Source organism: Candidatus Poriferisodalis sp., from assembly GCF_965262965.1.
Lineage (GTDB): Bacteria > Actinomycetota > Acidimicrobiia > Acidimicrobiales > Poriferisodalaceae > Poriferisodalis.
This window is the reverse complement of record NZ_OZ253573.1, coordinates 2,755,348-2,811,085: the sequence shown is the minus strand read 5'-3', so window position 1 is coordinate 2,811,085 and position 55,738 is coordinate 2,755,348. Positions and strand designations below refer to the sequence as shown.

Here is a 55,738-nt window from a genome sequence, read left to right as displayed (position 1 = left end):
TCGTGTCAGCAGGCCGCCCGGGAAGTGCCAACCGGACCGTAGGTCGCTCGCATCGAGAAATACCAGCGAATTTCTGGCTGTAGCGCCGTTACTCCACGAAATTGGGAGCAAGTGCAAGGAGCCGGCCGCTCGGCGGGCCAAATGACGCTCTACGGAGTCAGGGTGCGGCGGTTGCGGAGGGCTCGCTCGAGGGTGAGCTCGTCTGCGTATTCGAGGTCGCCGCCAACGGGGAGGCCGCTGGCGAGGCGGGACACCTGCACGCCGAGCGGTTCGAGCTGGCGAGCGAGATACATCGCCGTGGTGTCGCCTTCGATGTTGGGGTTGGTGCACACGATCAGCTCGGTCACCGATTCGCTGTCGAGGCGGGCGAGCAGCTCGCGAATCCGCAGCTGCTCCGGACCGATGCCCTCCAGCGGATTCAGCGCGCCGCCCAAGACGTGGTAGCGACCCCGGAAGCCCGCCTTCTCCATTGCCACGACATCGCGGGGCTCCTCGACCACGCACAGCATGCCGGTGCGTCGAGCGTCGTCGCAGCACAGCCCGCACGGATCGGACTCGGTGAGGTTCCAGCACTGGCTGCAGAATCCGACCCGGTCCTTCGCGGCGGTGATCGAAGCCGCCAGCTTGTGCGCATCAGCGGCAGGCTGCTTCAGCAGCCAGAACGCGATGCGCTGCGCGCTCTTGGGCCCCACACCGGGCAGACGGCTGAACTCATCGATGAGGTCTTCAACCGCGTCGTCGTACACGTCAGTCCTCGCTGGGGGACCCTGTTATGGGTCCCGGCTGTCGCACAAGGCTCTCAGGTTGCACCGTCGTCGAGGCGGACCACCACCGAGCCGGGGAATCGCTCGACGATGCGCTGCACCTTCGACTCGTGCTCCTCACCGGGCGGCAGGGGTTCGGGCGACGGGGGTTCGGGCGACGGGGGTTCGGGCGACGGGGGTTCGGGCGACGGGGGTTCGGGCGACGGGGGTTCGGGCGACGGGTCGTCGAAGACCGCTGCGGCCGCAGCAGGACCGCTTGACGTCCCCGCTCTCGGGGCTGCATCAGGCTCGGCAGCGATGGCGACATCCACCCGCATGTTCTGGTCGAACAGATCCGACAGCACCGCCTCGACTTCGTTGCGACGACGGTTGGCCTGGTCCAGCGGGACGCCATCGGGTAACTGCAGGCTCACCACATTGTGCTCGACCGACATCACCTCGACGTCGCGGAAGCAGCCCTGCGCCACAGGCTTCAAACGATCGACGACACCGCTGTGCCAGACCTGCTTCAACTCCGCAGGCGACATGGCCGGGGGCGCCGATCCGCCCGAAACGGACGCCGCCGATGCGGGGGCATCTGGTGCTGCGGCGGTCGGTTCTGGCGTTCGCGAGGCGGGAGGCGCCGGGACCGCGGCGGGGCGCTGCGGCGGCGCGGGAGGCGGCGGGACCACGGCCGAGGACTGAGGCGGCGCGGATGGCACCACAGTGGGAGGCGCCGGTGGAGCGGGCGGCGCAACCAGGCTCGCTGACGCTGGTGCAGGTTCATCGAGTTTCGGTGAGGGCGGCACGGCCGCCATCGCTGCTCGGGCCCCTGCCGGGCCGCCGTCTCCGACCGCGGGGCGCGATGCCCGTGCGGCTGGCGGTGACGAGTCCGGGGCTGCGCCCAGCATGTCGTCGGCCAGCAATCCCACGAGCGCTGCTTCGAGTGTGAGGCGTCGGTCGGCGGACTGGGGCATCTGCGCCAACGCAGCTCCCAGCGCTTCAAGGGCTCGCACATTTGCGCGCCGGCCCATGTCATCGCTGAGCCCGCGCAGGATCTCGATGTCGCTGGGCAGCACCTGATGCGGATCCACTCCAGCTCCGACGAGGAAGATGTCACGCAAGCGACGCGCCGTGCGTTCGGTCAAGTCCCGAGCGTCAACGCCGGCAGCCGTGGCGTCCGCGACCGCAATGAGCGTGGCGACCAGATCGCTGCCGGACAACGCTCGCACGAGCGCGTCGACGTCGGTGCGGTCATCGGGAATGCCACCCGCAGCCAGCACCGTGTCGAGTGCGGAGAGGGCATCGCGCACCGAGCCTTCGCCGCGCTCGACGACGTAGTTGACGATGTCGTCGTCGACTGTCGCGCCGGCGGCGTCTGCCACCGCGCGCACATGGGGCGCCATCTCGTGTGCGCCCACCAGCGACAGATCGAACTGCTGCGTGCGACTCCGGATGGTGGGAATCACCTTCTGCGGGTCGGTGGTGGCAAGGATGAACACCACGTGCGGCGGCGGTTCTTCAAGGGTCTTGAGCAGTGCGTTTGCCGCTGCGTTCGACAGCATGTGCACCTCGTCGAGCAGGTACACCTTGCGGCGCCCCGAGCTCACGAGCGCCGCCTTCTCGGTGATCTCGCGTATGTGGTTCACCGAGTTGTTCGACGCCGCATCGAGCTCGATGAGATCCATGGAGGTGCCGCCGGCGATAGCCGTGCAGCGATGGCACTCACCGCACGGCTCACCGTCTTCGCCCAACGCCTCGCAGTTGAGCGCCTTGGCCAAGATCCGGGCGGTCGAGGTCTTGCCCGTGCCGCGCGGGCCGCTCAGCAAGTACGCATGGCCCACGCGGTCCTCGCGCACGGCATTGCGCAAGGCCCGGACCAGGTGGCTCTGTCCGACCACCTCTGCGAACCGCTGAGGTCGGAACCTCCGGTAGAGCGACTGGTGCGGCATCTCGCGGCGATCCTAACGCTGCTGCCTCGGCGGCGAATTGGAGTTCCAAAACGGTGTGAATTTGGCCCCGTGCGCGGTTATGGTGCGCTCAGTGTCGTCGTCTGACGTGGCGGCCGGGTCCTGTGCAACGGCGACCCGTGAACCGAGTCAGGGCCGGGAGGCAGCAGCTCTCAGCGGAACCCGTCGTGTGCCGCAGATCGCCTGGCCGCCTCGTGAGACGACGACACTGCGGGTTCGCCTTGTCGAGCCCGCGCCTTGGAGAGTTGCCAGAGTGGACGAATGGGCTCGCTTGGAAAGCGTGTGAGGCTTTCATCGGCCTCCGTGGGTTCGAATCCCACACTCTCCGCCACCCGAACTCACAAAAACCTATGCTGACCAGCGGTTTTAGGGCAAACAAGGGCTTTTTGTGTATGGTCGAATATCAGTTTCTTGCCAAAATGGGCCACAGATGCCTGATAAAGCGACCCTGAACATCGCTCATCGCCCACCAACAACAAGCAAAACGGGCTCATAGAGCCACATTCCGGCCCGCAGCCAAGGTCGCCGGCCCGTTCCGGCTTCGTAGGACCAGGACTCACGCGTCGGAAGTTCGGCGAGGCCCCTAGCCAAATTGGCGGTCGTCGCTAACTTGGAACGAGTGGATGGCATGTGGACCGTGGAGGTGTTTGAGGCTGACGACGGAACGATGCCATTTGAGCGGTTCGCCCGTTCGTTGTCGGACTTCAAGTTTGCGGCACTCGATATGGCGGTCAAGCATGTCCTCGCGGATCGTGGCCTTGACTTGAAGACTTCGGCTTGGCTCAGGCAGGTCGACACGGGGCTCTACGAATTCCGAGTCCGGCACGAAGCAGACGAGATCGCCCGGATGTTCGATGCGCCGTCCCCTGGTGTGGGCGCCAAGAAGGAAGATGTGCTCTTGCGCGTCTTCGTGCACTTCTATGGCGAGAAGATCATCTTGTTGCTGGGTGGCTTCGACAAGGGCAAGGATTCGAAGCGCCAGCAACGCGAGATAGGCAGAGCGAAGAAGCTGCTTGTGCAGTTCAAGGAGCGACAGCGCCGCCACCATTGACACGGTATGGTGAGTTACCTATACTCGTTGCGAGGAGGAACTCACCGATGTCACATGCATACGACGAAGTGGTCGCATCTCGCCGAGCGCAACTCAGTCCAGATGCAGTAGCGCAAGGCGAAGTCTTCGCCGAGGCTTACAAGATTGCGCTGCAGGTCATGGACCTGCGCGAGAAGCATGGTCTGACCCAGGCCCAGCTGGCTCGGCGCTGTGGCATGAGCCAAGCAGACATCAGCCGGATCGAGCGCGGCTCGACCAGTCCGACGACACGTACCCTGCAGCGGATCGCAGGCGCTCTCGAAGCCGAAGTACGTCTCGTTGCCAGCAACTCAGCTTGAGGCGTTCACAACCCTCTGACCGACTGAAGATCACGGCTTCCGACGGATCGCGGCAGCAGCCAGCGCGCCGCTGATTTCGCGCGCGACGAGCACACTCTCCGCGTGACAGACTCGGAATTCATGACCGGTGGCAGGTCGCGCGGCATCGAAACCAAGGGTTTCGAGCCGGACGTGCCCATCTCCGTGTCGACGATTCTGGACTGGCCGCCGCGGCCGATAGCGACGCTGCGGCACATTGCCACGATGATGCTCCCGCAGGGAATGCTCTGGGTGGCGATGTCCGCGGTGGTATGGAACTTCTTCACGCCGTCCATGGAGCGCATGGAGAACCTGAGCCCGGGGTGGATCGGTGAGATCTACCTCCGCAACGTGATCGTGTTCACGCTGGCCGCGGGAACGCTGCATGTGGCCCTGTACGTCCGGCGGGTCCAGCAGCAGCGCTACAAGTACAACCGCCGATGGCTCAACACCACGAACCGGGCGTTCCTGTGGAACAACCAGACCCGAGACAACATGTTCTGGTGCTTGGTCAGCGGCTGTGGGGTTTGGTCAGCGTATGAGGCGCTCACCCTGTGGTTCTACGCCAACGACTGGATCCCATCGGTGGAGTGGGACTCGGCATGGCTGTACATCTGCGCGCTCACGGTGATTGCGTCTCTGTGGTCGGTGATTCACTTCTATTGCATCCACCGGGTGCTGCACATGCGCTGGGTCTATGACCACGTGCACTACCTGCACCACCACAACGTGAACACGGGACCGTGGAGCGGCCTGTCAATGCACCCGATCGAGCACATGATGTACCTCAGCATGATTGTGCTGTGGTGGGTGGTGCCCGCTCACCCGTTCATCTTGATCCTTACCTTGCTGTCCAACAGCGTCGCAACGGCGTTTTCCCACTCGGGCTTCGAGCGCTTCGAGATCGGCAAGCGCTCCGGACCCACCATGGCGGGAGCCGACTATTTCCACCACCTGCACCATCGGTACTTCGAGTGCAACTACGGCAATAGGCCCGTGCCGCTCGACAAGCTGTTCGGCACTTTCCACGACGGCACACCCGAGGCCCACGCCCGGATGCGCGAGCGAGCCAAGGCCCGCCGCGGCATTTCGACTGCATGACGCCACGAAATAGCGGCACACTCTCGGTGTGACAGACGAGGCAGCCATCGAACTGGCGTTGGAGCAGGCCCGGTTGGCTGCAGCGGCAGGCGAAGTGCCGGTCGGGGCCGTCGTGATTGTCGGTGGCGAAGTGCTCGCGGCGCGCCACAACGAGCGCGAGACCACCAACGATCCCACCGCGCATGCCGAAGTGCTGGCGCTGCGCGACGCAGCCGCCGCGCACGGCAACTGGCGGCTGGCGGACGCAACGCTGGCGGTGACGCTCGAACCGTGCCCCATGTGCGCCGGGGCGGCCCTGTCAGCGCGCGTGTCCCGGGTGGTCTTCGGGGCCTACGACCCCAAGGCGGGTGCTGCGGCAACGCTCTACAACCTGCTCGTGGACCCGCGCCTCAACCACAACGCCGAGGTCATCGGCGGCGTACGCGCCGACGAGTGCGGCAGGCTGCTCAGCGAGTTCTTCAGCAACCACCGCTGAGTGCGCAGCACCATGCAGGAGTCGGAGGAACTCTTCCCGTCAAGTCACCCGGCGGCACCGGAAGCGAGCGTCACGGTGGGCCTGCGGTTCTGCGTCACCGGATGGCTGGGTTAGAGCCCGAGCAGGTCAGCGATGAGTTCTCGAATCTGTTGCAGTGCGACGGGCCCGGTGTTGGCGCCCGTCGTCTCGACGACGCGGTCGACGCTGAGGGTGGTGGGCAGGTGCGCTTGGGCGACACCGAAGCCAGCGATCTCAACCTCGCTCAACCAACCTCGCCTGGTCGTCGTGCAAGGCACGACCGCAATCGCGTGCTGCCGGAATTCGAGCACCTCATCGGAGGTGACGACGATCGCTGGTCGGACGAACCCCGGCTCACCTCTCGCTGGCGTCCCGAAGTCACACCGGACGACGTCACCGGCTTGCATCAGCGACATCGCTCGCAGACGCATCGAGCACAGCCTCGTCGGAGGCATCCAGTGGGGCGCTTGCGAGCTGAGCCCCGATGATGCGACGACGTTCCCGCCGGATCAGCTTCTCGATCTGCGCGTCGAACGTGAGCCCCTCACGATCGGCAAGCTGACGCAAGGCATTCCGGGTCCGGACCGAGACCTTGATGGTAGTCGAATCAGGCATACCGCAGAGTATATCTGCGCTCGCAGGAGACAAGCCGGCGTGTGGCGGAAGGTGTGGGATTCGAACCCACGGTGACCCGAAGGCCACAACGGTTTTCGAGACCGCCCCATTCGTCCGCTCTGGCAACCTTCCGCTGCGCACCCTATCGACGCTGACCAACGTGACCGCCCGGCCTGCACCCCGCTTCTCGACTCGTAATTCGGTCGCAGCTGGAACAAATTCGTGACAGCCTCAGAGCCGTGAGCAGCGCTGTTGAAGGCTTCGGAGCCGTGGCCGGCGACGATGCCCCGCAGCCCGACGGCACCTGGTCGGTATCGGACCTCGCGTCCGCCATCGAAGAGACCATCAAGCGTGCCTTCAGCTCTGAGGTCTGGGTGCGAGGCGAGATCATCGGCTACTCGGTAGCGGCGAGCGGCCACATCTATTTCAACCTCATCGAGCCGGGCACGGGCAACGACCGCCGGGGCACACGCATGCGCGTGGCGCTGTTCAAGGGACGCCAACGCTTGGTGAACCGGGATCTGGCTAACGCAGGCGGGCTGTCGCTCGACGACGGCATCGAGGTGCGGATCCGCGCCGAAGTCGAGTACTACGCGGGCAGCGGCCAGGTGCAGCTCATCATGAGCGGCGTCGACCCGCACTTCACGCTCGGCGTGCTGGCCGCCGACCGCGAGCGCACGCTGGCCGAATTGGCTGCCTCAGGGCTGTTGCGACGCAATGGCGCTGTGCCGCTGCCGCTGGTTCCGCTGCGCGTCGGCCTCATCACGGCGGCCGGCAGCGCTGCACATGCTGACTTCGTCCATGAGCTTTCAGCGAGCGGCTACGCGTTCGACGTGTTGCTGTGCGACGCCCGGGTGCAAGGCGTCACCGCCGAAGCCGACCTTGTCGCGGCACTGCGCACGCTCGGGAGCACCGAGGTTGATGTCATCGCCGTGGTGCGCGGCGGCGGCGACCGCACCGACCTGCTGGCGTTTGATCTCTCCAGTGTGGCAACCGCCATTGCGATGTGTCCGAAACCGGTCTTCTGCGGCATCGGTCACGAGATCGACACCTCGATAGCGGACCAAGTGGCCCACACGGCAGCCAAGACACCGACTGCGTGCGCCGCGACCCTCGTCGCGCGGATTGCAGTCTTCGACGGGGACTTGGACGCTGCACGTTCCGCCATCGACCGCCAAGCCCGTGGACACGTCACGGCAGCCACAAGTCGACTCGCCGTGTCACGCGGAGAACTCCGTCGGCACGCTGAACGCCAGCTCAGCGGGCCTCGCGCATTGTTGGGCGAAGCGCGGCTGCGACTCGCGCATCACGCCGATCACCGCTTTCGCTCAGCGGCTGCCGACCTTGCCGGTGCCCGCAAGGACCTGCAACGCAGCCACGTCCACACTCGTCGCGGCACGGCATTGCTCACCTCAGTACAGGGACGCCTGGCTCGCAGTGCGCAGCGCCAGATCACCGATGCCAAGACCCAGTTGCGCTCACGCGCTCAGCTCGTCTCGGCTGTAGCGCCGCGACGGACTCTGGCACGAGGGTTTTCGATTACGCGTAGCGCCGACGGGCGCATCGTGCGCGCCGTTCCCGAACCTGGCGACACGATCACCACCGAGACGATTCGCGCCACGTTCTCGAGCACGGTGGGTGAACCGACGACCGATCCGCCCGACGGAGGGACGCAGAGCCCATGACAGATTCAGCGACAGACGACGGTGAGCTCGGCGGTTATGCCGCCTCGATGGCCGAGATCGAATCAATCCTCGCCAGCTTGGAAGACGACGATGTCGACATCGACACGCTGGCGTCTCGCGTCGAGCGGGCCTCGCAATTGATCGCACACTGCGAATCCCGCCTGCGATCCACCGAGCTCTCACTGCACACGATTCTCGCCCAGCACGAAGCCGCCGAGCCCGACACTGCCGCGCCCAATGACATGGACTCTTGAATTCAGCCGCGCCCGTGTGCAGGCATGTGTGGACCGAGGGAGTTGGTGGGCGCTCCCCCGGTCCACCTGCGCGTCACGGGTTCGGTGGAAAACCCGGAGCGCACGCTGGCGTCGCAGCGGCATCCACTCCGAATGAGTGACCAAAGCGACGTATCGAAACCAATGAGGAACATATGAGGCGCTCGCCAGGCTGTCAAGACACTGACGGCACCAGAAACAACAGTGTCGACGCAGCCCCGTACGGATCGTGGCCGTCACCGCTGCGAGCAGCGGATGTTGCCGCCGGAGCAGTCCGTCGCGCCGAACCGCGAATCGCCGATGGCTGGGCGTACTGGGTTGAAGAACGCCCCCTCCAGCGCGGCCGCGGCGCCGTGGTCCGAGTGCCGCTCAACGATCCCGAGGCGCAGCCCGCAGATGTGCCGGGGACAGCCGACGCAGACATTCGCACCTCGGTCCATGAGTACGGCGGCGGTGCCTGGCTGCCGCTCGTGTCGTCCGATGGCAGCCATTTCGTGCTGGGCGCGTGCATGGGGGACCAGCGGCTCCGACTCTTCGACGCGCAGGGCTGCCGCGAATCGATTCCGGTCACCGCCGAGCCACCGGTCCCGAGGGCGCACCGTTACGCCGACCCTGCGCTCGTGCCCGCGACAGCTGCGGCGCCGAGCGATGGCGCGACGTTCGATCCGGTCACCGTGTGGGTGCGCGAGGCACACGACGAGTCCGAGCGCGAGCCACGCAACGAGATCGTTGCGGTCCGGTTGGACGGAACAATCACTGTCGTGGCAGGGGGCGCCGACTTCTACGCAGCGCCACGGCCCTGCGCCGACGGCACGATGCTCGCCTACCTGAGCTGGGACCACCCGAACATGCCGTGGGACCACACCCGGCTGCACCTCGTCGAGCTGTATGACGGCACACCGGTACCCGGCACCGACCGTGTGCTGGTGGATGGCCCCGCGCTGCAGCAGCCGCGCTGGGGACCCGACGGCGAGCTCCACGTCGTCACCGACGCCGGCGGGTGGTGGGCAATCCACCAAGTCGACGCTGGGACGGCCGCTACCGAACCGATCCTGGGTGATCTGGCCGAAGACGACAGCGTCGGGCGCGAGTTCGGCATTCCGTCGTGGGTGTTCGCTCAAGCGACATATGGATGGTCGGGCGACGGGTCCCTGTGGTGCACCTGGATGTCGGGCGGCATTGGTCACCTGGGCGTTGTCCGCGGCGGCGCGCTGGCTGAGATCCACAGCGGGTTCACCGACTTCGGGCGCCTGGCCGTGAGCGATTGCGGCACCGCCGTCACAGTGGCCGCGAGCTGGACCCAGCGGGCCGCCGTCGTCGAGATCGCCTCCGACGGCACCCACCGGCAGCTGAGCGATGAAGAACCCCTTGTGCTGGCGCCCGAGGACATCTCAGTGCCGCGATTGGTCACCTTCGACAGCGCCACGGCACGGCAGGCGCACGCGTTTTGCTTCCGGCCCGCGAACGCCGCCGTCGAGTCGGCGCCGCGGGGCCTTCCGCCGCTGGTCGTGCTCAGCCACGGCGGCCCGACCGGTGCGGCCCGCAGCTCGCTGGACCTGGGCATCCAGTACTGGACGACGCGCGGCATCGCCGTCGTGGACGTGAACTACGGCGGCAGCACTGGGTTCGGAACCGGCTACCGCAACCTGCTGGCCGGCCAGTGGGGCGTCGTCGACACGCAAGACTGCATCGCAGCCGCCCTCCACCTGGCCGACGCCGGCGAAGCCGACCCCGAACGCCTCGTCATCAAGGGCGGCTCGGCCGGCGGGTACACCACGCTGTGCGCGCTCACCGAAAGCGACGTGTTCGCCGCAGGCCTGTGCCGCTACGGCGTGGCCGACCTGTCCGCGCTGGCGCGCGACACCCACAAGTTCGAGGCCCGCTACCTCGACGGGCTGGTGGGCCCTTGGCCCGACGCCGAAGCGCTGTACCGGGAGCGCTCGCCGATCTGGCGGACCGATCAGCTCCGCACACCGATGATCGTGCTGCAGGGCACCGACGATCGGGTCGTCCCGCCCAGCCAGTCCGAACAGCTCGTGGGTGCGCTGGCAAGCGCCGGTGTGCCCCACGCGTACCTGCTCTTCGACGGCGAGGGCCACGGATTCCGCCAGGCGCCCAACATCGTCGCGGCACTCGAGGCCGAACTGTCCTTCCTCGGCCACGTGCTCGGCTTCGCTCCCGCAGACGACATCACCCCCGTCGAGGTGCGCTGACCCCTGAGCTGCGCCAGTCGATGGGCCAGCTGAACACCGAGTGACTCGCGGAGTCTTGTCTGCCGTCGTTTCAGGCAGCCGTGGGCTGGTAATCGGGCCCAGTGAGGGGTTCGTAGCCGTCAGGCCACGGCGCTCGCAGCCGACACAACAGTCGCATGTGCGATGGAGCGCTCTCAGGGTTGACATGCTCAGCTGTCACCCCAACGCACGCGTCGTGTTCACGAAGCTCGTGAAATGTGTCCACCAGACAATCAGGCACCCATCCGACTTGGTGCCCTGTACGAGTGCTGACGAGGATCGCCCGCTGGTTCACGGGGTTGGTCGGCTCATCCACAAGTTCCAGCGCGTCACCGGGCTGAACCTCGCAGATTGCTTCCGAGGCGCCGTCAAGATGACGTATACCGCGCACGAAGAACAGGGTGGTAAGCGTGCCATCACTGGTCCTCTCAGGATGTGCGAATACCTCGACACGGTCTGTCGCCTTCCACCCCTCACTTCGAATGAGCACTTCGAAGGGGTCCGTTTCGACATCAAGGTTCAGCCGCTGAACAAAATCCTCGTAGTCGGGCCGTCGCCTTGGCATCAGCCGATTGCGAAAGACAGGGAAGAGCTGCTCGCTCTCGTAGATGGTGTGCAGATCGGGTAGTCCCGGAAGGCCGTGGAATCCGTCGAATTGCTCGGCAGCCTTCACGTAGACGAAACGGTAGGCCTCGCGGTCGCCCGTGGCGCGGCGGGTGAGCACCCCGACAGGCCGGATCAGACCCTCAGGATTCTGCCAAGCGGCGTACAGGCGACGCTCTCGCTCTCGGGACATGGCTCTCACGGTATGCGTGGGGTGTTACACGAACCTAGCGAAGCCTTCTAGCAATCGAGCGCAATTGCGCCGCAGCACTTTCTCCGCGAACTGCCGCGCCGTTTCTGACATCCGGTGTTGCGGAACCAGCCAGATGGGCTCGACGAGGTTGTCAACTTCGCTGCACCGATTCAGCCAGTAGCCGCTGACGGCAGGGCCGCATCGTGCGAGTGCTTCCGTAGCCACGTCGACCGGATGGGGTTTGCCAGCGAATTTAGACTTGGCACGATCTGCATACGACTCGGGTGTAAACGCCTGGTCCGTCGTCGCCAGGTGCTGTCGGCGTCGCTCATCAGCAAGCAAGAAGCCCAGTGACGAGGCGTGGTCGAACGTCGAGGCAAGCCGCCGGTCAGTAGAGCTCGCGATGACAGCCCAGTTTTCCTCGTGTCGATCAGTGTTCCCGATCACCGCATCGAGCAGGAGGTAGCCAACGAAGACCTCCCAAGCGGTGAACCCTTGCGTCGCTTCGGAAGGAGGTCCCACATCATCGAGAGCCTGCTGGACGGCGTCGACCGTGTAGGCAAGCCGATCACCGCCAATCACAGGTTGCGGCAAGAGCTCGTTGCCCGGAACAAGTTCCTCGTTTGCTCTCCCCCCGTTGTCATGGGGTGCAAGAACCGACCCGCTGATGACACCGAAGCGGGTCTCGCTGAGGTGTTCGAACGCAAGCTCGGTACGCGCCGCAGGAATCCCGAGACGCAGAGCGGCGCCATTCGCCACGCGCTCAGACCAATCATCACCCTTTGGGTACTCGGAACCGTCTGCGTTGCGATTGTCAGTGACGTACTTCAACAACCAGCGTTCGCCCGTATCGGGTGTCGCAACCACTTCTTGGGTTTCGTGCCGAGGGTCTCATCCCCGGCGATCAGCCAGTCTGAAACGTCGATCTCGGAGTAGTGGTCTGGTGTAGCAGGCACGGTGGCGGCAACCTCCGCCATGGCGTCGATAGGTTCGGCACGTGTCCGGCATCGCCCATAGTCGCATGACTCGTGAAGGACGGATGCGAGATTCGTACCGCTTCGCGCGCACGCCTCACTGGCTGACAGGTCACGCCCTTGCCGGCACGCTGCTGATCGTCTTCGTGATCGCAGGGTTCTGGCAGCTCGACCGCCACAACGGACAGCGCGACCGCAATGCGCTCGCCACCGAACGCCAGTCGGCACGCGCGCTCGATGCAGATCGCTTCTTCGAAGCTGTCGCCGATACCGAGACCGTTGCGCTGCTCGAGTACCGAACGGTGCGCCTCGACGTGCTGAGCATCGACTGGCCCGAGGCCATCGGGATCCGCAATCGCAGCCTCGACGGTCTCGCCGGTTGCCATCTCGCCGTGCCGGTCGAAGCATCAGGCAATCTCAACGGCGGCCCCGAACGCCCAGGGGTTCTCGTGGTCGCCGGCTGGCTCCCCCAAAGCGCCTGCGAGATTGCCGAGCCGACCGACTGGGCGCACAACGCCGCCGCGCTTGACGCAGCCGACGTGCTCGAGGGTCGCATTCGCCTCAGCCAGGAGCGCGGCCTGCTCGGACCGAGTGATCCGCCGCAGGGTCGGCTGGCATCGTTGGCCCGCACCGACGTCGAGCGCATCGATCAGCAGACGACGCTTGACCTCGTGGCCATCTACGTGGAGCTCACTAGCGCCGCTGGCGGTGACGGCACTCACATCGCACTCGGCGACAATGCGCCAGACGCTGGCGGCGCGGTACTCGTCACACCGCTGCCGCCGCCCGCACTCGATGCGGGGCCGCACTTGGGCTACACGCTGCAGTGGTTCAGCTTCGCCATCGTGGCAATCGTCGGCTACACCCTCGTTCTGCGCCACCAAGCCCGCAAGGGCGAGTCCGAAGAAATCGCTGACGACTGAACCAATTCGGCGGCCCCGACGCAGCTGCGGTCGGGCTAGCGGCCGATGGCTTTGGCCATTCGGGCGGTGGCGTCGTCGAGCATGGCGGGCGAGGTCGCGAAATTGATACGGACATGGCCGGCGCCTTCGGGGCCGAAGTCGGGGCCTGAGTTCAGGTACACACGGCCGTGCTCGACAAACGTGGCTGCGGGGTCATCGCCAAGGCCGAGCTCGCTGCAATCCAGCCACGCCAGGTACGTGGCGTCGGGCGGACGGTAGCGAACCTCCGGGAGGCGTTGGGCCAACAGGTCGGCCAACAAGCGACGATTGCTGTCGAGGCCCTCGACAAGCTCGGCCAGCCAATCCAGCGCGTCAGTCCAGCCGGCCACCGTCGCGACCTGGCCCAGGATTCCGATGCCGCCGATCAACCGCGTCGGAATGGCCTTGACCACCGGGCGGTAGCGCTGCGAAGCGGAGTGCAGGAATGCCATTCGCAGCCCCGCCATGTTGAACGATTTCGTTGCTGCGGTGACGGTCACCGTGCGCTCGGAGGCCAGCTCGCTGACCGACGCCACGGGGATGTGACGGCGCGGCTCATAGACAAGATCGCAGTGGATCTCGTCGGAGATCACGACGAGGTCGTGGCGCTCGGCAAGCTCGATGACGGCCGAGATCTCATCGGCGTCCATCACCATGCCGCAAGGGTTGTGGGGCTGGCACAGGATCACCGCGGTGACGTCGGGGGCGGAGGCAACAGCGTCGAAGTGGTCGAGGTCCAAACGCCAGCCGTCGTCGCTGTGGATCAGGGGATTGGCCACCACGCGCCGGCCGTGGCCTTCGACGCTCGAGAAGAACGGCGGGTACGCCGGGGTCTGGAAGATGACGCCGTCGCCGGGCTCGGTCAGCTGCGTGATCGCCAGCTCCAGGCCTTGGATCACGTCGTGCACCCGCACGGTGTCGGCGGGGTCGATCGTCCAGCCGAACGCGGCTTCCATGCGTTGCGCGAACACGGCCAGCACGGGGATCGGCAGGTCGTAGAAGTCGTAGCCAAGACCGCCGGAGTCGATCCGAGCCCGTACCGCATCCAGCACGACATCGGGCATCTCGAGGTCCATGTCGGCGACCCAGGCGGCCAGCACGTCAGGACCTTGACGGCCCCACTTGATACCGGGACGGTTGCGAACCCGTTCGGAGTCCAAGTCAAAGATCACGGCGTGACCCTACGCGGCGAATCGCAGCCCGGGCCTAGTAGAGACCGACCATGCGGCCGGCGAGGGCGACGACGGCGGTGACGAGAACTGGGCGGATGAGGCGCTCGCCGCCGCGGACGGCAAGGCGGGCGCCGAGCCATCCGCCGATGGCGAAGCCGACGGCGACGATGGCGGCGAAGCCCCAGTGCACCTGATCGTTCAGAATGAACACCGGCACCGCCACGGCGGTCAGCACGGCGATCACCACCACCTTGACCGCGTTGGCATTCACCAGGTCCAAACCGGCGTGCGACAGCGCCAGCACCAGGATGAGGCCGACGCCCGCCTGGAATGCGCCGCCATAGAGACCGATCGCGAAGAACACCACGACGGTCAGCGCCCTCGGCCACACGATGTCGTCGCTGCGCGCTTTGGGCGGTCGCAGGCTCACGATGAGCAACGGCACCATCAGGATCCCGAAGATCCGTTCGAAGGCCGTATCGCTGAGCACGCTCGAGACCACGTACGCGCCGATCAGCGAGCCGACCAAGCTGGGCACGAGCACGGGCAGGGCTCGGCGCAGGCCGGACACGCCCTCGCGGCGGAATCCGGCCACTGAGGCCACGTTCTGCGTGAGGACGCCGATGCGGTTGGTGCCGTTTGCGACGAGACCGCCAAGATCTCCGACGACGGTCAGCAGGCTCACGGTCAGCAGCGAGCCGCCGCCGGCCATGGCATTCACGACTCCAGCGACAAGGCCTGCACCGACTACCAGAACGATTTGCGGTGCGTCCATCAGCGCGCCCGCGGTTTGGGGGGCAAGACCACCGTGTCGCTCAGCGGGGTGGCTGCACGAGCTGTGTGGTCTGCTGGCGCAGCAGATGGTCGGCCAGCACCAGGCACACCATCGCTTCCACCATGGGCACCGCCCGGGGCAGCACGCAGGGGTCGTGGCGGCCACGGGCGGCCAGCACTGTGGGCTCCCCGGCGCTGGTCACGGTCTTCTGCTCGCTCGCGATGGTGGCGGTGGGCTTGAAGGCGACGCGCAGCACGATGTCGGCCCCGTTGCTGATGCCGCCCTGGATGCCGCCGCTGCGGTTGGTGACAGTGACCGGCCGCCCATCGGGCCCCGGTGCGAATTCATCGTTGTGCTGGCGTCCGGTCATCAGCGTTCCAGCGAACCCGCTGCCGATCTCGACGCCCTTCGCCGCCGGCAGCGACATCACCGCCCCGGCCAGCTCGGCGTCGAGCTTGTCGAACACGGGCTCTCCCAGCCCGGCCGGAACCCCACGCGCCACACAAGCCACGACGCCGCCCAGCGAATCGCCGTCGCGCCGGGCCGCCTCGATGGCCTCGGTCATCCGGGCCGCGGCGGCTGGATCCGGGCATCGGGTCGGGTCGGCTTCGACGTCGTCACGCATCAGCGCCGCGGGATCAACGTCGGCGTTGATGTCGCGCACCGAGCTGACCCAGCCCAGCACCTCGGTGCCGACCGTCGAGAGAATCCTGCGGGCGACGGCGCCTGCCGCCACCCGGCCGACGGTCTCGCGAGCAGAAGCCCGGCCTCCCCCCTGCCAGTTGCGGATCCCGTACTTGGCCTCAGTGGTGAAGTCGGCGTGGCTAGGCCGGTACACGGCTGCCATGTCCGCATAGGCACCCGGTCGGGCATCGGTGTTGGCAACGGTCATGCCGATTGGCGTCCCCAGCGTCAAACCCTCGAAGACACCCGAGTGGATCGTGACCCTGTCGGCCTCGTCGCGTTGGGTGACCAGCCGGCTCTGTCCGGGTCTGCGGCGGTCCAGCTCAACCTGCACATCGTCAGCGCTCAGCTCAATACGCGCGGGGCAGCCGTCGACGATCACGCCCAGCGCCCCGCCGTGGGACTCGCCAAACGTGGTGACCGCGAAGCGTTCGCCGAACGTGCTGCCGCCCATCCCACGAACCCTACGACCGCGCGCGGCCCGGAACGAGGGTTGTTTTGTGTCCTGGCGGACTCAGTCCCCGCCGGCGCCGTCCGGCTCGCCGGCCTGGCGCTGCTCAGCCAAGAACTTCTGGAACTCCTGGGCAAGATCGTCGCCGCTGGGGAGGTTCTCGGACTCAGATCGATCGGCTTCGGCTTCCAGTTGACGGATGTAGGCAACGATCTCGGGATCGCGCTCGACCGCCTCATTGACGCGTTGTTCCCATGCATCGACGCTCGAATCCAGATCCTGGTAGCCGGTCGGCACGCCGGTGACCGTCTCGACGTGGGAGAGCAGGGCTCGGGTGCCCTTCGGATTCGGCGGGCCGGCCACGTAGTGCGGCACGCCGACACGCAACGACACCACAGGAAGCGCTGCTCGGTCCAGCACGTCGTGCAGAGTGCCAATGATGCCGGTCGGACCCTGATAGGTCGGGCGGTCGAGTCCCAGCCGCTTCGCCAGGTCGGTGCTCGCCGCGCTGCCTTTCACGCTCGCTGCCCGCGAATGGGCGACGCCGGCGACCATTGCACCGAGCGTCACCACCATCTGGCAGCCAAGTTCGGAGGCAATCTCGACCACGCCGTCGCAGAACGTGCGCCAGCGCATGCGTGGCTCGATGCCCGACAGCAGCACCAGGTCGTGCGGCGGCGCGGCCGGCGCGACATGACACTCGACTGCTGGCCAGCGAACGAGGCGCTCGCCGTCGGGTGCGATCTCGATGTGCGGTCGGCTCTCCTGGAAGTCGTAGAACTCCTCTGGATCGATGTGGCAGACGCGTCGCGCTTCGCTGCGGCGCCGGATCCAGTCCAACGCACCCGTGGCGCACTCGCCGGCATCGAACCAGCCCTCGAAGGCCACCAGCAGCAGCGGGTTCTTCAGCTGCGGCGAACCGTCCCAGACGACGATGGATCGTTCGTCAGCGTTCTGCGGGGTGTCCATGGCATCACTATGGCCGATGAACAGCCGGATCACGCCCGAAATCGACTGCCCGCAAGCGCTGACCCGGCCTCAGCCGCATTCGCGGCGGGCAGCACGCAGCCGCGTCTCGCGCCCCGGCAGGCAGTCGCGCGCGTTCAGTCAGCCCACCGCAGCAGCGAGACGCGCTCTGTCGAACCCAGCTCGATTGATTCGAGTGCCTCGTTCGATGCGAGGTACAGCCGGCCGTCGACAACTGCGCTCGCGAGAACGCGCGCCTGGTAGTCGGTGTCCCACCAGCAGTAGCGCTCGAAGGGTCCGACTTCCTCGGAACCGTCGGGGCGGACGGTGATCTCTCGGGATTCGAGGCACTTGCGCAGCGGCGGGTCCGCATGACTGAAGCGAGCGAGTTCATGCAGCTCGTCATCGACAGTTGTGAGCGCCACGGCACCGAGGAATGGAGAATCAGCTTCGTTCTCGTCACTCGGATACTGGTTCATGGGCAGCACCGCGAGACCGGTCGGGGGCCAGTACAAGAACGCGAGCGCATCGAACTCCACCTGACTGCGGCCACCCGGCGCCGTCCACTGGGCGATGCGTTCGGGCCGATCCAAGTCAGCGATATCGAACAGCGACACCTGGGTGCCGAGAGTTCGGCCTTCTTCGTCGGCGTCCTGGCCGACGCCGAGCAACCGGTCGTCGCCGATGGGATGCAGATAGGCCGAGTAGCCGTGAATCTTGAGTTCGCCTCGCACCGTCGGCGAAGCTGGGTCAGTCAGGTCGATGATGTACAGCGGATCCGTCTGACGGAACGTCACCACCGCGGCGATGTCACCCAGGTACCGAACCGCAAAGATTCGCTCGCCGACGCCAAGCCCGCCGATCTGGCCGACCTCCCACAGGCCGTCGGCGTCAACGGCCAACACCGTCACGAGGCTCTCAGATTCGGGCTCACCCTCGAAGCGCCACCGCGGGACTGTCGTTGTCGCGATCCTCAGGTGGCCGTCGTACTCGGACATCGAGTACTGGTTCAGCACGGTGCCGGTCACCGTCGCAGACCCGACGTAGTGGCTCGAGAGCACATCGGCGGTGTCGAACGCGTGGACCTCGGTCTCGGCGAGCGTGCCGTCTTCGAGACCCTGTGGCTGGGTATGCCAGTTGAACCATCGAGTCGTTGTCACGTAGAGGTTCTGGGGCGAGGCGTACACCGTGCTGCCGTCGGACATGATCGACGTGGTGTCCAACGATGCCGCCAGGCCGTCCGCAGCGATGTCGATGGTGGTGACGCTGAGCGTGCCCGGACCCGAGTAGTGAGCGGGAGCCCAGACGCGGTCGCAATCGACAAGGCGACCGAACACGAGGGTCGTGCTGGCGGAATCTGACAACTTGTAGCGCGGGAGCCAATGATCGACTGTGGTGGCGGCAGCAATCTCACGATTCGTCTGGGTTGCCTGCTCCTGGGCGGCAAGGTCAGCCGCCTCCGGTACGGCCCACGGGATGGCACGCGGCCTCGAGCTGGTAACGATGCGCACAACGCCGGCGGTCATGCGGGCGCTGACGTAGTTGCCTTCGATGCTCAGCCGCCGCACGATCGACGGGGTCGAGCCAGCCAAATCGATCTCGACAATCTCGGTCGTGGGGCCCCATGCGGATTCCGGCGGGACGCCGCCCACTTCGAGGGGATCGTCAGCATCGTGCTCGAACGGCACGATGACGTCCCAGCGCCATGAGAACACGAACACCCGATCACCGTGCAGCAACAGTCTCGAGCCCCAGTGATCGCCGAGTGTCAGCGACGCGACCAGCTCAGGCTCAGCGCCGGTCAAGTCCACGACATGCACCCGGTTCTCGCTCGCGACGATGATCCGCTCGCCGTCGGTCTTGAGCACGTCGGGCTCGTCGATGCCCGCTTCCTGCACGTTGGAGGTGCTGTAGTCGACGCCTGCCTGCAACGACGCGACGTCACCCGAGGCCGCCTCGTCAACGGCAATCGCGCCCTCCTCGATGACATCCCCCTCGATGCCGAAGCCGTCGCCAAGGCCCCACGGGCCAACGGCTTGCGCCGCGTTCGTATGGACATAGTCGAGCACCGCGCCGCAGTCGCTGAACCGCTCCAGCGCGGCAGTCTGTGCGCCGTCTGCCTCGCGACGCCTCTGGCGTTCCTCCGCCTCGTGACGCCTTCGCTCCTCTTCGACCCGTTGTCGTTCCTGCTCGGAAGCCTCGCTAGACGAATCGTCGTCGACGTCGACGTCGGCCCCAGCAGTGTCCTCATCGTCGTCGCTCGATGGCTCAGCGCCAGGGTCTTCGCTGGTGGGAGTGTCGGGCTGCTTACCGTCGGTTGCCGCCGACGGGCTCGTTGTCGGCGCAGCGGAATCTCCGGCCGGAGCATCGGCGGAGTCGCTGGTGCAGGCAGCCGCGAACAGCCCCGCTGCGAGCAGCACGACCAGCAGGCGGCCAGTCATTGGTCTCGATGCATGTCGCATCTTCGAGTTGGTCATCACATAGACAGAGTCGCTGCGGCAGATTGACGTTCCGACGCCATCGTTACAGTCCGGTGTCAGCGCTGGGGACGCAGCGACGTCAGGCTGCGGCGTCAGGCCGGGTCAGGGTCATTGCCGTCAGGGTCGTAAAGGCCGTTGCGACCGAGCCGCACGAGCAGCTCCTCGGTGCTCCACGGCAGCATCGTGGCGCCGCAGCGGGCATCCCGGTAGTGCTGTTCGAGCCTGCCCGGTCGCAGCAACGACCGGCCGCCGCAGGTGCGCAGCGCCAGCGACGCCATCTCGGGCGCGCTCTCCATCGTCGTGACGGTTGCCACTTGGGCGCGGCGCAGCTGTTCAGGATCAGGGTCGGCGCAGACCTCTGTGAGCACGCGGTACGTCAGCGCCTGCGCCCGGTCGTAGATGAGCTGCAGCTGCGCCCAGCCCGTCTGCTTGATCGGGTGATCCCGCGAGGCCTTCACGCCGGATTCACCGCGCAGATAGGTCCGCGTTGTGTCCAAGATGGCACGCATGAGTCCCAGGTAGCTGAACGACAGGCTCATGTAGAACTGCGGAAAGCGCGACACCATCGCGTTGAACATCCCGGGCGGCAGCACCTCGTTCGCAGCGGGCACGAACACGTTGTCCATCAGCAGAGTGCGCGAGTCGGTGCCGCGCATTCCCAGCGGATCCCAGTCGCCGACGATCTCGACGCCGTCGGAGTCGGCGGGTACGCCCAGCAGGCGAATGCGGGGATCGCCTTCCACAACGGCGAGCACGTTGTGCCGGTGTGCCGCGCCGCTCAACGAGGCGAAGATCTTGCGGCCGGTCACCACATAGCCGCCGTCGGTCCGCACAGCGGTGGTGCTCAAGCCCGAGCGGGCACCAGGCGCCTGTCCCTCAGAGAACGGCTGGGAATGGATCACGCGCTCGCTGATCATGCCGTGCCACAGCTGCGGGCGGTTGGCTTCGAGATGTGCAGACATCTGTCCGTCGGGATCCAGTGCGCGGCCGTTGGGGCCGGCCAGCAGCGACTCCGCAATCGGTCCTGCCAGCAGCGCCGTCGCGGTGTGCATGTTGAACGTCAGCGCAGTCGTCGCGCAGTGCCGTCCCATCTCCTCGGCCACCAACGCGTAGCCCACGAAGTCCGTGCCGAGCCCGCCGGCCTCTGTGGGCACGCATAGGCCCAAGAACCCGGCGTCGGCCAGATCTGCCCAGTTCTCGTGCGGGAAGCTGGCATCGCGGTCGTACTTCGGAGCACGCTCGGCGAACGCGGGCCCGAGTTCGGCCATCTTCGCGACGAGCTCTGCTCGTTCGGGTGTCAGCAGTGCGACATTCACTGGGTCACTCATCAGGCACTCCATTTCTCTCGGCATCGATCGGGCGCGGCGCGCCACGGTGCCACCCCCGTTCTGTCGACGCATCAACAAATGCATCAACATGCTTGGTCCGCTCGGCGGGCAAGCCGTAGCCGCCCCCTCCGGGCGTGTGGATCTCCATCACGTCACCCGCGTCAACCTCGACGCGGGCACACCCAGCCAACTCAGCCACTGTCCCGTCGGCACGTTCGAGCAGGTTGCGGCCAAGAGCCCCGGGTTCGCCCCCGGCCACGCCGAACGGAGCGATCCGCCGACGGCTCGACAGCAAGTTCACCGTCATTGCCTCGCCAAAGCGCAGCCGCCGAATCACCCCGTCGCCGCCCCGGTTCGCCCCAGCGCCGCCGGAGCCGCGCCGTACCTCGAACCGCTCCAGCAGGACCGGGTGGCGTTGCTCGAGGATCTCAGGATCGGTGAGACGGGTGTTGGTCATGTGCGTATGCACCGCATCGGCGCCGGGCCGGCGCGCAGTGGCCCCCGCGCCGCCGCAGATCGTCTCGTAGTACTGGTGCACGTCATTGCCCCAGATGAAGTTGTTCATCGTGCCCTGCGACGCCGCTACCACTCCCAGCGCGCCGAACAGTGCGTCAGTGATCTGCTGGGACGTCTCGACGTTGCCGGCGACGACCGCCGCAGGCGGGTGCGGCGACAGCATTGAGGGGTCAGGCACGACAAGTTCGAGAGGCCGCAGGCAGCCTGCATTCAGCGGGATGGCGTCGTCGACCATGCAGCGGAACACGTACAGCACGGCCGAACGGCAGACCGCCACCGGAGCGTTGAAGTTGCCAGGATGCTGATCGCTGGTGCCGGCGAAGTCGATGACGGCCGATCGGGCCGAGCGATCCACCGTGATCCGGACGCAGATGACGCTGCCGTCATCAAGTTCGAGCCGGTAGTTGCCCCGGTAGTTGCTGTTGCCGAGGGCATCAATGACCCGCCGCACCATCTCCTCGGCGTTGTCGGCGACATGGCCCATATAGGCGTGGACGACTCGAAGCCCGTAGTAGTCGACAATGCGCCTCAGCTCGGCCGCACCTCGCTCGCAGGCGGCCACCTGGGCCCGCAGGTCGGCGATGTTCTGGTCGGGGTTGCGGGCTGGCCACGGGCCGCTGGCGAGCACATCGCGGACCTTGGTTTCGAGGAAGCGGCCCTCGGCCACGATCTGGAGGTTGTCGAGGACGAGCCCTTCCTCGTCGATGGTGGTCGAGTCGGCCGGCGCTGAACCGGGCACGCTGCCGCCGATGTCGGCATGGTGGCCACGGGATGCGACATAGAAGATGCGCCTGCGCCCCTCCGCATCGAACACTGGCCGCACGACGGTCACGTCGGGCAGGTGCGTGCCGCCGTTGTACGGGTTGTTCAGCACGTACACGTCACCCGGTGACATGTACGGGTTCTGTTCGATCACCGTGCGGATGGACTCGCTCATCGAGCCGAGATGCACCGGCAAGTGCGGCGCGTTAGCCACAAGTTGGCCAGCGAGATCGAACAGCGCGCAGCTGAAGTCTCGCCGCTCCTTGATGTTCACCGACACCGCCGTGTGCTCGAGCACGACGCCCATCTGCTCGGCGATGTTCATGAACAGGTTGTTGAAGATCTCGAGCTGCACCGGATCGACGCTGGTGCCGATCGCGACCCGTGACGGTCGAGCCATGACACGTTCGAGCACAAGATCACCTCGGTCGGTGATCGTGCCGGCCCAACCCGGTTCGATCACCGTGGTGGCGTTCGGCTCGACGATGACGGCCGGGCCGGTCATGACTGCCCCGGGTGCGAGCGCTGTGCGGTCCCAGAAGGGTGTGTCGTGCTGCGCGCAGCCCGGCAGGGCTGCGGCAGCGGCAGGTGCGGTGTCATCGGGCGCAGGACCCGCTGCCGCACTCATGTAGGTGGGGTGCGTGGCCAGCAGCGCCTCACGGTCACCCGCGGGCGTCGTCGCCGGCGGCGGGTCGACCGCCTGGCCACGGGCCTCGATGTGGAATGCGTCAACCACCAACGCCCGATCTGGTGCGCTGAACCCGAATCTCGTCCGGTGCGCAGTCGCGAATTCGCTCGCCACCGCGTCGGCTGAGTCCAGAGATACCTCGAGCGACGTGTCCGAACCCCGGTATCGAACAGCAAGCCGCCCGGTGACATCGATGCGGTCAAGGGGCACCCCCGCAGCGGCCACGGCCTCGACTGCGGCCGGGCTGGCGGCGGCGAGCCGGCGGCGCAGATCGTCTATGAGCGCCTCATCCAGATCGGCCTCGATCGGCGCAGCGCTCAGCTCGGTGACGTCAGCCAGCCCGATGCCAAGCGCGGACAGCACCCCCGCGTGGGGATGAATCACGATGGTGGTGATGCCGAGTCGGTCTGCTACCCGGCAGGCGTGCTGACCGCCGGCACCCCCGAAGCAGACCAGCGTGTAGGCGGTGATGTCGTGGCCCCGCTCGGTGCTGATCTTGCGGATCGCGTTGGACATGTTCTCCGCCGCGATCTCGCCGTACCCGAAGGCCACCTCGGCAGTGCTGCGCTGCACGCCGGTGGCCCGCGCGATCTGAGTTGCCAGCTCGGCAATGCCATTGGCGGCAGCATCGACATCGAGTGGCTGCGTCCCGTCAGTGCCGAACACCGACGGGAAGTACTCGGGCCGGATCACGCCCAGGGTGACGTTGGCGTCGGTGAGCGCAAGCGGGCCGCCGTTGCCGTAGCTCGCCGGTCCGGGGTCGGCGCCGGCCGATTCGGGACCGACACGCAAGCGGCTGCCGTCGAAGGTGAGCAGCGACCCGCCTCCGGCCGCCACCGTGTGCATGTCGATGATGGGTGTGCGCACGCGGATGCCCGCCACCTCGGTCTCGTTGGCCCGCTCGAACTCGCCGGCAAAGTGCGAGACGTCGGTCGAGGTGCCGCCCATGTCGAAGCCGATGAGCTGGGAGAAGCCAGCCGCTTGAGCGGTACGCGCCATGCCCACGACACCACCGGCTGGTCCCGACAACAGCGCATCACGGCCGCTGAATCGCCGGGCGTCGGCCAGGCCGCCGTTTGACTGCATGAACTGCAGCTGCGGACTGTCTGTCGATGCATCCGTGCCGATCCTCGACGCCACAGCATCGACGTGTCCGATCCTCGACGCCACAGCATCGACGTGTCCGATCCTCGACGCCACGGCGTCGACGTAGCTGCGCAAGATCGGCGACAGGTAGGCGTCCGCAACAGTTGTGTCGCCCCGGGGGACAATCTTGACGAGCGGGTCCACCTCGTGGCTGACAGAGACCTGCTCGAAGCCGATCTCGCGGGCCGCAGCAGCCAACGCCGCTTCATGATCGGGATAGCGGTAGCCGTGTACCAGCACGATCGCGACAGCTTCCATGCCGCGCTCGCGGGCCGCAGTCATGCCAGCGACCGCAGCGGGCAGCTCCAGCTCGCGCAGCACCGTGCCGTCAGCCGCCATGCGCTCTGCGACCTCGAACACCTCGGCATAGAGCATCTCGGGCAGGACAATGTCGAGTTTGAACAGGTGCGGACGGGTCTGGTACCCGATCCGCAGCACGTCGCCGAACCCGGCGGTCGTCACCAGCAGCGTCGGCACGCCGCGGCGCTCCAGGAGCGCATTGGTGGCCACGGTGGTGCCCATCTTCACGGACCTGATCCGCTCGGGCGGCAGCGGCACGCCCCGCGGCACGCCGAGCAGATCGGCAATGGCGGTGGTGGCAGCGTCGTCGTAGCGACGCGAGTCCTCGCTCAGCAGCTTGTGCGTGACCAGGCTTCCGTCGGGACGGCGGGCCACGACGTCGGTGAACGTGCCGCCGCGGTCCACCCAGAAGTCCCAGCCGCGCAGCGATTGGCTCATCTGTTGACCCTAGGCGTCGTCCCCTCAGCGGTCCGCGGCACGGCTCGTGTCTCGCTCAGTCGGGAATGACCGCTGTAGCGATGATCTCGACCAAGGCGTCGGGCTCGAACAGGGCGGTGGTACCGAGCACTGCCATGGCCGGGAAGTGACGGTCGAGATGCTTGCGATGGGCGACGCCCACGCCGCGGCGGTCGTCGCGGTACGCCTGCACGTCGGTTGCATACACGACCAGCGACACGATGTGGCGGGGTTCGCCGCCGGCGTGTGCCAGCGCCTCGACGACGTTGCCCAGCGCCACGTCGTACTGCTCGGCGAACGTGTCGCCCACGACCGTTCCGGTCGGGTCAGAAGAAATCTGCCCGGCGAGGTAGACGGTTCGCCCATCCGCGGGGACGACTGCGTGAGCGAAGCCGGGGGCCGGCGCCATGGAGTCCGGGCTGATCAGCCGGTGCGGTGCCGTCATGTCATCGCCCTTTCCAATTCGGTGTCTCCGAGGCCGCGAACGCACGGTGGAACTCGGCATGGTCCTGCGTGCGCATCAGCAGCGCCTGGGTCATGGCTTCGAACTCGATCGCTGCTGCGAAGCTCATATCGGCCTCGCGGTTGATCAGCAGCTTCGTGGCCCGGTACGCGAGCCGAGGCCCGTCTGCGAGCCGGCGGGCGAGCGCCGTGCACTCCTCGAGCAGGTCCTCAGGTTCGACCACCCGGTTCGCAAGCCCGATCTCGACTGCATCGGCAGCAGAGACAGGATCGCCGAACATGAGGATCTCGGTGGCGCGGCCGTGGCCGACCAGTCGGGGCAGCAGGTAGGCCGAGCCCATGTCGCCCCCGGAGAGGCCGACCTTGGTGAACAGGAATCCGAATGTGGCTCGGGGCACACAGATGCGGAAGTCCGATGCCAGCGCGATCACCGCGCCGGCCCCGGCGGCAGTGCCGTTGACGGCCGCAATGATCGGGATCGCGCACTCGCGCATGTTCTGAACGACTGCACCGGTCATGTGAGTGAACCCAAGCAGGCGGGCGGGATCGAACCTCACCAACTCACCGATGATCTCGTCGACGTCGCCGCCAGAGCAGAAGCCCCGTCCCTGACCGGTGATGACGATGGCGTCGATGTCGCCGCGTAGCGGAGCTTCACGGAAGAGGTCTCGCAGGTCGGCGTACACATCGAAGGTGAGCGAGTTGAGCGTTTCAGGGCGCTGGAGCGTGATCGTGGCGACCCGGTCGGCGACCGCGAAATCGAAGTGCTCCCAGTCGTCGGTGAACCCAGCAGATGCACGGAACGTCATGCCGGCGCTCCGTCGAGCACGATCTCTTGACCGTTGCGGTCTGAGCCCAGGAGTTCCATCACTGCGTCGACCACCTCGACAATCTCGATGATCCGTCCATGGGGTGTGGCCTTGGCAAGTGCCGCCTCGGCATCCGTGAGGTTCTTGCCGGTCTGTTCCGCGATGTTCGCGATGGTGGCAATGGTCATCTCGGTGCGGACGAAAGTCGGGCACACCGTGTTGGCCGTGACACCAGTTCCCGCAGCCTCAGCCGCAACGACCCGCATCAGGCCCACGACGGCGTGCTTGGAGGCTGCGTAGGCGGCGATGTACTTGGCGCCCTCTACGCCTGCGATCGACGCAACGGTCACGATCCGGCCCGCGCCGCGCTCCAGCATCGCGTCGATGACCTCGCGGGTGCACAGGAACGCCCCCGTCGCGTTGACGGCCAGGCTGTGATTCCACTGTGCGAGCGTGGTGCGTCCCAGCCGATTCGACGACGAGATGCCGGCGTTGTTGACGAGGATGTCGACCGGGCCGATGTCGGAGAACGTCGAGGCGACCTGCTCTTCATCGGTCACGTCGCAGATGCGGGCCGCGATGCCCGGCAGCGGTTCCGCGGCCTCCGACGTCGCCAGCGCGGTTACATCGTGGCCAGCAGCGGCGAGCCGCAGGCCGACGGCTCGACCGATCCCGCGTGTGCCGCCAGTGACTACGGCCGTGCTCATGCCGTGGCCCCGCTGCGATTCAGTCGACCAGGCTCGCCCCGGTGGTTGGTGGCGATGTCGGGCATCGTCAGAACTATACTACGTTCTTGAATATCGCAAAATGCCCGTTATCTCGCAAATGCGTCGAATTCGTATGCGCTGATGTCGTGCTCGAAGGCAGTTGATGTGGCAGCTGTGGCCTCGCTTGAACCGATCCGACGAAAGCCGACGAACCGGGCGCGGACACCCCGATGAAGATCGCGTGCATCGGCGGAGGCCCGGCCAGCGTGTTCTTCAGCATCCTGATGAAGCGGCAAGACCCGGGCCATGACATCACCGTGTACGAGCGCAACCGCCGTGGCGACACGTTCGGGTTCGGCGTGGTGTTCTCCGACGAGACCTTGGCCAACATTGCCGAGTCCGACCCAGAAGCCATCGCCGCCATCGAATCGGAGTTCCGCCATTGGGGTGCGATGGACGTCCGCTACCGCGGCCGGACCATTTCCTCAGACGGTCACGGTTTCGCCGCGATTTCTCGGGTGCACCTGCTAGAGATCCTGGCCTGCCGGGCGACCGAGCTCGGCGTGTGCGTCCAGTTCGAAACCGAGGCTGACGTCGACGCCTTGGGAGACGACGTCGACCTCGTGGTTGCCGGCGATGGCGTCAACAGCGGCACCCGCGACCGCTACGCGGCCCAGCTGCGACCCAAGATCAACCACGGATCGGCGAAGTACATCTGGACAGCAACCGACGCGCCCTTCGACCGGTTCACGTTCATCTTCGAAGACACTGTCTTCGAAGACACTGGACACGGCCAAGACATCGGACACAGTGCCGTGCAGGCGCACATCTATCCCTACAACGACACGCGTTCGACGTTCATCGTCGAGATGGCCGAAGCAACCTGGCATCGGGCCCAGCTCGGCGGCCATGACACCGAGTTAGCCCCTGGCGAGTCCGACCAACATGCCCTGGAGTGGTGCAGCCGGCTCTTCGCCCACCACCTCGGCGGACGCCCGCTCATCGGCAACAACTCGAGGTGGATCAGCTTCCCCCGAATCTCGTGCGCGTCGTGGGTGGTGAACAACGTCGTGCTGCTGGGCGACGCTGCCCACACGGCTCACTACTCGGTCGGCAGCGGCACCAAGATGGCGCTGGAGGACGCCATCGCGCTCGCCGACACCATGGCCGCAGCCGGCGATGTGTCCACAGCGCTCAAGAACTTCGAGGCGGAGCGACGGCCCCAGATCGAGAGCTTGCAGCGGGCCGCGGCGACCAGCGAGGACTGGTTCGCACACGTCGACCACCACCGCCAGCGTCCCTTCGAGCAGTTTGCGTTCTCGCTGTTCACGAGGTCGCAACGGGTTACTTACGACAACCTGCGTGAGCGGGACGCCGGCTACCTCGATGGGACCTTGCGCTGGTTCGCATCCCAGCAGCCACCCTCCGCCCGGCCGCCGACGCCGGACACACCGCCGATCTTCTACCCGTTCGCGCTGCGTGACGTGACGTTCGCAAACCGCATCGGCGTGTCACCGATGGCGCAGTACAGCGCTGTCGATGGCATGCCGAACGACTGGCACAAGGTGCACCTGGGCAGCCGCGCCGTAGGAGGCGCCGCTCTGGTGATGACCGAGATGGCCTGCACGTCGCCCGAGGCCCGCATCACGCCCGGATGCACCGGGATCTGGAACACCCAACAGACCGAAGCCTGGGCCGGGATAACCGAGTTCGTGCACACCTTCACCGAAGCCAAGATCGGCCTGCAGATCGGCCACGCGGGCCGCAAGGGCTCGACAAAGGTGCCGTGGGAGGGCGAGGACCTACCGCTCGATTCCGGCAACTGGCCGCTGATGTCAGCCTCTCCGCTGCCGTACCGCGCCATCAGCCAGACACCAACGGAGATGTCGTACAAGCAGATGGACGCTGTCCTCGACGACTTCGTGGCGGCAACCCATCGGGCGGCCGACGCCGATTTCGACTTGCTGGAAGTCCATGCTGCGCACGGCTATCTCCTGTCGTCATTCCTGTCGCCGGTGACGAACCGGCGCAGCGACGACCATGGCGGCACGCTCAAGAATCGGGCGCTGTTTCCGCTACGTGTCATCGAAGCGGTGCGGGAGGCCTGGCCCTACAGCAAGCCGCTGTCGGTGCGGATCTCGGCCACCGACTGGATCGAGGACGGGTTCAGCAGCTCCGAGGCCATCGAGCTGAGCCACATGTCGAAGGACTGCGGCGTGGACATCATCGACGTCTCGACCGGTCAGGTTGATCCCGACGGCGAGCCCGCGTATGGGCGCCTGTATCAGACACCGTTTGCCGAGGCGATCCGCAACGCGGTCGGCATCCCGACGATGGCAGTGGGCGCTATCTCCAGCATCGATGACGTCAACACCGTGCTCATGGCCGGCAGGGCCGACATCTGCCTGATCGCCCGCGGGCATCTGGTTGACCCCTACTGGACCCTCAACTCCGCGATCGATCTCGGGCGCAGCGAGCAGCCGTGGCCCATCCAGTACTGGCCCGGCCGCACAAGCCGCCGCCGCGAACAAGTGCCAGACGCACTCATCGACCGCGACCTGCGCTGACGGCGATGCTTCCCGCTCTTGTTCCCAGGCCCTATTCGAGACGGGCTCACGGGCCGCTCGGGCCGCGGGTTAGCGGCGTGCAGCTGCGTTGAGCGTTTCCAGGTAGAAGCGGTGCGCGCCGGGCCGAAGCTGCCGGTGGAGCCGCATGAACACCTCGCGCGCTTGGTCAGCGAGCCAGCCCGGCGGTGTGACCGAGCGAGGCAACCCGGGATCGGCGTACGGCAGCGGCCTCCAGGCGCTGATGTTGTTCATGTGTGCCACGAACGCGTCGCGATCCGGGCCGGGAGCAGCGACCCACGATTCCGAGATGGGCCGCTGAGCGGTCAGGTACTCCCCGTACAGCTTGTTGATGAGATCGAGGTCCCATGCCGATGCCGCGATGTGCTCGCTGTTCGCCTCGGCTCGGAATTCGCCTTCGAAAAACGACACGTAGCCATCCAGCTCGCTCCGCTTGAGCATCGTGCGGGCCTCTTCCAGCAGCGAAGCTGGGGCGATCCACGACGCAGCGGGGCCCGGTGCGAAGCCGAGACGGGCAAGCCTCGACCGGATCAGGTACCGCTTGCGGCGTTCGGATTCGGGGATCGAGAACAGCACCAACAGCCATGCGGCGTCGTTGCGTCTGGCTCCGCCGCCGAAGATGCGCTGATCGCCTGCTTCGAGGATCTCGCGCCCGTCGGCGCTCAGCGCATAGCCGGCCTTGCCATCCACTCGCTCAGGCACCAGCAGACCTGAACGCTTCATGCGAGACGCGGCGGACCGCACGGCCTGCGCGTCGATCCCGAGCTCACGCATCAGCGCGATGAGCGCGCCCACCGCAATCCAGCCCCCATAGTCGCGGGCGAACAGCCCGTAGGTGTCGAGGATCCGGTCTCTTGGCGACATCGTCTTCGAACCTGGACGCTAGGCGCCGGCCTGCTCAGCCAGCTCTGTCAGCTTGGACAGCTCGCGCCGCTGCAGCTTCCCTGTCGTCGTCTTGGGCAACGGTTCAGCGCAGAACGTGATCCGGCGAGGATACTTGTAGGGGGCAATCGAGGCCTTCACGTGGTCTCCCAGCTCGCGTGCGAGCGCTTCGGTAGCCGTCGACGGGTCGCGCAGATGGACGAACGCGTGGACGATCATGCCCCGGTCCGGGTCGGGCGAGCCGATCACGCCTGCCTCGGCGACCGCCGTATGGCTGAGCAAGGCTTCCTCCACTTCTGGGGCGGCGATGTTGTAGCCCGAGCTGACAATCATGTCGTCGGAGCGGGCCTGGTACCAGAAGTAGCCATCGGAATCGCAGGCGTAGATATCGCCGGTAATGTTCCAGCCGTTGCGCACGTAGGTGGATTGGCGGGCGTCATTGAGGTATCGGCAGCCGATCGGTCCCTTCACCGCGAGCCGACCCGGCTTGCCTGGCGGCATCGGATTGCCGTCGTCGTCGAAGATCGCTGCCTCCCAGCCAGGCAGTGGCTTGCCCGTGGCTCCCGGTCGAATGTCGTCGTCAGATGCAGAGATGAAGATGTGCAGCAGCTCGGTCGAGCCGATTCCGTCGATCAGCTTCAGGCCGAGCTCCGCTTCGACCAGTTCGAACGTCGCCCGCGGGAGCCACTCGCCGGCCGAGACAGCCCGACGAAGAGATGACAGGTCCGGTCGAGGCTTGGGGGCAAGCATGGCTCGGTACGCCGTCGGCGAGCTAAAGCACACGGTGGCTCGCCGCTCGGCGATCAGATTCGCCAAGGCCTCGGGACCCGGTTCGTCGCAGAACCAGGTGCACGCTCCGACTCGCATCGGGAACACAACTTCTCCGCCCAGCCCGAAGGTGAATGCGAGCGGCGGGCTCCCGACGAAGAGGTCGTCGGGCCGTGCTTGGAGCAGCGGCGCAAATGCGTCTGCGATCACCAGCAGGTCTCGGTGGAAGTGCGCGGCGACCTTGGGGACGCCGGTGGTACCCGAGGTGCAGGCCAGCAGCGCGGGGTCGGTCGCCGCGGTATCGATCGCAGTGAACTTGCCCGTCTTGGTCGCGGCAGCCGCCTCCAGATCGCCCGCCGGCCCCCAGATGGCGATCGGGCAATCGGTCGCCTTCCGCAGCGCTGCTTCCAGGCCCTCTGCGCACAACGAAACCGCCGGCGCGCACTTTGCGCAGACCTTCGCAAGCTCCTGGGCGCGCAGTAGCGGCATCGTTGTGACTGCCACCGCACCGGCCTTGAGAACGGCGAACCACGCTGCCACCATCCACGGAGCGTTGGCCCCTCGAAGCAGGACCCGATTCCCCGGCACGATCCCGAAGTCCTCCGCTAGCACCGCGGCGATGCGGTTGGCGCAGTCGTACACGTCGGAGTAGGTCCACATGTCGTCGCCGAGGCCCATGCATGGCCGCTGGCCCCACCCCTGCGAGATCGCTCCGTCGAGCAGGACTGCCGCAGCATTGAGCCGACTCGGATACGAGAAGAGCGGCTCGGACAGCGTGATTTCAGGCCACTGATCAGTCGGCGGCAGGCCATCGAGCACAAACCGGTCGATGTGCGCGGACTCGGTAGTCGAGTCCAACCGCATCATGCCACCGATGTGACGATCACTAATCGCACGCTATATCTACGACGCGTGCGGCGCAAGTGATTCACGCCGATTTCGCAGCGCGGTCCGTCGCTGCGGCCTCAGCGCGCTTGGAGGGACTCGAACCCCCAACCTTCTGATCCGTAGTCAGATGCTCTTTCCAATTGAGCTACAAGCGCCCGAGCCCCTCCGTTGCGCGCCCGCAGGCCTCGCAATGGCAAGAAGCTCCAAAGAGTCAGTCTAGGACGCTGCCCGTGTACCGCTTCAATCGGTTTCTGCGGGATCGGTCGCTGCGCCAGCGAGCGCTGCGGCGGCCCGGGCCACCTCGGCGGGGGTCCGTTCAAGCGCTGTCGCTGCGGTGACCACGTCGTCCCATTCGGGCTTGGCACGGTGCGGCCCGATCTTGATGCGGACGACGTGACCGTCGACCTCGACGCTGGTGGTGTGCCGCTCGAGCGCCGTCCGCACGACCGTGCGAGCCCGCAGGCCCAGCGTGCCGGTGAGACGGGCCACCAGATCGGCGAGCGCCGTGAGGTTTTCGGGACGGCACAGCGCCGTGAGGGTGTGCGCCGGTCGACCCTTCTTCATCACGATCGGCGTCGCCCAAGCGTCGAGCGCTCCTGCAGCCAGCAGCGCCTCCAGCGCATGGCCGAGCAGCTCGCCGGTGACATCGTCAAGGTTGGCCGCCAGTTCCACGAGTTCGGAGGTGACCGCTGCGCCCCCCAGCGCCGACATCGCAGCATCGATCGACTGGGGTGACCCGTCCGCTTCCGATCGGTCGACCTCGTGCGTGCCGACGACCACGCCAGTGACGTTTGGTCGACCGGGCAGGTCGCGGGTGCCGGCGCCGAAGCCGACCGCGGTGATCGTCATCGCCGGCACCGGGCCGAACGTGTCGCACAGCGCCGAGACAATGGCCGCACCGGTCGGCGTTGTGAGCTCCATCTCGATGTCGGTGCCGACGACGGGACGGCCAGCAAGCAGATGCACGACCGCCGGCGGAGGATTCGGCAGCACACCGTGTGCCGCGGTGATCGTGCCGGTGCCGACCTTGACCGGCCCGCACGCGACCGTGTCAACGCCGAGCGACTCCAACGCAGCGCAGACACCGACGATGTCAACAATGGCGTCGAGTGCCCCCACTTCGTGAAAGTGGACGTCGTCGGCCGGAACACCGTGCACGCGGCCCTCAGCGTCGGCCAGGGCGCCGAACACCGCCAGCGCACGCTCGCGGACCCGGTGGGTGAGGCCTGACGATTCGAGCAGCCCGCGAATGTCGCGCCAGCGGCGATGATGATGCCCTTCGGGTGCGTCGACGAGGGCTTGGGTCGCGGCCAAGCCGCAACGGCTCACGCGCTCGGCATCCAGGCTCCAGCCGTCGACGCCAAGCGTCTGCAGCTCGCCGGTGACGAATCCCAGGTCAGCACCGGCATCGAGCAGTGCGCCGAGCGCCATGTCGCCTGCGATGCCCGACACCGGATCGAACCAAGCGACGGTGCCGTACAAGCCGTCGAGGTCGGCACTGCCGCTGTGGTCGTGCTCGCTGTTGCGAACGGGACCGGGCGATTGGCCGCCGGACGAGGCCTCGTGCATCACACGTCCTCTCGTCGGCAGCGGGCGGCGAGGTCCAGCACTCGCATCGTGGCCATTGCTGCCCCGAAGCCGTTGTCGATACCCACCACCGAGATGCCCGCCGCGCACGAGGCGTGCATGGCCAGCAGCGCAGTCACCCCTTCGAGCGCGGCGCCATAGCCAACGCTGGTCGGCACCGCGATCACCGGAGCGGCTGTCACGCCGGCGACCGCCGTGGCCAGCGCTCCTTCCATCCCCGCCACCACAATGACTGCGTCGGCGTCAGCAAGCGTGTCGACCTCAGCCAAGAATCGGTGCAAGCCCGCAAGACCGATGTCGGCTACCCGGTGTGCGCTCACTCCAAACGCACTCAGTACCGCTGCTGCCTCGCAGGCGACCGGTCCGTCGGAAGTTCCTGCTGAGGCCACCACCACTCGTTCGGAGCGGGCATCCGCAGAACGCCACACCACTGTCACCAAGCTCTCCGCACTCTGCGCGCCATCGCCGAAGCGGCCGGATCCTCGATCAGCCGGCCGGTGCACCGCACCGCCCAGGCACGCCGCCAGCGCCGCGGTCACCTGCTGGGGCTGCGCACGCGTCAACAGCACCGGGCCAGAGCCGCCGCTCAGCATCTCGGCAACGATGCGGGCGCATTGGTCGGGCGATTTGCCCGGCCCATAGACAGCCTCAGGGTGACCAGTACGCAGCGCTCGATGATGATCGATGCGCGCACCAGCAACCTCGGCATAGGGAAGCCGCCGCAAGCGCGTCAGCGCATCATCGGCCGGAAGCGTCCCGTCACGCACCTCTGCCAGCAGATCGGCAAGCTCTTGTGCGTCCATCGGCAGCCGTTCTACCCGCTTGCGGGCCCGGTCAAACCGTCGGAGCGCGTTCGTCCGCTGATGCGGTGGCTGAGGGCCGTCGCAGGGGCCTACCTTGTGAACATGGAGCGAACTGGTGCCTGGGCCGGCCGCGTGCCGTGCAGTCGCAGCGCATAGCGCCGCACGAGTCCGGCGCAGATGCGGCACGGCCCGCGGACACGTCGCCTGAGGCTTGGCACCGGCTCACCGAGGTGTGGTCGTCGATGACGCCCGCGCAGCGGGCGAGTCTGGCCGCTTCGATGTCGTTGGCCGTCGCGTCGGCCGCCCGTGCAGGCATTCAGGCTGACGAACCCCACGCCTCGTTGAGCCGCATCCGCTTTCTCCTGGCAGAACGGCGCTACGGCACAGAGCTCGCGACGGCCGCATTCGGCGCGAACGGCCGTTGGCCGCAGTGACCGATCCCCTCGCGCTCGCCCTGCGCGTCGCCGCCATCCTCGACTATCACGGCATCCCATACGCGCTCGGTGGTTCTCTCGCCAGCTCAATGTTCGGCGAACCGCGGGGCACCATCGACATCGACATGGCTATCCGCTTGGAGCATCACCAGCTTGGCGACCTCGTGCGCTCGCTCGACGTCGAGTTCTATGTGCCCATCGAAACGGCGCACCGCGCAGTCGATCTGCACACATCGTTCAACCTCATCGACGACGCCGGCTTGAAAGTGGACCTGTTCGTGCTGGGAGAGAGCCTCCTGGACCGTCTCCAACTCGAACGTCGACGACGCATCACGATTCGGGACGATCCGCCGCAGCAGTTATGGGTCACAGCGCCCAGCGAGCAGATTCTTCGCAAGCTGGAGTGGTACCGCGCTGGAGGCCACGTCTCCGAACGTCAATGGCGTGACGTGGTCGGGATCCTGCGGGCTCAGCGCTCGTCGCTCGACATCGCCGAACTGGCGCTAACGGCAGCGTCGATCGGGCTCACTGAACTTCTCGCTGCGGCGCTCGCCGCTGCCGACACAACATCGTGAGCATGACGCCGTTGGGACACCGACTCCGGCCGTTCAGGCGTCTGCGGAATGCACGCTGCGTATCCTGCCGCGGTGGCGACAGGTGATTCATCGGCTGGAGCGACGGGCGCGGCGGTGACCGGCACCGCATTCCAGGCTTCCACGCGTATCGGCTACATGGGTCCGCATGGCACATTTACCGAAGCTGCCCTCGCCACTCAATCTGACCTGTCTCAGGCCGCGCTCATGCCGCTCATCTCCGTCCCTGAGGTGCTCTCGGCACTCGACGACGGGGCGGTCGATTACGGGTTCGTGCCCGTCGAGAACGCCATCGAAGGCGCCGTCAACGTCACCCAGGACGCGCTCGCGTTCGACTTCGACTTCCTCATCCAGCGCGAGGTCGTCGTGAACGTCCAACTGGACCTCATGGCGCTGCCCGGAACGGCCACCGCAGATGACCTCTCGGCGATCCACACGGTGATGTCGTTCCCCGTCGCCATCGCCCAATGCCGAGCGTTCCTGCACGGCCGACTCCCCAATGCTGAGATCGAAGCGGCCACCTCGACCGCCCTCGCGGCCCGTCGCATCGCTGAAGAACAGCTTGCCGGCGTGGCAGCAATCGCCAGCCCGACGGCGGCGGAGATCTACGGCCTCGAAACCGTCGTCGCCTCGGTTGAGGACCACCGCGACAACCAGACTCGTTTCCTGCTGCTGGCCAAGAACCAAGTACCGCCGGCCAGCGGAAACGACAAGACCAGCATTGTCGTGTTCCAGAACCAAAATGAGCCGGGCAGCCTGCTGGGCATCCTCATGGAGTTCGAGGCCCGCCGCCTCGACCTCAGCCGGCTGGAGTCGCGCCCGACGCGGCGGGGCCTCGGCGAGTACTGCTTCCTGCTCGACTTCGAGGGCCACATCTCCGACGAAGTCGTGGCCGACTGCCTGCGCGCCCTCAAGATGAAGCAGCGCGACGTCAAGTTCCTCGGCTCATTCCCCGCAGCGAACGGCAGCTCGTCCAGCCGTGAGCGAGTCACCGAGGAAGCCTGGATCTCATCAGACGACTGGCTGAAGTCGCTGCGCCGCCTCATTCGCTGAGCAACGCCAGCGTCATCGGCGGGTTGGGAGAACTACTAGAGGCCGACGGCGGCCTACACCCAGGGGCAGTTGGAGTTGCGGTCGCCGAATGTGCCGCCGGTGCGGTAGCGGTCAAGCGTGAACGGCTTGAGTTCTTCGGGTTTCTCGCCGTGCACCATCATCTGGGCGGTCAGCTTGCCCACCCCGATCATCTTGAATCCGTGGTTGGAGTCGGCGATCACCCACGCGTTGTCGGCCACATAGTCGAACACCGGCACGTTGTCCGGGGTGAATGCGCCGATACCGCCATTGCGGCGTTCCTTGAAGAAGGGCCGTACGTTCTCCAGGCGCTTGAACAGCATGCCCAACGTCGCGCAGTAGTAGTCGGCGAACCATTCGGGGGCCTGGTGCTCGTCGTTCAGGTGGCCGTAGGGCTCCACTGCCGCCCTCGGCCCGATCTTGATCGGGATCGTCCCGCCTTGCAGGCCGGGCGCGCCCACCCGCTCCGCGGCATAGCGCGTGTAGGAGTAGAAGTGGTCCTTGAGGAACCTGCCGTCGTCGGAGTACACCGGGGTGTTCATGAGCTCGACGTGCAACACCGGCGAGTCCCGGTGCTGCGCGGTGCGAAAGTCGACGCCGGGGGGCAGCAGGACCTCGCCCTCCAGCAGACGCCAGTAGGTCCACATGTCCATCTGGTCCTCGACATGGCCGTCTGGGTACAGCACATCGAGGTGAGAGGGGCCGCCGAGCCACTCCCAGTGCGTCGGTGTCCACGCCCCTGCGCCCACTACCACCTGCTCGCAGGTGATCGACCCCTGGTCTGTCTCCACGGCGGCGACCGAGCCTGAGGCGTCTAGCTGGTAGCCGGTCACGGCGGCGCCGTACACCCGCTGCACGCCCCACTGTCGGCACTTTTGGTCCAGGCCCCACACTGCCATGTGGGTGCCTGCGTACCCGGAGCGGTGCTCGTGAAGCACCACGTCGCAGTTCTCGGTCTTGAAGTCGGGCCACAGGTTGGTGAGGAAAGCGCGGGCCTCCGCACCGGTGTGGACGTCGGAGGGGTATCCACTGGCCTTCTGCGACGCCTGGAGCTTGAGGTAGTCCTCGGTCTGGTTCGACTCGCCCACTGACACGTAGCCGACCTGCTGGAAGCCGAGGTTCACGGGGTCGGACTCCCACACCTCCACGCTGGCTCGCAAGATGGCGTGCAGAGGCTCGGTCATGTACATGTTGCGAATGCAGCCGCAGGCCAGCCCGGTAGCGCCAGCGCCCGGGCCCTGCTTGTCGATCAGCACAACCTCACTGCCCGAGCCCTTGCCGGTGCGCTCGAGGTACATGGCCAGGTGGTAGGCGCTCGACAGCCCGTGCACGCCCGCGCCGACCACCACGAACCGAGCATGGCGCGGCAAGGTCACTGCGTCGAACACCGGGATGGCGGCCGGGTTGACCGCTTGCCCGTCCACCTCTGGCGGTAGGGGCCGGTTGGCGAACGGATACCACTGGTTGTGCTCAGTTGGGTTAGGCACAGTGCGGTTAGGAACGTTATTGGTCATGTCTTTTCCTCTTGTACTCGGGGATCAATTCTGGTCGTCGGCGGTTGGGAGCCAGTAGTCGGCCCCCAGGGTCCGCCAGATCAATGGGACGCCGGGCCGGTAGGCGAGGTGGCGGCGGCTTGGCGCGTCGAGAATGGTCATGTGGGCAGGACCGCCGACGGAGATCCGCCCGACGTCGGTGCGACCCAACGCCATCGCCCCTCCGACCGTCACCGCGGCGATGGCCTCGATGTCATCGTCGCAGAGGTAGGTGCAGTGGTCCACCGAAGAGCAGCCCATCTCGACGCCGAGCTGCACGCCCGGCCCGTGGCCAAGCTGGTTGGCGTGCAGACGCAGGCCCAGTCCGGCGCTCCGACCCGCCTCGAGCACGGCCCAGGACTGGTCGGCGTCGAACGCGCCGGTCTCGCAGAACACGTCGATCCAGCGGATGCGGTCCCCGACCGCGTCCAGCATCGGCCCGCACACCAGATCGACGTATTCATCGGCCCGCCCCTGGTACTCGCTGGGCAGCAGGTGGGCGCCCAAGAATGTGGCCTCCGGGCTGGCCTCGGCGGCGAGGGGCGCTGGCGCTGTGCTGTGTGCTGCCTGCCATAGAGGACCTCGCGCTGGCTGCTGTGTGGTGTGCACACGTTACCGAACGTCGGCCTAAGATGTCAATATGCAGCAAGAGATTTCAGCTACTGAAAGTGCTGCCGCCCCGCTGCACAGATCACGCTCAGCGGAGCGGGTGCTGTCGCTGCTGGACGCCGTGGTTACCAACGGCGAACTCAGCCTGACTGCGGCAGCCGCCCGGACGGACATGCCAGCTAGCACGGCTCTGCGACATCTGCGGGTTCTGACCGACCGTGGCTACCTCGTCAAGGACAGATCCGGTTCTTATTCCGTGGGCCCTGCATTCGTGCGCACCGCCTTGGCGTCGTTGCAGTCCGGCCCCTACGCCCGGCTCAGGTCGGCAGCCCAGCCGGAGCTCGAACAACTGGTCGAGGCCACCGAGGAGTCCGCATACCTGGCAGTGCGCGACGGCGACGCTGCCGTCTATATCGCCACGGTCGAGAGCCGTCGGGCCATCCGCCACGTCGGCTGGGTGGGCCGGTCGGTTCCCATCGACGGCACCGCGGTGGGCGCGGCACTGCTCGCCGCTCCGCTCGCGCGCGGTGCCCGCCCCGCGCCCGTGTTCAATACCGGCGCCATCGAGTCCGACGTCACCGCGGTCTGTGCGCCGGTCCACGGCTTGGAGGGCCCGGTAGCGGCTCTGTCGGTGCTGGGTCCGGCGGAGCGGCTCGTCGGCACCCGCCTACAGACCGCCGCCGACGCGGTGATCGAAGCGGCCGTCGCCACATCGGGCGCGCTCTCGTTCGTCGAGGCCTCCACAGCGTGACGGTGGTACTCGACGGCCCAGGCGTCACTGTCTCTGATGTCGTCGCGGTTGCCCGCCACCGCACTGAGGTTCGCTTCAGCGACGCCGCCCGGTCCGCCATAGCTGCGGCCCGCGGCATCGTCGGGGCCTCAGGATCGAGGCCGCAGGTTGCGGAATCGCTGCTGGGTCTAGTCAACGCGGGCGTGGTGCCTGCGGTGCCCGAACACGGCTCACTGGGAGCCAGCGGCAACCTTGCGCCGCTGGCCCATGCTGCGCTCGTGCTGATCGGCGAAGGCGAAGTCCTCACCGACGACGGGGCACGATTGACGGGGCCGAGGCCCTGTCGGCGGCGGGGATCGAGCCCTTGGTCCTCGCTGAGAAAGAGGGCCTGACTCTTACCAACGGCACCGACGGGATCCTGGGAATGCTCTGCCTGGCTGTCCACGATCTCGCCGACCTGCTGAGGGTCGCCGACTTGGTGGCGCTGTGGCCCCATCCCGGCCAGCAGGCCTGCGCGGCCAACCTGCGGGCAGTGCTGGCCGGGTCGCCCATCGTGGCCAGCCACCGCCATGACGGCGACCGGGTGCAGGACGCCTACTCCATCAGGTGCACGCCCCAGGTTCACGGAGCGGCCCGCGACACCCTCGACTTCGCAGCAGACGTGACCGATCGAGAACTGGCCTCGGCCATCGACAATCCGATGGTGCTGCCCGACGGCCGCGCCGGCTGCGGTGGACTCGCTGCCCACCTCGGCCATGCAGGAGGATCACGTGTCCATGGGCTGGGGCGCGGCTCGCAAGCTGCGCTTGGTCGTCGCCAACCTGCGCCGCATCCTGGCCATCGAATGGGTGACGGCTGCCCGCGGCATCGAGCTGCGAGCGCCCGTGGCGCCCGCGGCGGGAACGGCCGCTGCGCTCAGCCTGCTGCGGGGCAAGGTGCCCGGCCCGGGTCCTGACCGCTGGCTGTCGCCCGAACTCGCCGCAGCCGAACAGATGCTCGCGGCCGAGGCTCTGGTGACCGAGGTAGAAACAACTACCGGCCCCCTGGCCTGAAACACCTCAGCGTGCGCAGGGGCATCCAGTGGGCGCAGGTCAGCGCCCATTTCTGCTGTCGGTTCCCTACGGGTTGAGTCGGAAGTTCACCCGAGCTCCCCCGTTCAAATCCACCGTGGCTACGCGGGCACGGCCTCCCGAGCGTCCTGTACTTGCTGGCTCTGTCGAGTCAATTTCGTCGTCGACCGCGTCGGCTTCGTGGTGCGCCGGCCGGTTTCCGCACCCGGCGGGTTGCGCCACTCCGCACCCAGCGCCGCTCCTGCGTCGTGAACAATGTCGAACACTTCGACATCGGTCTCCGACATGGCAACCGGGCGCAGCAACTCGAACGTGATCTCGATCTTGGCCTCTTTTGCATCCCCGGACACCACGGGGTCGATGACGCGCTCGTCTCCGAGCAGGTGCTCCATGACATTGCTAACGAACGAGCACATCTCGTCGTAGGTCAAAGACCTCGCACCGCTCTCATCCTCGTGCACGATGCCGATCTTGCAGGTCGCCTCAGTGCGTGGTCCTCTCATCCCCACTCCTTGGTCGTCTTGCAATTCCCCATTTTCGCTTTCGTGTTTCGCAAGCTGCGATGGTCCGATGGCGTTGCGGACACCGCCACGATGTGCTTGCCGCAATCCGCAGGACAGTACATGGCGAAGTGTCCTTTGGTCTTGTTGATTCGCCAACCATGATCTTCCGCATCACGGAACAACCGCTCGTAATCCGTGTTCCTGTGTCTTGGCCGTGCGCTCGCCATCAGCGCCTCATTCAACAGCGTACGTGGCATGCCATCGACCGGTTTACGCGCTCGCGCTAGTCGGCGACGGGGAAGTCCTCACCGACGAGGGGCCCACGATGGTCGGGGCCGCTGACCTGTTGGCACTGCGGCCCCATCCCGGCCAGCAGGCGTCCGCTGCCGAGGTCGGCGCCATCTCGGAGCGCCGTATCGACCGGCTGCTGACCCCAAACGCTCCGGTGGTCTGCCGCCCTTCCTGGCCGACGATCCGGGCGTGGACAGCGGTCTGATGATCGGCCAGTACACAGCGCCGCCCTGTACGCCGAGAACCGGCGCCTGGCCGCGCCGGCTTCGGTGGACTCGCTGCCCACGGTAGAAACAACTACCGGCCCCCTGGCCTGAAACACCTCAGCGGTGCGCGAGGGGGATTCGAACCCTCGGAGGCTTGCGCCTCAACTCAAGTCGCTGCGTCGCCTCGTCCGTTGAGCAACGCTCGCCGCAGCGACATCCTGCCGAGTTCAGCGAGATGTTCGGCCTGCAGCTAGGCCCACAGGGTGTCGATAGGGCAGATGTGGAGTCGGTCTCCGACGGTGTAGCGCTGGTCGCCGGTGTGCAGCAGGATGCCGGCACGAAATGCGCCCGGAGCAGCGGCGTTGATGCGGTCGCGCAGCCACTCCACGTGGCGCAGCTGAGACACGCTGGGCGAGGTCGTTGCCTTGATCTCGAACGCCGCGACCGCGCCGTCGGAGCGTTCTAACACGAGGTCGACCTCGTGGCGTTGGTGGTCTCGATAGTGGTGCAAGCGCGGCGCGACGCTCGACGCGGACAGGCTGCGAGCGATCTCGTTGACGACGAATGTCTCCAGCAGGAGGCTCGCAGCGAGCGACGTGGGGGCCATGAGCGCACCTGCGTCGAGTCGACATCGACAGCCTGCTTGACGGCCCGCACGACCCGGTCTCCGCCGCGCTGGACCTCGTCGACCACCAGCGGATGGTCCTGGTCAAGCAGGAAGCTGCGGGGGTCGGCCAGAGCGGCCTGCCGGGTGGCGTCGTCGTCCAGCGATGCGTACGCGCCGCCACGCTCTGCGGCAACCATCCGGGCCAGCGTCGACTTGCCGCATTGCCGAGAACCGTGGAGCACGACCACTCGGAAGTTGTCCAAGGCTTGCTCGACTCGCGACATCACAAGCCCCGGCGGTCCAGGCGGACCAACGTGCGGAGGGAGGGGGATTCGAACCCCCGGAGGCTTGCGCCTCAACGGTTTTCAAGACCGTCGCAATCGTCCGCTCTGCCACCCCTCCGCCAGCCAACTTATCGTCGGGGACATCGCGGAAGCTTTCTGCTCGGGGCTATCTTGTTGCGGTGCGCCTGCCGCCCAGCGGCTGGTTGCGAATGGAGAGGTGGCCGAGTCCGGTTGAAGGCGCTTCCCTGCTAAGGAAGTAACTGCCGCAAGGTGGTTCGTGGGTTCGAATCCCACCCTCTCCGCACACGTGATTTCGTCATCGGCAGGTCGTGTGCCCGGTCGCTAGCCAGCCTGCATCACGGGGAGAACTTCGGTTTCCATGAGCCGGCGTGCAGCTGTGCCCTCCGGCGAGCCATAGACGTTCTCGTTGAACTGGCCCGCGAGGAGGACCTTGTCGATACCCAGAGAACTCAACTCGGAGAGCTTCGCTATGCAGCGATCCGGTGGGCCCACCACGCCAAACCGGTCGATGAACTCGGGCGAGAGCGTCGCGGCCTGCGGCGACTCGTTTCGCGAATGAGTGCCCATGTCGTAGACGTCATGCAGCCTTTTCAGCGTCTTCGCTGTTTCTTCGGAGGTCGGCCCAATCGGCGTGCCGCCGTGCATCACTGAGAAGCGGGCGAAGACCGACATGGGGCCTCTGATCAGGTCGCGTGCAGTGTCGAGGTCGGGGTGACATGCCATGTTCACGTACGCACCGAACTTCACGCCGTCGGGATCGAGGCCGGCGTCACGTCGGGCGGCCTTTGCGACCTCCATTCCCCAAGCGATGCGCTCGGGATCGGCGCCGATGGCGAACATCACCCGGTCCGCATGGACTGCGGCGATGCCGATCACCTTCGGCCCGGTCGCTGCCACCTCGACAGGAACCTTGCGCTTGCCGATAGCAGCGGCGTCTCCGCCGAGCAGGCCCCACACGATGCGGCTGGTCCCTGGACCCTCCGCGAGCTCCAATGCGTCGGCCGGAGGTGCGTGGTTGAGCGGGATGTCTATCTCGTCGAACGGTACGTCGCCGCCTCGCAGATACGCCTGCAACTGTTTCAGATGACGTTCGAAGTGCCCGAGGCGCCCCGGTGCGCGACCGAGATGCACCAAGCACGAGTCGCCTCGGCCAATGCCGAACTCCATGCGCCCGCCCGAGATCAGGTCCACGCTCAAGGCACCGGCAGCATTCACGGCCGGGACGCGGGTCACCGAATTTCCGACGGCGAGCCCGAGGCTGATTCGCTCCGTCACGGTGGCGGCAAGCGCCAGTGCAATGAATGCCTCACCGCTGAGGTTCTGGGTGTCGACAACCGCGAGTCCGTCCCAGCCCCCCTGTTCGGCCTCGATAGCCACGTCCCTGATCTGCAGCGTCGCCGGAAAGGCGTGAATCCAGAGTTCCATTGTCGTCACCCGTCATTGTTTTCCATAGGTGAGCGAACGCTAATACAGGGCTTTTCGATACGCCTAGAGGCTGCGAGTTTTCGGCCGGGGGCTCGCTGATCCAAGACTCGTACGGCGACGAAGGCCTATCGCCTGGAACGGCAACGACGGCGGACTGGCCAGAATTGCAACACATATTGGGAAAAGGAATTAGACCTGCACCGTGCCTGCCGCTATCCGACAGAGTCCCCAGTCCCGCCGCGGCCGTGTGGGTACCTCTAGCGCGAGCGGCCCCGCATGAGAAACCGGCTGCTTCGTTTCGCCACCTACATCGCCGTGGGGGTAGTCACCGGCCTGCTCGTGGCCGCTGTCGCTGTGCTGAGCGAGAAGGTGCTGCTCGAACGCGTGCTGCACCTGCCGACGTGGCAGATGGTGGCCGCGCCCGCGCTCGGCCTGTGGGCTGCGGTGCTGGTGCTGCGGTGGGCGTACTTCGGCCGCCAGCTCCCGTCGTCCACCTCGGAGGAGTACATCCGCTCGTACCACGACCGCAATTACCCGATGCAGCTGCGCCACTTGCCATTCCGGCTGGTCGCGGGCATCTTGACGGTGGGCTCGGGTGGCGCGGTCGGACTCGAGGGCCCGTCCATCTACGCCGGGTCCACGGCAGGCAGTGCAATGCAGCGCGCAGCACGGAGGCTGTACCGCAACCGCGAGGGCTACGCGCTGCTGGTGGCTGGAGCCGCAGCCGGCGTCAGCGCCATCTTCCAAGCGCCGGCCACGGGCGTGCTCTTCGCGCTCGAAGCGCCGTACCGCAGCGATCTGGGACGGCGAGCGCTGCTGCCGGCGCTGCTGTCGAGCGCCTCGAGCTACGTGGTGTACGTGCTGGTCACCGGCTTCGATGACCTGCCGTTCGATGTCGGGACCGACATGGTGCGTGTCCGCTTCGGATACCGGGAACTGGTTGGCGCCGCAGTGGTCGGCGCCCTCTGCGGTCTGGCAGCGGCAGCGTTCAGCCGCATCGTCGGTGCCTCCAAGCGGCTGCACGAGTCCGAGCGACCATGGTGGCTGCTCGCACTCGTCGGCGGCGTCGTGCTGTCGGGCCTCGCACTGGCAAGCGATTTCCTGTTCGACGCCCCGCTGTCGCTCGGCCCCACAGCCGAAGGACAGCTGCTGACGTGGGTGCTGAACCCTGAAGAATCACTAGCGCTGCTGGGGACGTTGCTGGCGGTGCGCGTCGTGGCCACCTCCACCGTGATCGCCTCGGGCGGTGTGGGCGGCGTGTTCATCCCGCTGGCAGTGTTCGGCCTGATCATCGGTCGGATGGTGGGCGGATGGATCGAGCTGGGGCCCGAGTCGCTGGCGTTCTTCCCGTTCATCGGCGTGGCGGCATTCCTGGCGGCGGGCTATCGCACGCCGCTCGCCGCGGTGATGTTCGTCGCCGAGTCGACGGGTGCGCCGGCATTCGTCGTGCCTGCGTTGATCGCCGTGGCCGTGTCGCAGGTGCTTATCGGCAGTTCGTCGGTGTCGCAGTACCAGCGCGACAGCCGCACCGGACACCTTGAACGCCGCCTGGAGATGCCCGTGAACTCAGCCATGGCCACAGATGTGCCCACCGTGGCAGCCGACGCTCCGATCTCGGAATTCGTGTGGGGCATCGCCCTTCCTCGCAAGCAGCTCGAGGCCGCCGTTGTCGGACCCGACAGGAACTTCATGGGCGTCATCAGGCTGAGCGACACCCGCGAGGTAGATCGCAACGACTGGATGACGGTGACCTGCGGCGAAGTGATGGAAACCGATATCGAGCCGGCGCGCCCGTCGTGGACGCTGCGCGAGGTCACCGAGGCAATGGCGGACGCTGACATCGAGCTGTACCCGGTGGTGGACAGCGGGGGCCGAGTGGTCGGCGCGGTCACCGAGAACGCCATCGTGAAACTGGTGGACTTCCTGAACGAGACACAGGGCAACCGTTGACAGTGCACGCAACGATTGACGCAATGGGGTTGACGGGCTTCGGCCAATGGGCTGGTGGACAGCAGAGACAGCCAAGATGACCGACGACGATCAGCGATCCGGCGGCACCGAAGGAGCCGACGAACCGATTGGGTTGCTTGCGGGCCTGGCCACGACTCGGTCCATCCGGCGCTATCTGCCCGATCCCATTCCGGATGAGGATCTGGCCTCGATTCTGTGGCACGCCAGTCGGGCGCCGAGCGGGTCGAACCGGCAGATGTTCCGCTTCGTGGTGCTGCGCGACGGGCCTGTGGCCCGCAAGGCGAAGGCGCTGTTAGGCGAGACGTTCCGAGCGGGCTGGAACTCGAAGCGCTCCGGCGATGGCTATACGGAGGGCTCCGGCGCCACCGACGACTCCCGCAAAGCCCGCATGGCCCGAACGATGCAGCACTTCGTGGACCATTTCGAAGAGACGCCCGTGGTGGTCCTGGCGTGCCTGGTGCGCTACCGCAAGCCCACCCACGCCGAGGGTGCATCGGTGTATCCGGCAGTGCAGAACCTGCTGCTCGCCGCGCGTGCGTTGGGCTACGGCGGCGTGATCACCGGCTGGCACCGTGACTGCGAAGACGAGCTGCGAGAGGTGGTCGGCATTCCCGAGGGCGTGGCTGTGCACGCCACGATCCCGTTGGGCAAACCGGCTGGCCGGCATGGTCCGGTGCGCCGACGGCCGCTGCGCGAGCTGGTCTACGAGGACAGCTGGGACCAGACGGCGCCATGGGCGCAAGACCCGCCCGACACCCGATTCGCGTCGGCCGGTCCGCCGCGTGGATCGCCGGTCTGACAGTTCAGGCCGTCCGAGTCCGAGAGACGCTCTCAGACTGCTTCAGCTCGCGGTCGCGGCGGGCCTATCAGTGTGGCTCCACTGGGACCATGACCCGACATACACCCGCGGGCGACCCAGACCGCTGTGCTCCATGGCAAGCGCGTCGGTGCAGGCGCTGACACCCGATCCGCAATAGATGATCGTGTCGTCAGCCGCCGCGACACCTTCGGACTCGTAGCGGGCTCGCAGCGTCGCTGTGTCGGCGAAGAAGCCGTCGGCATCGAAGTTGTCGGCGAACGGCACGTTGGCCGCGCCGGGGATGTGCCCTGGTCGAGCGTCGATGGGCTCAGTCTCTCCCCGGTAGCGATCCGCGCCGCGGGCATCGATGAGAACTGCGTTCGGACTGGCACCGGCTGTGGCCGCTGCATCGATGTCAACGAACGCGCCATCGGGCCAGTCGCGCACCGGGCACATCATCGGCGCGCGGTGGCTCGGCTCAGTCGAGGTAGGGCCGGGCCACGCCTGCAGGCCGCCATTGAGCAGCGCCGCATCGTGGCCGAGGACGCGCAGCATCCATACGAGCCGGCTGGCGGGCAGTCCGTTCTGGTCGTCGTAGGCCACAACGGTGTCGGCGGGCCCAATGCCGAGGCTGCCCAGCGAGTCCGCAAAGCTCTGGGCGCTCGGCAGCGGATGTCGGCCGTGTTCGGGAGCGCCGTGCGCCGAGAGGTGCGCGTCGAGATCCACCCAGATCGCCCCGGCGATGTGACCCGCCAGATAGGCGTCGAGCCCCGAGCGTCCGTCGAGGTACCAGCGAACGTCGCACAGCACAATGTCGTCGCGGCCTGCAATGTCGGCCGCCGCCACGATGGGCGGCATCGATGCAGTCACAGCCATCAGCCCTGCCCGAACATCATCAGCCACTGCGCCACCACCGCACCCTCGGCACAGAACCGTGCATCAGCCCTGCCCGAACATCATCAGCCACTGCGCCACCACCGCACCCTCGGCACAGAACCGTGCATCAGCCCTGCCCGAACATCATCAGCCACTGCGCCTCGCTGGACGGCTTGAACACGTAGTTCATCTGGCGTGTGTGGCCCATCGTGGCGCTGGGCTCAAACGAGTACCGGTGCCCAGGAAACAGCACCGTGTCGTCGGGCACCTTGGACAGCGTGTCGTGAAGCGAGCGGTACATCGCCGCAGGGTCGCTGCCCGGCAGGTCCATGCGACCGCAGCCGTCGAGAAACAGTGTGTCCCCCGCCACCAGCGCGCCCTCCACCAGGAAGCACTGGCTGCCGGGCGTGTGGCCGGGCGTGTGAAGCAGCTCGATGTCGATGGCCCCCACCGACACGATGTCGCCGGGCGCGTGCAGCTCCATGTCGCTGGCAGAGATGCCCGTGGTCTTGCGCACCAGCTCGGCTTCAGGCGCCTGCAGGTGAATTTTCGTGCCCTGTCGTTCGAGCAGCTGAGCCACGCCTTCGATGCTGTAGCCCATCATGTCCCCGCCCACGTGATCGGCATGGAAGTGTGTGGCCAGCACCCCGGTGAGCACCATGTCGTCGGCTTCGAGAATGTCCAACAGGTCATCCACCGCGTACGCCGGGTCGACCACCACGGCCTCACGGGTCACCCGGTCGCCGATGAGGTAGGCGAAGTTCACCATCTGGCGCGCGATCGGATCGCTCGTGGCGAAGTCCTGGCCCGACAGCAGCTGCCGGAAATACAGCCGGTCGCCGGTCGGCAGCGGAATCACCTGCGGGGTATCGGACATAGCAGCGCACAGTACTTCGACCTGCCCCGAGCCGCCCTTCGCACCACAGCCACAGGACGGACCCCGCACATGACGGGATCACATGACAGCAACGTGTCGCTTTGGCAACGATGGACGGCGCTGACTGGTCCAGGGGCAGCGTGGCGCGACAGTATGGCTCTATGAGCCAAACGCCTGCCTCGCTGTCGGACTTCTACGAGATGGACGAGTTCCTCACCGACGAGGAGGCCATGATCCGCGACACGGTCGCGACGTTCGTGGCCAAGGAGTTCGACCCGATCGTCGGCGACCATTTCGAGGCGGGCACGTTCCCCTCTGAGTTGATCCCCACCATCGCCGACATGGGCCTGTTGGGCATGCACCTCGACGGCTACGGCTGCGTCGGCTCTTCGGGAACCGCGTACGGCGTTGCCTGCCGCGAGCTCGAAGCCGGCGACAGCGGGCTGCGCAGCTTCGTGTCGGTGCAGGGATCGCTGTGCATGTTCCCCATCTGGCGCTACGGCTCTACCGAGCAGAAGGAACAATGGCTGCCGCGCATGGCAGCGGGCGAGAGCATCGGCTGCTTCGGCCTGACCGAGCCCGACCACGGCTCCGACCCGACTTCGATGATCGCCCGGGCCGTGCGCCACGGCGACACCTGGGTGCTCAACGGCGCCAAGCGCTGGATCACCAACGCCGGACTCGCCGACTTGGCCATCGTGTGGGCAAACACCGATGACGGCTTCCGAGGCTTTCTGGTGCCCACCGACTCGCACGGCTTCGAAGCTCGCAAGATCCAGAACAAGCTGTCGCTACGCGCCTCGGTGACCGGTGAGTTCTACATGGACGACGTCGAGGTGCCCGAGTCGATGCGGCTGCCGGATGCGCTCAGCATCGGCGCACCGCTGAGCTGCCTGTCAGAGGCCCGCTTCGGCATTGCCTTCGGAGCGGTCGGCGTTGCGCGCTGCTGCTACGAGCAGGCGCTCGAGTACCAGCTGGGGCGACCGCAATTCGGCAAGCCGCTCGCCGGCTTCCAGATCAGCCAGATCAAGTTCGCCGACATGCTTACCTCGATCACCAACGCGAACCTCCAGGCCATGCGGCTGGGCCAGCTCAAGGACCAGCACCGGCTGCGCCCGCATCACATCTCGATGGCGAAGCGGCACAACTGTCGCGTCGCCATCGATGTGGCCCGCACCGCCCGGGCGATGATGGGCGCCAACGGGGTCTCCACCGAATATGCGCCGATGCGCCATGCAGCGAACATGGAATCGGTCATGACCTATGAGGGCACCGAAGAAATCCACGGCCTGATCCTCGGCCAGCAAATCACCAACATCCCGGCCTTCCGCTGACACCAACTGCGGCGGACGCACGACGCGGGGCCAACGGGTCCCGCACCACTCAGCATCAGGAGACGCCATGACCGCCACTGCGCACCCGAGACCTCGTCCAACCGTCGCCGGCCGGTGGCGATGGCTTGCTGTCGCTGCGGTCGTGCTGCTGGCAAGCACCGCATGCATCGGGGCCGGTTCCGACGACAGCGGCGACTCCGAAGCGTTCGCAACGGCGGGCGCGGTCGCCGACGAGCCGGCTAGCGAAATGGAGTTCATGTCGGAAGAGGGCGACCTCGACATGGCCGACGAGGAGATGTCCCTCGGCGGGGCGGCCGCTAGTGCGGAATCCGCAACAGTGCGTCAAACCGAATCAGACAGCGCCACGGCTTCGGGCGGCACGCCCGCTGTTCCCGCCGATTTGGGGCGCGACATCATCTACACCGCCTGGATCTCGGTGGAAGCGATCGATGTCTCCGCTGCAGCCGCCGAGGCGACATCCATCATCGAGAGCGTGGGCGGCTTCACGTTCGCCCAGCAGACCTCCACCCGGGGCCGTGCGCACACGACGCTGACGTTCAAAGTCCGTCCCGAGAAGTTTGCCGCGGCACTTGAGCGTCTCTCGGGCGTCGGCGAGCTGATGGAGCAGAACGTGAGCGCTGAGGACGTCACCGACATTGTCGTCGACCTCGGCAGCCGCATCGGCACCGCAGAGATCAGCGTGGACCGGCTGCGCGAGTTCCTCAGCCGGGCTGAAGACGCGAAAGGCGTCGCCGAGCTCGAACGCGAGCTCTCCGACCGCGAAACCAACCTCGAACGGCTTCGGGGCCAGCTGCGATCGCTGCGGGATCGAGTCGACCTGGCCACGATCACGTTGAACATCGACGAGGCTGCCGCGGCAGTGCCCACGTCTGCGCTGGCGATGCGGGCGTGGCTGAGCGCCGGTGACGAGGACCCCTGCCTCGGGTTCACCGAACTGACGGCACCGCCCGAAGGCGACGTGAAGTTCTGCTTCGAGCTGGAGAACAAAGGCGAAACGACGCTCACCGACGTGCGCCTCAGCTCGGATGCACTTCGCTTCTCCATGGGTGATCTGGTGGCCGGGGGCACCGACATTGAACGCCTCGAGCCTGGCGCCCGCGCGGTCACGACCCTCACCGAGCCTGTCAGCGAAGGCCGCATTGCCGGCCGTGTCGCTACCCGCGGTCTCGAAATCGATGTACAGGTACGCGCCGTGCCGGTGACCGACGCCGGCGACGAGCTGGCACAACTGGCTCGCAACGCAGATCTGTACCTGTACGTCGAGGAAGACGATTCCCCGCCGGGCTTCGGGGATGCGCTGAGCGGCGGTGCCAGCGCTCTGTTGGCAATCGGCAACGCCGTAATGCTGGTGATCGCGGCGCTGCTGCCGTTCCTGCCAATCATCGCCGTCCTCATCGCCGCAGCCTGGTGGTGGCTCCGCCGCCGCCGCAATCGGCGAGCCACTGCAACCTCCGACGCCGACGAGACCTGATCTCTCCGCAGGGCCCTTCGGGAGTGACAGGCCTCCGGGGGACACCTTTAGGCCGGTCTGTCGATGTCCGTCCATGTCCGACGCACGAAGAGTCGCGGCGGTGCAACGACTATGTCGATGTCTGAGGCACCGCTTCGGTGAACGTCATGCGATGAGACCGATGCTGTCTTTGGGCAGATACATACCCGCGGCTCGGAGTTCAGGATGCGCGACAGTGCCGGCGGCAAGCTCGCCGATCACTTCCGAAGGGGTCACACAGCGGAATGACGCACAGAGTTGCTCAAGGAGTTCCAACCTGCCTGTGAGCGTGAAATAGTTCGGCGTGGTGGTGTCGAACACCAAGGTCTGCGTCACTCGACGGACCCGAACTCCCGTCGATAGGCCTCCACCGCCAACTCAACTTGGGCTGGCAGCTCCGACATGGCCAGTGTGTCCCACAAGAGTTCAGTAGCGCGTTCCGCAGTGAGCTTGCGGCGTCTGTACGCAGAGAGCACACGTCGTCCGTACTTGGGAGGAACGGCGGGAGCCTCCATTTCTGGTTGCCACTGCTCGCCGAGCTCGATGTAATCGACGCGTGAAGGCGATCGACTCACCAAGTCCTCATAGGTACCCGCATCAACGAGACCGCCGTTGCGCAATTGGGCACACACAGCCGTCCAGCTCATGCGATACCGCACCCCCGCCGCTACTGCGGCGAGCCGCATGTCCGGCCCAAACTCCTCGAGCAAACCGCGCGCATCGTCGATGGGCAGCAGCAAATGGATCGCAAATGCATTAATCAGACGCTCTGTGTCGTCCTGAGGCGAAACGCCAACTTCGGGAGCGTAGGCGTCTTGGAAGACGTGGTGGCCGATCTCGTGAGCGAGATTGAAGCGGCGGCGGCCCGGTTCCTGCTTGCCGTTGATGACAGCCACTCCGACATCTTCGAGGGCGACGTATGCGGCATCTCCTCCCTTGGGCCCAAGATCGAGCGAGAAGGCAAACAGGCCGATCCGCTCAGCATGAAACTGAAGATCGAGCAGCGGACCAGTGGGTTGGTCGAGGTGTCGACGCAGCGCGGACGCCGCTTGCTCTGCGTCTTCAACGGACTCTGGCGGGACGAAGACGAAACGTTCGAACCTGGGTAGCTCACCCACCTGACGCAAGTAGTCGATGTCGCGGGCGATCCAGTCGACGCGTGCATCAAGGAGCGCCGACACCCCACGGACGTTGGGATCTGCGCGCCTGCTCACCACCGCCGGTGGCGACTCGCTGAAGAACCAGTCCACGGGACGGCGGAGGATGTCGGCGAGGCGGACGAGCTCGACCGCCCCCACGTTTCGCTTGCCCGCTTCAATCTTGGTAATCGCGGTGCGATCCAAATTTATCGCTGTACCCAGATCAGACTGCGTCATGCCCGCGAGTTCGCGCGCCTCAGCAACTCGGGTGCCCAGGTCAGCCATAGGCTCGCTCTTCACTGTGCCATATTCGCACATTCGCAGCCGAATTCCACTCGTGAATGCTGACGATTCTGTTTCAAGAAGCTCCACCGAAAATTGCCGCTCGCGGAACCGGACAGATTCGGACAGATCGTGCGGCGAGGGCTGGATGTCCGTTTGTGTCCGGCACGCCGGGGCAGACTCTGTTCATGCGAGTCGGACTGCGGGTTGAGGCGGTTGCAACCACCGGCATTTACTGCCGGGCCGAATGCTCGGCTCAGCCGCATCCGCACAAAGTGTCGTGGTACTCCAGCTCGGTGGCTGCCGAGGCCGCGGGCTACCGGCCGTGCCTGCGCTGCCGACCCGAACGCCGTGCCGGTTCGCTGGCCGATCTCGATGTCCCGGCGCCAGTCGCTGCGGCGCTGCTGGCAATCACCGACGGCTTTCTCGACGACCATGACGAGGAAGCTCTCGCCACGCGCGTCGGCTACAGCGGCCGCCAGCTGCGTCGGCTGTTCGAAGCACACGTCGGAGCGACGCCCGCAACCATCGCGCGGTCGCGGCGGGCGCACTTCGCCCGCCGCCTGATCGACGACACCGACTTGCCGTTCGATGCGATTGCGCGTGCTGCGGGACTTGGCGGGCCCCGCCAGCTTCACCGCGCCATAACGACAACGTTCAAGTTCACCCCCACCGAACTGCGCTCGAAGCGACGCCGGGGCGAGCGGGCGGGCCTCGATGGCGGCCTCGAACTGCTGGTGCCCTACGTCGCGCCGTTCAATTTCCAGGCATTTGCCGAACATCAGGCGTCGCGGGCCATCCCAGGCGTGGAAGCCGTGAACTCTGGCGCCTACACCCGCAGCATCAGCGTGTGCGGCTACGCAGGCATCGCCAAAGTAAGCGATGCCCGAGACTCACAGCACGTCCGGCTGCGGCTGCATCTGCCGACTTACGACTCGATCATCGACGACGTGGCCCGGTGCCGGATCCTTCTGGGCACCGACGCCGACCCCACTGACGCCGCCGCCGTGCTGGGCGACGACCCGATCGTCGGACCGCTGATCTGCGCCGCACCCGGTCTGCGAGTGCCGCGGTCGTGGGACCGGTTCGAGACCGCCGTGCGGATCGTGGTGGGACAACAGATCTCGCTGGCCGGTGCTTCCACCATGTGCGGGCGCATCGTGGCGCGCCTAGGTACGCCAATCGACGCTGGAGGCGAAATGAGCGACGAAGGGGGCGCGCCGGTCACCCATCTGTTCCCAAGTGCGACGGCGATCGCGGATGCCGGAGTCGTTGCCCTCGCCGGGCTCGGATTCACGCAACGGCGCATCGACACGATCGTCGGCCTGTCTCAGGCGGTGGCGAACGGCGACATCGATCTGCGCTCAGCTGAGCCCATCGACGACGCCGTAGCGCGTCTGTGCGAGCTCGCGGGTATCGGTCCGTGGAGCGCGCACCTCATCGCCATGCGAGTGCTGGGCCACGACGACGCCTTCCCGGCCGGCGACCTGGGCCTGCGGCGCAACGTCGCCCACCTCGTCGGCCACGATGTCAGCGCCCGCGAATTGGAGGCCTTGGCGCAGCGCTGGCGCCCCTACCGTGCCTGGGCAGCGCAGCACATCTGGCACGCCGGCAACGGCGGGGCCAGCCGCGCCGCCGCATGGTCCCCCGATCCAGCCATCTCGGCCGAGTCGGCCGTCTCAGCCAGATCAGCCATCTCGAACCCAACCGACCGGAGCAGCACATGAGCCCGACCCCTCCCGCCGACGACCGCAACGCCGCCGATGCGGACGAGCACTGGTGCACCACCATCGCAAGCCCCATCGGTCCGCTCGGGCTGGCGGCCACCGACCGCGGCCTGCGCGCCGTGTCGTGGCACGGCGACGAAACCACCGTCAAGCTGCCGGAGGTGATGCGCGACGATCCGGATCATCCGGTGCTGGCGCAGGCTGCCGCGCAGATCACCGAGTACTGGAGCGGCGAGCGCACCAGTTTCGACCTGCCCCTCGATCTGCGAGGCACCGAGTTCCAGGTGGCGGCGTGGCGGGCACTGGGCGAGATCCCGTACGGCAGCACTCGCAGCTACGGCGAACAGGCGGCCCTGATCGGGCGGCCAAGAGCCGTGCGAGCAGTCGGGCAGGCGAACGGCCGCAACCCCGTGCCGATTGTGCTGCCATGCCATCGCGTCATCGGCGCCGACGGTTCGCTCACCGGCTTCGGCGGCGGCCTGGACACCAAGAGCCTGCTCCTGCGCCACGAGGGCGCACTGGACTAGCGCCTGTGATCCGCACTTCGGAAGCTGGGTGCGCGAGGAGGGACTTGAACCCTCACACCCTTACGGGCACAGGCACCTGAAGCCTGCGCGTCTGCCAATTCCGCCACTCGCGCGTGGGCGAGACAGACTACCCGCCCTGTGGGGACGCCCGATTTTCCGACCCGCGTGTCGGGACTGGCGCAGAATCAGGACTCTGCGACGGGCCGTTCTAGACTCGGCCGTCGTGGGCGACCACAACTTGGTCGACAGCGACGGAACGACCTACGAACTTGGCGTATCAACCGTCATCGGTCGCCGCGGCGATTGCGACATCGTGCTCGACGGCCCCAGAGTGTCACGTCGGCATGCCCACATACGCGACACGGGGGACGGTCTGTTGCTCGTAGATGTTGCCAGCGTCAACGGCACGCTGCGCAACGACATCGAGGTGGTCAGCGAGCGACTCGTCGATGGTGACACCGTCACCATCGACGAGCACAAGCTGCGCTTGGAGCTGGGTTGATGTCCGATCAGCTCATCCGGCTGCTGGCATTCGGCGTCATCGTCCTGCTGTACCTGTTCTTCTTTCGAGTGCTGCGTGCGGTGTGGGCGGGCGTGGCCGCTCCACGCAACCAGAGCAGCTGGAAGTCGCTGCTTGCATTCCGAGGCGACGGACGCGAGGACGGAGTTGTCGTCGCGCAACCGGTCGCGCTTGTGGTGCGCTCGCCGCTGGACGCCCAAGGGCGACGTCACCTGCTCGGCGACGCGCTGACCATCGGGCGCAGCGAGGAGTGCGACGTTGTCATCGACGACAGCTACTCGTCCACCGAGCATGCCCGGCTGTATCGCCGAGGGGGCCAGCACCTGCTCGAAGACCTCGGCTCGACCAATGGCACCT

General features: G+C 66.6%; 50 protein-coding genes, 6 tRNA genes, 1 other RNA gene and 4 pseudogenes (1 of these 61 cut by a window edge). 27 read left to right on the top strand and 34 right to left on the bottom strand.

All coding sequences use genetic code 11. The features are described 5' to 3' along the window. Nucleotides 1–149 precede the first annotated feature (149 nt). Both recR and dnaX read right to left on the bottom strand, forming a co-directional pair. Nucleotides 150–746 carry a recombination mediator RecR gene (gene recR, locus ACQY5K_RS13505; protein ID WP_419923483.1) on the bottom strand — a complete coding sequence of 199 codons (597 nt, stop codon included), beginning with the start codon at nt 744–746 and terminating at the stop codon, nt 150–152. Between the two features lie 53 nt (nt 747–799). After that, entirely contained in the window at nt 800–2,695 is a 1,896-nt protein-coding gene (dnaX, locus tag ACQY5K_RS13500) for a DNA polymerase III subunit gamma/tau (protein ID WP_428116142.1), read from the bottom strand. Between the two features lie 111 nt (nt 2,696–2,806). Here dnaX and ffs point away from each other — a divergent pair. From ffs to tadA, 6 genes are all read left to right on the top strand, one after another. Next, nucleotides 2,807–2,905, top strand: an RNA gene (gene ffs, locus ACQY5K_RS13495) — signal recognition particle sRNA small type. 47 nt (nt 2,906–2,952) lie between these two features. Beyond that, nucleotides 2,953–3,044 (top strand) — tRNA-Ser (locus tag ACQY5K_RS13490). Nucleotides 3,045–3,332: 288 nt separating this feature from the next. Continuing rightward, nucleotides 3,333–3,764: a hypothetical protein gene (locus tag ACQY5K_RS13485; protein ID WP_419921655.1), complete on the top strand. Its 432-nt coding sequence runs from the start codon at nt 3,333–3,335 to the stop codon at nt 3,762–3,764. Between the two features lie 47 nt (nt 3,765–3,811). Beyond that, the gene (locus ACQY5K_RS13480; RefSeq protein ID WP_419921654.1) at nt 3,812–4,102 is read left to right on the top strand and encodes a helix-turn-helix domain-containing protein; all 291 of its coding nucleotides are present in this window, start codon (nt 3,812–3,814) and stop codon (nt 4,100–4,102) included. 102 nt (nt 4,103–4,204) lie between these two features. Beyond that, the gene (locus tag ACQY5K_RS13475; protein ID WP_428116137.1) at nt 4,205–5,221 is read left to right on the top strand and encodes a sterol desaturase family protein; all 1,017 of its coding nucleotides are present in this window, start codon (nt 4,205–4,207) and stop codon (nt 5,219–5,221) included. Between the two features lie 28 nt (nt 5,222–5,249). Further along, entirely contained in the window at nt 5,250–5,696 is a 447-nt protein-coding gene (tadA, locus tag ACQY5K_RS13470; RefSeq protein ID WP_428116135.1) for a tRNA adenosine(34) deaminase TadA, read from the top strand. A gap of 110 nt (nt 5,697–5,806) precedes the next feature. Here the strand turns inward: tadA and ACQY5K_RS13465 are convergent, their stop codons facing one another. The 3 genes from ACQY5K_RS13465 to ACQY5K_RS13455 form a co-directional block, all read right to left on the bottom strand. Continuing rightward, complete coding sequence (locus ACQY5K_RS13465) at nt 5,807–6,121, bottom strand: type II toxin-antitoxin system PemK/MazF family toxin (protein WP_428122693.1); 315 nt, start codon at nt 6,119–6,121, stop codon at nt 5,807–5,809. After that, a complete protein-coding gene (locus tag ACQY5K_RS13460) occupies nt 6,108–6,329 on the bottom strand; it encodes a toxin-antitoxin system protein (RefSeq protein ID WP_428116132.1) in 222 nt (73 codons plus the stop codon). The genes ACQY5K_RS13465 and ACQY5K_RS13460 overlap by 14 nt, the downstream gene beginning before the upstream one ends. 42 nt (nt 6,330–6,371) lie before the next feature. Then, nucleotides 6,372–6,461 (bottom strand) — tRNA-Ser (locus tag ACQY5K_RS13455). Between the two features lie 107 nt (nt 6,462–6,568). Here ACQY5K_RS13455 and xseA point away from each other — a divergent pair. The 3 genes from xseA (at nt 6,569) to ACQY5K_RS13440 (ending at nt 10,499) form a co-directional block, all read left to right on the top strand. Then, nucleotides 6,569–8,014, top strand: a complete 1,446-nt coding sequence (gene xseA, locus ACQY5K_RS13450; protein WP_428116129.1) for an exodeoxyribonuclease VII large subunit — start codon at nt 6,569–6,571, stop codon at nt 8,012–8,014. Next, nucleotides 8,011–8,268, top strand: a complete 258-nt coding sequence (gene xseB, locus ACQY5K_RS13445; protein ID WP_428116126.1) for an exodeoxyribonuclease VII small subunit — start codon at nt 8,011–8,013, stop codon at nt 8,266–8,268. Before xseA ends, xseB begins: the two co-directional genes overlap by 4 nt. A gap of 173 nt (nt 8,269–8,441) precedes the next feature. Beyond that, nucleotides 8,442–10,499: a prolyl oligopeptidase family serine peptidase gene (locus tag ACQY5K_RS13440; protein WP_428116124.1), complete on the top strand. Its 2,058-nt coding sequence runs from the start codon at nt 8,442–8,444 to the stop codon at nt 10,497–10,499. 70 nt (nt 10,500–10,569) lie between these two features. On the opposite strand, the gene ACQY5K_RS13435 is transcribed toward ACQY5K_RS13440, so the two are convergent. After that, entirely contained in the window at nt 10,570–11,313 is a 744-nt protein-coding gene (locus ACQY5K_RS13435; protein ID WP_428116121.1) for an HIRAN domain-containing protein, read from the bottom strand. A 24-nt stretch (nt 11,314–11,337) separates the two neighbouring features. Further along, a complete protein-coding gene (locus tag ACQY5K_RS13430) occupies nt 11,338–12,180 on the bottom strand; it encodes a hypothetical protein (RefSeq protein ID WP_428116119.1) in 843 nt (280 codons plus the stop codon). Nucleotides 12,181–12,334: 154 nt separating this feature from the next. Here ACQY5K_RS13430 and ACQY5K_RS13425 point away from each other — a divergent pair, with 154 nt between their 5' ends. Continuing rightward, on the top strand, nt 12,335–13,210 hold the full coding sequence (locus ACQY5K_RS13425; protein ID WP_428116116.1) for an SURF1 family protein: 876 nt from the start codon (nt 12,335–12,337) through the stop codon (nt 13,208–13,210). 35 nt (nt 13,211–13,245) lie between these two features. Here the strand turns inward: ACQY5K_RS13425 and ACQY5K_RS13420 are convergent, their stop codons facing one another. The 10 genes from ACQY5K_RS13420 to ACQY5K_RS13375 form a co-directional block, all read right to left on the bottom strand. After that, nucleotides 13,246–14,400 carry a MalY/PatB family protein gene (locus tag ACQY5K_RS13420; RefSeq protein WP_428116113.1) on the bottom strand — a complete coding sequence of 385 codons (1,155 nt, stop codon included), beginning with the start codon at nt 14,398–14,400 and terminating at the stop codon, nt 13,246–13,248. Between the two features lie 34 nt (nt 14,401–14,434). After that, nucleotides 14,435–15,175, bottom strand: a complete 741-nt coding sequence (locus ACQY5K_RS13415) for a sulfite exporter TauE/SafE family protein (RefSeq protein WP_428116110.1) — start codon at nt 15,173–15,175, stop codon at nt 14,435–14,437. A gap of 40 nt (nt 15,176–15,215) precedes the next feature. Beyond that, nucleotides 15,216–16,313 carry a chorismate synthase gene (aroC, locus tag ACQY5K_RS13410; protein ID WP_428116107.1) on the bottom strand — a complete coding sequence of 366 codons (1,098 nt, stop codon included), beginning with the start codon at nt 16,311–16,313 and terminating at the stop codon, nt 15,216–15,218. 60 nt (nt 16,314–16,373) lie between these two features. Further along, nucleotides 16,374–17,312: a PAC2 family protein gene (locus ACQY5K_RS13405; protein WP_428116104.1), complete on the bottom strand. Its 939-nt coding sequence runs from the start codon at nt 17,310–17,312 to the stop codon at nt 16,374–16,376. Between the two features lie 101 nt (nt 17,313–17,413). Next, entirely contained in the window at nt 17,414–19,717 is a 2,304-nt protein-coding gene (locus tag ACQY5K_RS13400; RefSeq protein ID WP_428116101.1) for a beta-propeller domain-containing protein, read from the bottom strand. Nucleotides 19,718–19,848: 131 nt separating this feature from the next. Further along, nucleotides 19,849–21,084, bottom strand: coding sequence for an acyl-CoA dehydrogenase family protein (locus ACQY5K_RS13395; RefSeq protein WP_428116098.1), 1,236 nt, complete (start codon nt 21,082–21,084; stop codon nt 19,849–19,851). Next, nucleotides 21,077–24,934, bottom strand: coding sequence for a hydantoinase B/oxoprolinase family protein (locus ACQY5K_RS13390; protein WP_428116095.1), 3,858 nt, complete (start codon nt 24,932–24,934; stop codon nt 21,077–21,079). Before ACQY5K_RS13390 ends, ACQY5K_RS13395 begins: the two co-directional genes overlap by 8 nt. Before the next feature lie 55 nt (nt 24,935–24,989). Further along, on the bottom strand, nt 24,990–25,397 hold the full coding sequence (locus ACQY5K_RS13385) for a RidA family protein (RefSeq protein ID WP_428116092.1): 408 nt from the start codon (nt 25,395–25,397) through the stop codon (nt 24,990–24,992). A 1-nt stretch (nt 25,398) separates the two neighbouring features. Then, nucleotides 25,399–26,223: an enoyl-CoA hydratase family protein gene (locus ACQY5K_RS13380; RefSeq protein WP_428116089.1), complete on the bottom strand. Its 825-nt coding sequence runs from the start codon at nt 26,221–26,223 to the stop codon at nt 25,399–25,401. Continuing rightward, complete coding sequence (locus ACQY5K_RS13375; protein ID WP_428116086.1) at nt 26,220–26,930, bottom strand: SDR family NAD(P)-dependent oxidoreductase; 711 nt, start codon at nt 26,928–26,930, stop codon at nt 26,220–26,222. Before ACQY5K_RS13375 ends, ACQY5K_RS13380 begins: the two co-directional genes overlap by 4 nt. Nucleotides 26,931–27,160: 230 nt before the next feature. Here ACQY5K_RS13375 and ACQY5K_RS13370 point away from each other — a divergent pair, with 230 nt between their 5' ends. After that, nucleotides 27,161–29,497: an FAD-dependent monooxygenase gene (locus tag ACQY5K_RS13370; protein ID WP_428116084.1), complete on the top strand. Its 2,337-nt coding sequence runs from the start codon at nt 27,161–27,163 to the stop codon at nt 29,495–29,497. Between the two features lie 69 nt (nt 29,498–29,566). Here the strand turns inward: ACQY5K_RS13370 and ACQY5K_RS13365 are convergent, their stop codons facing one another. The 5 genes from ACQY5K_RS13365 to larB all read right to left on the bottom strand — a co-directional run bounded on the left by ACQY5K_RS13365 (nt 29,567) and on the right by larB (nt 34,443). Further along, a complete protein-coding gene (locus tag ACQY5K_RS13365) occupies nt 29,567–30,379 on the bottom strand; it encodes a PaaX family transcriptional regulator (RefSeq protein WP_428116081.1) in 813 nt (270 codons plus the stop codon). A gap of 18 nt (nt 30,380–30,397) precedes the next feature. Then, entirely contained in the window at nt 30,398–32,032 is a 1,635-nt protein-coding gene (locus ACQY5K_RS13360) for an AMP-binding protein (RefSeq protein ID WP_428116078.1), read from the bottom strand. 102 nt (nt 32,033–32,134) lie between these two features. Beyond that, a tRNA-Arg gene (locus tag ACQY5K_RS13355) sits at nt 32,135–32,208 on the bottom strand. Between the two features lie 85 nt (nt 32,209–32,293). Then, nucleotides 32,294–33,622, bottom strand: a complete 1,329-nt coding sequence (gene larC, locus ACQY5K_RS13350; RefSeq protein ID WP_428116074.1) for a nickel pincer cofactor biosynthesis protein LarC — start codon at nt 33,620–33,622, stop codon at nt 32,294–32,296. Continuing rightward, nucleotides 33,622–34,443, bottom strand: a complete 822-nt coding sequence (gene larB, locus ACQY5K_RS13345) for a nickel pincer cofactor biosynthesis protein LarB (protein ID WP_428116071.1) — start codon at nt 34,441–34,443, stop codon at nt 33,622–33,624. Before larB ends, larC begins: the two co-directional genes overlap by 1 nt. A gap of 137 nt (nt 34,444–34,580) precedes the next feature. Between larB and ACQY5K_RS13340 the strand changes: the two genes are divergently transcribed. The 3 genes from ACQY5K_RS13340 (at nt 34,581) to pheA (ending at nt 36,523) form a co-directional block, all read left to right on the top strand. Beyond that, complete coding sequence (locus tag ACQY5K_RS13340) at nt 34,581–34,877, top strand: hypothetical protein (protein ID WP_428116069.1); 297 nt, start codon at nt 34,581–34,583, stop codon at nt 34,875–34,877. Further along, on the top strand, nt 34,874–35,452 hold the full coding sequence (locus ACQY5K_RS13335) for a hypothetical protein (protein ID WP_428116066.1): 579 nt from the start codon (nt 34,874–34,876) through the stop codon (nt 35,450–35,452). The genes ACQY5K_RS13340 and ACQY5K_RS13335 overlap by 4 nt, the downstream gene beginning before the upstream one ends. A 72-nt stretch (nt 35,453–35,524) precedes the next feature. Continuing rightward, nucleotides 35,525–36,523: a prephenate dehydratase gene (gene pheA, locus ACQY5K_RS13330; RefSeq protein WP_428116063.1), complete on the top strand. Its 999-nt coding sequence runs from the start codon at nt 35,525–35,527 to the stop codon at nt 36,521–36,523. A 53-nt stretch (nt 36,524–36,576) separates the two neighbouring features. Here the strand turns inward: pheA and ACQY5K_RS13325 are convergent, their stop codons facing one another. Together ACQY5K_RS13325 and ACQY5K_RS13320 are read right to left on the bottom strand one after the other, a co-directional pair. After that, a complete protein-coding gene (locus ACQY5K_RS13325; protein WP_428116060.1) occupies nt 36,577–38,055 on the bottom strand; it encodes an NAD(P)/FAD-dependent oxidoreductase in 1,479 nt (492 codons plus the stop codon). A gap of 24 nt (nt 38,056–38,079) precedes the next feature. After that, nucleotides 38,080–38,613: pseudogene (locus tag ACQY5K_RS13320) on the bottom strand (hypothetical protein); the annotation flags it as partial. Between the two features lie 100 nt (nt 38,614–38,713). On the opposite strand from ACQY5K_RS13320, the gene ACQY5K_RS13315 reads away from it, so the two are divergent. The 3 genes and pseudogenes from ACQY5K_RS13315 (at nt 38,714) to ACQY5K_RS13305 (ending at nt 40,464) form a co-directional block, all read left to right on the top strand. Further along, the gene (locus ACQY5K_RS13315; protein WP_428116058.1) at nt 38,714–39,433 is read left to right on the top strand and encodes an IclR family transcriptional regulator; all 720 of its coding nucleotides are present in this window, start codon (nt 38,714–38,716) and stop codon (nt 39,431–39,433) included. Beyond that, nucleotides 39,430–40,067: pseudogene (locus ACQY5K_RS13310) on the top strand (aromatic amino acid lyase); the annotation flags it as partial. The gene ACQY5K_RS13315 and the pseudogene ACQY5K_RS13310, both read left to right, overlap by 4 nt. Before the next feature lie 76 nt (nt 40,068–40,143). Continuing rightward, nucleotides 40,144–40,464 (top strand): aromatic amino acid lyase, encoded by a 321-nt coding sequence (locus tag ACQY5K_RS13305; RefSeq protein ID WP_428116056.1) that lies wholly within the window; start codon nt 40,144–40,146, stop codon nt 40,462–40,464. 119 nt (nt 40,465–40,583) lie between these two features. Here the strand turns inward: ACQY5K_RS13305 and ACQY5K_RS13300 are convergent, their stop codons facing one another. Beyond that, entirely contained in the window at nt 40,584–40,985 is a 402-nt protein-coding gene (locus ACQY5K_RS13300) for a hypothetical protein (protein ID WP_428116053.1), read from the bottom strand. Between the two features lie 334 nt (nt 40,986–41,319). Here ACQY5K_RS13300 and ACQY5K_RS13295 point away from each other — a divergent pair. Next, a pseudogene (locus ACQY5K_RS13295) lies at nt 41,320–41,563 on the top strand (aromatic amino acid lyase); the annotation flags it as partial. Between the two features lie 169 nt (nt 41,564–41,732). On the opposite strand, the gene ACQY5K_RS13290 reads toward ACQY5K_RS13295, so the two are convergent. The 3 genes and pseudogenes from ACQY5K_RS13290 to ACQY5K_RS13280 all read right to left on the bottom strand — a co-directional run bounded on the left by ACQY5K_RS13290 (nt 41,733) and on the right by ACQY5K_RS13280 (nt 42,491). After that, on the bottom strand, nt 41,733–42,089 hold the full coding sequence (locus ACQY5K_RS13290) for a DUF4143 domain-containing protein (RefSeq protein WP_428116050.1): 357 nt from the start codon (nt 42,087–42,089) through the stop codon (nt 41,733–41,735). Nucleotides 42,090–42,118: 29 nt separating this feature from the next. Then, nucleotides 42,119–42,373, bottom strand: a pseudogene (locus ACQY5K_RS13285) (AAA family ATPase); the annotation flags it as partial. Nucleotides 42,374–42,406: 33 nt separating this feature from the next. Next, nucleotides 42,407–42,491: transfer RNA gene (locus tag ACQY5K_RS13280), tRNA-Ser, on the bottom strand. 93 nt (nt 42,492–42,584) lie between these two features. Here ACQY5K_RS13280 and ACQY5K_RS13275 point away from each other — a divergent pair. Then, a tRNA-Ser gene (locus tag ACQY5K_RS13275) sits at nt 42,585–42,675 on the top strand. A 40-nt stretch (nt 42,676–42,715) separates the two neighbouring features. Here ACQY5K_RS13275 and ACQY5K_RS13270 read toward each other — a convergent pair. Beyond that, nucleotides 42,716–43,819 (bottom strand): LLM class flavin-dependent oxidoreductase, encoded by a 1,104-nt coding sequence (locus ACQY5K_RS13270; RefSeq protein WP_428116047.1) that lies wholly within the window; start codon nt 43,817–43,819, stop codon nt 42,716–42,718. Between the two features lie 276 nt (nt 43,820–44,095). On the opposite strand from ACQY5K_RS13270, the gene ACQY5K_RS13265 reads away from it, so the two are divergent. Next, on the top strand, nt 44,096–45,769 hold the full coding sequence (locus tag ACQY5K_RS13265) for a chloride channel protein (RefSeq protein ID WP_428116044.1): 1,674 nt from the start codon (nt 44,096–44,098) through the stop codon (nt 45,767–45,769). 76 nt (nt 45,770–45,845) lie between these two features. After that, on the top strand, nt 45,846–46,589 hold the full coding sequence (locus ACQY5K_RS13260) for a nitroreductase family protein (protein WP_428116041.1): 744 nt from the start codon (nt 45,846–45,848) through the stop codon (nt 46,587–46,589). Nucleotides 46,590–46,631: 42 nt separating this feature from the next. On the opposite strand, the gene ACQY5K_RS13255 is transcribed toward ACQY5K_RS13260, so the two are convergent. Next, nucleotides 46,632–47,492 carry a sulfurtransferase gene (locus ACQY5K_RS13255; RefSeq protein WP_428116039.1) on the bottom strand — a complete coding sequence of 287 codons (861 nt, stop codon included), beginning with the start codon at nt 47,490–47,492 and terminating at the stop codon, nt 46,632–46,634. A gap of 100 nt (nt 47,493–47,592) precedes the next feature. Next, on the bottom strand, nt 47,593–48,342 hold the full coding sequence (locus ACQY5K_RS13250) for an MBL fold metallo-hydrolase (protein WP_428116036.1): 750 nt from the start codon (nt 48,340–48,342) through the stop codon (nt 47,593–47,595). 161 nt (nt 48,343–48,503) lie between these two features. On the opposite strand from ACQY5K_RS13250, the gene ACQY5K_RS13245 reads away from it, so the two are divergent. Continuing rightward, nucleotides 48,504–49,676, top strand: a complete 1,173-nt coding sequence (locus ACQY5K_RS13245; protein WP_428116033.1) for an acyl-CoA dehydrogenase family protein — start codon at nt 48,504–48,506, stop codon at nt 49,674–49,676. A 67-nt stretch (nt 49,677–49,743) separates the two neighbouring features. After that, nucleotides 49,744–51,168 (top strand): DUF4349 domain-containing protein, encoded by a 1,425-nt coding sequence (locus ACQY5K_RS13240; protein WP_428116030.1) that lies wholly within the window; start codon nt 49,744–49,746, stop codon nt 51,166–51,168. Nucleotides 51,169–51,312: 144 nt separating this feature from the next. On the opposite strand, the gene ACQY5K_RS13235 is transcribed toward ACQY5K_RS13240, so the two are convergent. Then, a complete protein-coding gene (locus ACQY5K_RS13235) occupies nt 51,313–51,522 on the bottom strand; it encodes a hypothetical protein (RefSeq protein WP_428116027.1) in 210 nt (69 codons plus the stop codon). After that, the gene (locus ACQY5K_RS13230; protein WP_428116024.1) at nt 51,519–52,697 is read right to left on the bottom strand and encodes a helix-turn-helix domain-containing protein; all 1,179 of its coding nucleotides are present in this window, start codon (nt 52,695–52,697) and stop codon (nt 51,519–51,521) included. Before ACQY5K_RS13230 ends, ACQY5K_RS13235 begins: the two co-directional genes overlap by 4 nt. A gap of 98 nt (nt 52,698–52,795) precedes the next feature. Here ACQY5K_RS13230 and ACQY5K_RS13225 point away from each other — a divergent pair, with 98 nt between their 5' ends. After that, nucleotides 52,796–54,334, top strand: coding sequence for an AlkA N-terminal domain-containing protein (locus tag ACQY5K_RS13225; RefSeq protein ID WP_428116021.1), 1,539 nt, complete (start codon nt 52,796–52,798; stop codon nt 54,332–54,334). Continuing rightward, a complete protein-coding gene (locus ACQY5K_RS13220) occupies nt 54,331–54,861 on the top strand; it encodes a methylated-DNA--[protein]-cysteine S-methyltransferase (RefSeq protein ID WP_428116018.1) in 531 nt (176 codons plus the stop codon). Before ACQY5K_RS13225 ends, ACQY5K_RS13220 begins: the two co-directional genes overlap by 4 nt. A gap of 29 nt (nt 54,862–54,890) precedes the next feature. Here the strand turns inward: ACQY5K_RS13220 and ACQY5K_RS13215 are convergent. Next, nucleotides 54,891–54,974 (bottom strand) — tRNA-Leu (locus ACQY5K_RS13215). Nucleotides 54,975–55,084: 110 nt separating this feature from the next. On the opposite strand from ACQY5K_RS13215, the gene ACQY5K_RS13210 reads away from it, so the two are divergent. Continuing rightward, nucleotides 55,085–55,363 (top strand): FHA domain-containing protein, encoded by a 279-nt coding sequence (locus ACQY5K_RS13210; RefSeq protein WP_428116015.1) that lies wholly within the window; start codon nt 55,085–55,087, stop codon nt 55,361–55,363. Next, nucleotides 55,363–55,738 carry the 5' portion of an FHA domain-containing protein gene (locus ACQY5K_RS13205; protein ID WP_428116012.1) on the top strand. The gene runs 92 nt beyond the window's last position, so only the first 376 of its 468 coding nucleotides appear in the window; it begins with the start codon at nt 55,363–55,365; its stop codon lies off the right edge, out of view. Before ACQY5K_RS13210 ends, ACQY5K_RS13205 begins: the two co-directional genes overlap by 1 nt.

Excerpts from the sequence above, each read along its gene's own strand:
- dnaX (WP_428116142.1), bottom strand. The coding sequence starts at position 2,695 with ATGCCGCACCAGTCGCTCTACCGGAGGTTCCGACCTCAGCGGTTCGCA.
- ACQY5K_RS13480 (WP_419921654.1), top strand. The coding sequence starts at position 3,812 with ATGTCACATGCATACGACGAAGTGGTCGCATCTCGCCGAGCGCAACTC.
- ACQY5K_RS13465 (WP_428122693.1), bottom strand. The coding sequence starts at position 6,121 with ATGCAAGCCGGTGACGTCGTCCGGTGTGACTTCGGGACGCCAGCGAGA.
- ACQY5K_RS13460 (WP_428116132.1), bottom strand. The coding sequence starts at position 6,329 with ATGCCTGATTCGACTACCATCAAGGTCTCGGTCCGGACCCGGAATGCC.
- xseB (WP_428116126.1), top strand. The coding sequence starts at position 8,011 with ATGACAGATTCAGCGACAGACGACGGTGAGCTCGGCGGTTATGCCGCC.
- ACQY5K_RS13440 (WP_428116124.1), top strand. The coding sequence starts at position 8,442 with ATGAGGCGCTCGCCAGGCTGTCAAGACACTGACGGCACCAGAAACAAC.
- ACQY5K_RS13435 (WP_428116121.1), bottom strand. The coding sequence starts at position 11,313 with ATGTCCCGAGAGCGAGAGCGTCGCCTGTACGCCGCTTGGCAGAATCCT.
- ACQY5K_RS13425 (WP_428116116.1), top strand. The coding sequence starts at position 12,335 with ATGACTCGTGAAGGACGGATGCGAGATTCGTACCGCTTCGCGCGCACG.
- ACQY5K_RS13415 (WP_428116110.1), bottom strand. The coding sequence starts at position 15,175 with ATGGACGCACCGCAAATCGTTCTGGTAGTCGGTGCAGGCCTTGTCGCT.
- aroC (WP_428116107.1), bottom strand. The coding sequence starts at position 16,313 with ATGGGCGGCAGCACGTTCGGCGAACGCTTCGCGGTCACCACGTTTGGC.
- ACQY5K_RS13400 (WP_428116101.1), bottom strand. The coding sequence starts at position 19,717 with ATGACTGGCCGCCTGCTGGTCGTGCTGCTCGCAGCGGGGCTGTTCGCG.
- ACQY5K_RS13395 (WP_428116098.1), bottom strand. The coding sequence starts at position 21,084 with ATGAGTGACCCAGTGAATGTCGCACTGCTGACACCCGAACGAGCAGAG.
- ACQY5K_RS13390 (WP_428116095.1), bottom strand. The coding sequence starts at position 24,934 with ATGAGCCAATCGCTGCGCGGCTGGGACTTCTGGGTGGACCGCGGCGGC.
- ACQY5K_RS13385 (WP_428116092.1), bottom strand. The coding sequence starts at position 25,397 with ATGACGGCACCGCACCGGCTGATCAGCCCGGACTCCATGGCGCCGGCC.
- ACQY5K_RS13380 (WP_428116089.1), bottom strand. The coding sequence starts at position 26,223 with ATGACGTTCCGTGCATCTGCTGGGTTCACCGACGACTGGGAGCACTTC.
- ACQY5K_RS13375 (WP_428116086.1), bottom strand. The coding sequence starts at position 26,930 with ATGAGCACGGCCGTAGTCACTGGCGGCACACGCGGGATCGGTCGAGCC.
- ACQY5K_RS13370 (WP_428116084.1), top strand. The coding sequence starts at position 27,161 with ATGAAGATCGCGTGCATCGGCGGAGGCCCGGCCAGCGTGTTCTTCAGC.
- ACQY5K_RS13365 (WP_428116081.1), bottom strand. The coding sequence starts at position 30,379 with ATGTCGCCAAGAGACCGGATCCTCGACACCTACGGGCTGTTCGCCCGC.
- ACQY5K_RS13360 (WP_428116078.1), bottom strand. The coding sequence starts at position 32,032 with ATGATGCGGTTGGACTCGACTACCGAGTCCGCGCACATCGACCGGTTT.
- larC (WP_428116074.1), bottom strand. The coding sequence starts at position 33,622 with ATGCACGAGGCCTCGTCCGGCGGCCAATCGCCCGGTCCCGTTCGCAAC.
- larB (WP_428116071.1), bottom strand. The coding sequence starts at position 34,443 with ATGGACGCACAAGAGCTTGCCGATCTGCTGGCAGAGGTGCGTGACGGG.
- ACQY5K_RS13325 (WP_428116060.1), bottom strand. The coding sequence starts at position 38,055 with ATGACCAATAACGTTCCTAACCGCACTGTGCCTAACCCAACTGAGCAC.
- ACQY5K_RS13315 (WP_428116058.1), top strand. The coding sequence starts at position 38,714 with ATGCAGCAAGAGATTTCAGCTACTGAAAGTGCTGCCGCCCCGCTGCAC.
- ACQY5K_RS13300 (WP_428116053.1), bottom strand. The coding sequence starts at position 40,985 with ATGAGAGGACCACGCACTGAGGCGACCTGCAAGATCGGCATCGTGCAC.
- ACQY5K_RS13290 (WP_428116050.1), bottom strand. The coding sequence starts at position 42,089 with ATGGCCCCCACGTCGCTCGCTGCGAGCCTCCTGCTGGAGACATTCGTC.
- ACQY5K_RS13270 (WP_428116047.1), bottom strand. The coding sequence starts at position 43,819 with ATGGAACTCTGGATTCACGCCTTTCCGGCGACGCTGCAGATCAGGGAC.
- ACQY5K_RS13265 (WP_428116044.1), top strand. The coding sequence starts at position 44,096 with ATGAGAAACCGGCTGCTTCGTTTCGCCACCTACATCGCCGTGGGGGTA.
- ACQY5K_RS13260 (WP_428116041.1), top strand. The coding sequence starts at position 45,846 with ATGACCGACGACGATCAGCGATCCGGCGGCACCGAAGGAGCCGACGAA.
- ACQY5K_RS13250 (WP_428116036.1), bottom strand. The coding sequence starts at position 48,342 with ATGTCCGATACCCCGCAGGTGATTCCGCTGCCGACCGGCGACCGGCTG.
- ACQY5K_RS13245 (WP_428116033.1), top strand. The coding sequence starts at position 48,504 with ATGAGCCAAACGCCTGCCTCGCTGTCGGACTTCTACGAGATGGACGAG.
- ACQY5K_RS13240 (WP_428116030.1), top strand. The coding sequence starts at position 49,744 with ATGACCGCCACTGCGCACCCGAGACCTCGTCCAACCGTCGCCGGCCGG.
- ACQY5K_RS13225 (WP_428116021.1), top strand. The coding sequence starts at position 52,796 with ATGCGAGTCGGACTGCGGGTTGAGGCGGTTGCAACCACCGGCATTTAC.
- ACQY5K_RS13220 (WP_428116018.1), top strand. The coding sequence starts at position 54,331 with ATGAGCCCGACCCCTCCCGCCGACGACCGCAACGCCGCCGATGCGGAC.